We start from the raw sequence: 57,520 nt of genomic DNA, 5'->3' as shown, positions 1-57,520 counted from the left end.
AAAGCTATTGTAGATTATTTATCGCACCCAGACCGACCATGGGCACTAATTGTGGTTAGTTTTAGTTCGGTATGGACCGATAAATGCACCGAAATTATCACATTAAGTAAAGGTAAAATAAAATCTAAAAAAGACTAGGTTATGCTCAATATATCCAATAACCAATTGAATAAAAAAATTGATTTGGCAGACTTTAAGTCTGGTAAAAAAATAATGAATATTAAGTATTACAAATACTTTAACCGGTTTTTATTAGCCGCAGCAATTATTTTATTAATTGTACTGTTTTTACCTTGGACCCAAAACATTACCAGTCAAGGTACAGTAACAACTTTAAAACCTAACCAACGCCCACAACATATTCAATCGCAAATACCAGGACGTATTGAGGAATGGTATGTGCAAGAAGGCGACGAAGTAAAAAAAGGCGATACAATCTTAAGAATATCCGAAGTAAAAAGCGACTATTTCGACGATAGACTTATGGAGCGTACTAACGATCAAATTCAAGCAAAATCATCGTCTGTAACCGCTTATAGTGGTAAGGTAGATGCCTTAAACCGTCAAATTTCTGCCTTAAGAAACGAACAAAAATTAAAGCTAGAACAAACGCGCAATAAACTGTTACAATCGCGATTAAAAGTAAAAAGCGATAGTATAGATTTGGAGGCTGCCAAAACCAATTTAAAAATTGCCGAAACACAGTTTAATCGTATTCAAACATTGCAAGAAGAAGGCTTAAAAGCAGTAAAAGATGTAGAAGAAAAGCGCTTAAAACTTCAAGAAACTCAAGCTAAATTCATTTCTCAAGAAAACAAATATTTAGCCAGTAAAAACGAAGTTATAAACGCACAACTAGAGCTATCTAGAACCAACGCTGTGTTTACCGATAAAATATCGAAAGCGCAAAGCGATATGTATACTGCGCAATCTAGCGGGTTCGATACAGAAGCTCAAGTTAAAAAACTTGAAAACGCCTATAGTAATTACAAAAAGCGAAATAGCTTATTGTATGTAACCGCACCCCAAGATGGCTTTATAAACAAAGTACTAACAGGCGGTATTGGGGTTACATTTAAAGAAGGAGAACAACTCGTTGGTATTATGCCATCGCAATACGATTTAGCTGTAGAAACTTTTGTGCGTCCAATAGACTTGCCATTACTACACATTGGCGAAAAAGTACGTGTACAGTTTGATGGCTGGCCAGCGATTGTATTTAGCGGATGGCCTAATGTATCTTACGGTACTTACGGCGCAAAAGTGGTGGCTATAGAACGCTTTATAAGTAGTAACGGGAAATACCGTGTGTTACTGGCTCCAGATAATACAGAGTATAATTGGCCTGAAGCCATACGTGTTGGCTCTGGCGCAAAAACCATTGCCCTACTTGAAGATGTACCAATCTGGTTCGAGTTATGGCGCCAAATTAACAGCTTCCCTCCTAACTATTACCAACCCGAAGACAGTAAAACCGTGTTAAAAAAAGATAAATAATGAAAGCATTTATATATAGTATTCTTTTAGGTTTTAGCTGCGTGGTTTCTGCACAAGATAGCACATCGGTTATGGCACTATCAGAATATTTGGGTTATGTTAAATCGTTTCATCCTATTGTTAAGCAGGCCAATTTAACCCTAAACGAAAGTGAAGCTAAACTTATGAAAGCCAGAGGTGCTTTCGACCCTAAGTTTGAAGTAGATTATGCTAGAAAAAAATTTAAAGCCACAGAGTATTACGATAAACTAAATGCATCGTTTAAAATACCAACTTGGTTTGGCATAGAATTAAAAGGAAACTATGAAGAAAACACTGGCGACTATTTAAACCCAGAATATTACGTCCCCGACGATGGATTATACAGTGCAGGTGTTTCTATTCCTGTTGCTAAAGGGTTGCTTACAAATAGTCGTATGGCCATGTTAAGACAGTCCAAACTATATGTAAAACAAGCCCAAGCCGATAGACAATTATTGGTTAACGACATTTTGTATAATGCAACATTAAGCTATTTTAACTGGTTAAAAACCTATAATGAAAAACGGGTTTACCAAGATTTTTTAGCCAATGCCGAAATACGTTTTAATGGTATTAAAAAAAGTTTTGAAGTTGGCGATAAACCCGCCATTGATACTCTAGAAGCTAGAATAGCGTTAAACAACCGCAAACTTAACTTAGAAAAATCTAGAATTAAATTTATAAAGGCTTCTCTAGAACTTTCTAATTATTTATGGCTTAATGATAATACACCAGTTGAAATTAAAGATCAAATTATACCAGACATTCATACGGTTGCAACTATCGATTTAACCTTGAACACCTCCGGATTGGATGTTGAAAGCTACGATATAAACAATCACCCAAAACTGCAATCTTTAGATTATAAATTTCAAAGTTTAGAAATTGAAAAACGACTGAAGTTAAACAACCTTTTACCGCAAATAGATTTGCAGTATAATTTCTTATCCGAAACTCCCGAGGTGGCACGATCGTTTAGTACATCGGCCTATAAAAGTGGAGTGAATATTAGTATTCCTTTGTTTTTAAGAAAAGAACGAAGCGACTTAAAATTGGCAAAAATAAAGCTGCAAAACACGACGTTCGATATTAAAAATACACAAGTAAGTCTTAAAAATAAAATTAATGCTATAAATCTAGAATTAGAGTCTTACCTAATCCAAAATGATTATACCAATACTATTGTAAATGATTATTCTGTAATGCTAACAGCCGAAGAGCGTAAGTTCTTTTTAGGTGAAAGCTCTCTGTTTTTAGTAAACTCGCGAGAATCAAAACTTATTGATGCCAAACTAAAAGCTATTGATCTTGAAAATAGTTTCTTTAAAACTAAGGCGACTTTATTTAATGTTTTAGCCCTTTCTGAAGTAGAGGTTAACTAATTTTTATTGAAACAATTGTGTTGCTTTTTTTTGTGTTGAACGGAGTTTAATGACATGCTTTTTAGAACAATTGAACCCTGCTAATCCTTGCAATTTATTTATAGAAGTGTTAACTTTAGAATAAATAAAAAAACTTGAAAAAAATGAAAAAATTAAGCTTAATCTGTATTGCTATAATTATAAGTTTTACATCTTGTAAAAATGAAAAAACAGAAGTGAAATCTGTAGAAACTATTGAAACTGAAACGGCAAACGTTGCACCTAAAAAGGTTAAAATTGCATTAAGCGCTAAAAGCGATAGCAATGTTTCCGGCAATGTCGTTTTTAAAGAAACTGATGGTAGCGTAAGCATGACGGCTATTATAAGTGGTTTAACCGCTGGTAAACATGCTATACATATTCATGAATCTGCCGATTGCTCTTCTACCGATGGCAAATCGGCCGGTGGACATTGGAATCCAACATCGCAACCACATGGTAAATGGGGAGACGCAAAGGGTTACCATAAAGGTGATATTGGCAATTTTACTGCCGATGATAACGGAAACGGTACCATTTCTTTTTCTACAGACGAGTGGTGTATTGGCTGTGGCGATGCTACTAAAGATATTCTAGGAAAAGCTGTGATAGTTCACGCTGGTGAAGATGACTTAACATCGCAACCTTCTGGAGCTGCTGGCGCACGCGTTAGTTGTGCTGGTATTATTCAATAATTTTATTAGAGTTGAATTTACTATTATACCGCCTATAATGGTGTATGTAAATAAAAATCCTCCCTTAGCAAAAAAGGGAGGCTTTTTTTTATTGGCTTAAATCTTAAAAGTCATAACTGGTAACGTGGCGTGGTTTACTACATCTTCGCCAATACTGCCTTGAAAAAAGTGCGCTAAACCTTTTCGGCCATGTGTTGGTACTAATATTAAATCGGCTCCAATTTTATTTGCGCAATTTAAAACGCCGTTTTCTATGGTATAATCAGATACGTAAAAGACATCTTCCATTTTATCTAAATTACCCTCGGCTTTGGTAAAGAAATTAACGACTTTTTTCTCGATTTCTAAACTACTTTTAAACCTTTCGTTAGGTAAATTAACATGTATTAAATATAGTTTTGCACCTTGTTTACTAAACATTTCTTGGGCGCTTAAATACGATTTTATAGACTCTTCGCTAAAATCGCAGGCAAAGGCAACCACGTCAAAATCGACATCCAACATATCGTTTTTAACCACTAAAACCGGTATGTTCGAGTTGCGCACAACACGCTCCGTATTGGAACCCACAAAATACTCGGTAAAGCCATTTGCACCATGAGAGCCCATTACAATTATATCGGCATCATATTTTTTAGCCACGTCGTTTACCTCACTAAACACTTTAAAATGCTTTATTATAGGCGTTACTTTTACATCGTTTAGATAGTCTTTACTTAAAAATTTTTTAAATTTTTGCTCTGCTAATTGCAGAAAAAACATGGTTTTCTGGTTTTGAATACCATCGGTAGTCGATAACATAATATCGGACATTTCTAGCATATGAAGGGCCAATAATTCCGCATCATGTTTTTTGGCTAGTTTAGCTGCCGTTTTTAATGCATATTCTGAATGTTCTGAGAAATCTATTGGTATAATTATTTTTTTCATGGTCTTTAAGTTTTAGGTTCTTGCTATAAAGCAAAAACAGTTAAAATTGAATGTTTTAATACTTGATTTTAAAATGACTTGGTATTAAACAGTCATAGAAAATAGTTGTGTATCTGGCTTTTTACGTTGCAGTAGCACATCAAAAGCCATACATATATTTCTAACAAACGGTTGTCCTTTTTGGGTGACTTCTATTTTATTAGAATATATATTTAGTAAGCCATCTTTTTCCATTTCCTTTAGTTTAATTAAAGTGTCCGGTAAGTCATTAAAATAAAGTTTTTCGTCTGTCCATGAGGTTTCAAACTGGCACATTAAATTTAAAATATGTTTTCTAATTACTAAATCTTCGTCATTTAAAATATGCCCTCTATAAACCGGAATAATATTATCTTTTAGCAGGTTATAATAGCTTTCTACTCCTTTTACATTTTGAGAAAAACCATACCAGCTATCACTTATCGAGGATACACCCAACCCAATCATTGCTTGTGTTTTTGAGGCGGTATATCCCATGAAATTACGATGTAAATCACCATTAATCATGGATGTATATAAGGAATCCGTAGTTAACGCAAAATGGTCCATTCCTATTTCCTTATAGCCAACTTCGGCTAGTAATTTCTTTCCTAGTTCGTACTGCTTGCGTTTTAAATCAGCACTTGGTAAATCGGCATCATCAAAGCCTCGTTGTCCGTTTCCTTTAATCCAAGGTACATGTGCATAGCTGTAAAAAGCTAGTCGGTCTGGAAGCAAAGCTTTAGTTTTTAAAATGGTTTCCTCAACGTGTTGTAAGGTTTGAAAAGGCAATCCAAAAATAATATCATGCCCGACAGATGTGTATCCAATTTCTCTGGCCAATTCGGTGGCTTTCTTTACGTTTTCAAAAGGTTGAATTCTATGAATCGCCTTTTGTACCGTTGGGTTATAATCTTGCACACCGTAACTTACGCGTCTAAATCCCACATCGTAAAGCGCTTGTAAATGCTCGCGAGTGGTGTTATTAGGGTGACCTTCAAAACTAAACTCATGTTGCGGTGCTAATTTTGACGTGTTTAAAATACCCGTAATAAGCCGTTTTAAGTTTTCTGGACTAAAAAATGTTGGTGTCCCGCCACCTAAATGCAACTCTTTTATAATAGGTTTTTCGTCAAACAATTCTAAATACAAATGCCATTCTTTTAAAACTGCATTTATATATGGAGACTCTACACTATGCTGTTTGGTAATGCGCTTATTACAGCCGCAAAACGTACATAAACTTTCGCAAAATGGTAAATGAATGTACAAGCTTATACCTTCATCAGAATTGCTTTCTTTAAAAGATTGAACTAATGACGATTTCCATTTTTTTAATAAAAATGTTTCTTGGTTCCAATACGGAACCGTTGGATAACTCGTATAACGAGGACCCGCAATATTATACTTATTTACTAATGATTTTAACATACCTAACGTTTATACTTCAAAAGTATAGGAACAGCTTAAGTTATAAAATGACATATATCATACTAAATCTTGCAATTGAATTATTATTGACTTAACTTTCGGGTTAATAAAAAAACATGAAAATGAAAAAAATAAGCATCCTATTTATTGCCTTAGCCCTAAGTATAGTATCATGTAAAAACGAAAAAAAAGAAACGCAAACGGAAGCTGAAACAACAGAGGAATACGTAGTTAAACCAGAAGGTACAACCGTAAAATGGACGGCCTACAAAACAACAGACAAACTACCTGTTGGTGGAAAATTTAAACTTCTAGATTTCGAAAATAAATCTGGAGCTACACCACAAGAGGCATTAAATAATTTAAGCTTTTCTATACCTGTTAGTAGCGTTTTTACAAACGATGCTACAAACACCCGCGATGGTAAAATTATAAATTCATTTTTTGGTGCTATGTTAGATACCGAATTTTTAAAAGGTACTATTAAATATGCTAATAATGCTTATGTAGCTTCTATTACCATGAATGGAGAAACAAATAATTTACCATTATATGTTAAAATTACTGACGAAAGACGTGTAACCTTAACAGGAACCATGAATCTTAAAGACTGGAATGCATTAGATGCTTTAGCCTCTTTAAATAAAGTATGTTTTGATTTACATAAAGGAGCAGATGGTGTAAGTAAAACTTGGGAAGATGTAGCCATTGAAGTTGAAACTTACCTTCGCGAAAACTAAACCATATATAGTATTAGTATTATTTTAATCACTAAAAAACTTATATGGAATTAGACCAGCTGGTAGAAAAATTTAAACAAAAAGACGAAAAAGCATTCGAGAAACTGTACAATATGTACAGCGATAGCATGCATGGTGTTATTTACAATATTGTAAGAGACCATGATATTGCTCAAGAAGTTATGCAAGATGTTTTTATAAAAGCATGGCATAAAGCAGATAGCTATTCGTCAAAAAAAGGTAGATTTTTTACATGGATTTTAAATATTGCTAGAAACGCAGCCATAGATAAAACGCGGTCTAAAGCCTTTAAAAACTCAAAACAAAACCTCAACTCAGATTTTTTCGTAGATATAATTGAAGGCAATGAAAACCTTGATGATAAAACGGATGCTATCGGCATTAAAAAATTTGTTGGTAAACTAGCCGAAAAATGTAAAGCGGTAATTGAACTACTTTACTTTAAAGGTTACACACAAAGTGAAGCGTCTGAAGCTCTTGATATGCCAATTGGTACTATTAAAACAAGAAATAGAAATTGCATTCAGGAATTGAGAAACATGGTATTAAACTAAAATGGATATAAAAGCATACATAGAATCTGGAATACTAGAGCTATACGTAGCCGGAACCCTTTCTGAAAAAGAAAATGAGGAGGTTTATGAGCTTATGCAAAAACACCCAGAGGTTTTGCAAGAAGTTTTAGAAATTGAAGCAGCCATTGTTAAATTAACCGCTTCGACATCGCAACGCGATAGCGACCATATTTTACAACGTATTAAGCAAACATTAGGTTTTGGTAGTGATAAGGATACCAAAGTAATCTCTATTGCTAAACCTAAATACAACTGGATTACTTATACAGGTTGGGCAGCTTCTATTCTTTTGGCTGCTGGATTATTATGGACAGTAAACCAGAACAAACAATTACAATCTGATATTCAAATAGCAGAAACACAACAATCTTTATTAGAAACCCAAATAGCTAATTCTAAAAACAGCTTAGAAGACGCTAATGTATTAATTAGTGTGTTACGCGATGAAAATATTACAAAAGTACCATTAGCAGGACAAGGGAATTTTGCTAATACTTTTGCTAAGGTATATTGGGATAAAGATTCCGAGCGTATATTTTTAGATGCTCAGGGTTTACCAGACCCACCAGAAGGGAAAGTTTATCAAGTTTGGTCTTTAACATTAACACCGTTAACACCTACGAGTTTAGGAACTATTGATAGTTTTACAGCTGATGCCAATAAAATTTTCGAAATTAAAAATGCTAACAAAAGTGAGGCCTTTGGTATTACTCTAGAGCCTGCAGGTGGTAGTGCATCGCCTACTATGGACCAATTATATACTTTGGGTGTAGTGAGTGCCAGCTAACAAAGTAAACAAGCAGTATTAAATAGTTTTAAATATTAAAAATGCGCTACCAATTAATATAGTAGTGCATTTTTTTATGCGATAATAAAATTAAAACCCCTTAGCAAAACGCTAATAAACATTTATATATTTATACAAAGCCTAAACTAAATATAACACCATAAAACCATGACCTTAATTAATTTTACTGCAGAAAGTGATAGTTCCAACTGGAAAACGGTGGATGATAATGTAATGGGTGGAAAATCTGAAGGTGCGTTTAAAATAAACGCTAATGGCAATGGCTTGTTTTACGGCGAAGTATCTTTAGAAAATAACGGTGGTTTCTCGATGGTTAAATACCCTATTGACACTTTAAAAACAGCATCTTATTCTAAATTTCGAATCACTTTAAAAGGCGATGGCAAGACATACCAGTTTAGAGTAAAGACTTTTGAGAGCGACAAACATGCTTACATTTATCCATTTAAAACCACAAATGGCTGGGAAACTATAGAAATCCCTTTTAAAGAAATGTACGCTAACTTTAGAGGTAAAAAACTTGAGCTACCAAATTTTGAAGGTAACCAAATTGAAATGATTGCCTTTTTAATAGGTAACAAAAAAGCTGAAGCCTTTAATTTAGAGATAGGCAACATCTCTTTAAAGTAAAACACGAACATGTGCAAGTATGCCCGCGCTAGGGATTGAACGGTATGTTTGAGCTCCCTGACTTTTTAGGAAGGAGCGAGTAGTAAAAGCCCGACCCTTGTGGTAGCGCCCAAATTACTGTTTAACTAAAACGAATGGCTTTTACTGGCGATATTTTTGTAATTAGATAAGACGGAACCAGTAGCATGAGTAAGCACAGCACTAATGTACCTATGTTTAGTGCTAGAATATAGCCTAAATTGATATATACTGGTGCTTCGGATACGTAATACACACTTGGATCTAACGGAAAAAGGCTAAAATATTTTTGCGTAAACAAAATGCCTAAACCTAAAATATTACCCCAAAATACACCTAATAAAATGAGGTAAGATGCATTATAAAGGAAGAGTTTACGAATGCTCCAATTACTGCTACCTAAGGTTTTTAAAACGCCTATCATTCTGGTGCGCTCTAGTATTAAAACAAGTAAGGCCGTTACCATGTTAAAACCGGCAATAAGTACCATTATGCCTATTATGCCGTAGGTGTTTTTATCGAAAATTTTAATCCACTCGAAAATAGAATAATAACGATCTGTAATGGTTTGCGAATCTAGTAAGGAGGAAATGTTTTGATGTATTTCGGCGCCTTTTTCTTCTAAGGCATCGTAATTATCTATAAATACCTCAAAATTGCCAATTTGATCGCTTTCCCATCTATTTATACGTTGTAAGTGGCGTATATCGCCAATAATATATTGAGCGTCCAAATCTTGAAACCCAGAATTAAAAATACCAGATATGGTGTATGTTATTATGTTTGGTAATTTTTCGAGATCGTCCTTTGCAAAAAACATTTGAAAGGTGTCACCGGCTTTAAAATGCATTCTATTGGCTAGATATTGCGATATTAAAACATTTTCATTTCGTTTTTGCGTGTAATCTGGTAATCCGCCTTCTACTAAAAATTCTTTAAAATAATCCCAATTATAATCGGCACCAACGCCTTTTAAGTACAACCCTTCAAAATCGGTTTCGGTGCGTATTACACCAAATTTTGTTGCTACACCTTGTACATGCTTAATGCCTTGTACTGCTTTAAAATCTGGATAAAAATCTTGATTTATTGTAATAGGAAATACGCTTTCTTGGGAGTTATTGGAATCGTAATTTGTAATGGTTACATGGCCATTAAACGCAATAACTTTATCGCGTATTTTTTGTTGCAACCCTATACTTATTGCTACGGTAACCATCATTACAACCATACCAATAGCAATTGCAGCGATTCCAATTTTTATTATTGGCGCCGATATGCTACTTTTATACGCTTTACTACCAATAATGCGTTTTGCTATAAAGAACTCGTAATTCAAAAGATAAAAATGAGGTTTAGTGATTTCAAAAATACAGTTTTCCCAATAATTATTGGGCTAGTTTTAGTAATGATTTCTTGTGGAAGCAAATCCAAGAGCGATATTTCAATATCTCAGGTTAAAATTAATAATCAAGAAGACGAAATTACAAAAGTAGAAAAAGACACGTCTATAGTTCTTGGAGTAAACCAAACCAACGTTTACCTGCCGTTATTAAAAGGAAAGCGAATTGGTATTGTGGCCAACCAAACCTCTGTGTTTTTTACTAAAAGTGCAACTCAGCCATTGGATGCTATAACATATACACACGTAGTAGATTCGCTTCTTGCCCTACATGTGGATATTAAAAAAGTGTTTGCTCCAGAACATGGTTTTAGAGGAAAGGCTGATGCCGGCGAGGTTGTTAAGGATGGGATAGATACTAAAACTAATTTACCTATTGTATCGCTTTACGGAAAAAACAAAAAACCATCGGAAGCACAACTAGAAAATTTGGATGTTGTTATTTTTGATATACAAGATGTTGGTGCTCGTTTTTACACTTACATTTCGTCCTTACATTACGTTATGGAAGCTTGCGCAGAAGCCGGAATTCCTGTAATTGTTTTTGATAGGCCCAACCCAAATGGTAATTATATTGATGGTCCTATTTTAGAAATGGAGCACACTAGTTTTGTTGGCATGCACCCTATTCCTGTGGTTCATGGTATGACTATTGGAGAATATGCCACAATGATTAATGGCGAAAAATGGCTAGCTAATGGCATACAATGCGACTTAAAGGTTATTGCCATGAAACATTACAACCACAAACTAAAATATAGCTTACCAATAAAACCAAGTCCAAATTTACCAAACGACCAAGCCATTAACCTATACCCTAGTATTTGCTTTTTTGAAGGTACCAATGTAAGCGCAGGCCGAGGGACAGAAACCCAATTTCAAATATTTGGAAGTCCGTTTTTAAATCCTGATGTATATCGTTTTCAATTTAAACCTCAACCCAACGAAGGTTCTAAGTACCCAAAACACCAAAACAAAACATGTTATGGTAAGGATTTAACTAAAGCTGAGACTATAAATACTTTAAAACTAAATTGGCTTATTGATTCTTACAAGAATACCAATAATAAAGCTGAGTTTTTTAATAGCTTTTTTACAAAATTGGCAGGCACAAAAACGTTACAGCAGCAAATTGAATCTGGAATGTCTGAAAAAGCAATTAAAGCCACTTGGAAAGAAGGATTACAACGTTTTAATAAAACGAGAAAAAACTATTTACTATACCCTTGAAAAACATATTAGCCTCAATATTTTTCTTTTTTACTTCTGTAGGATTTAATTCAGCAGAACATGACACTACATCTGACTACAGAATAAAAACTGCTAAAAAACGTGCTAAACAATTTATGCGCCAACAAGGCATTCCTGGAATGTCTATATCGGTATCTCAACATGGTAAACTTATTTGGTCTGAAGGTTTTGGGTATGCCAATAGAAAACCTAAAGTAAAAGTAGACCCTAATAAAACATTGTTTAGAATTGCCAGTATATCTAAATCTATTACGGCCCTAGCACTGGCACATTTAGTGGATAAGAAACAAATTGATTTAAACAAAAGCATTTACAGTTACTTGCCCAATTATCCTAAAAAAGCTTACGATTTTAACATTAAAGAATTAGGCGGACACCTTGCAGGAATTAGGCATTACAAGGGCAATGAGTTTCTATGGAATAAAAAAACATCCATTACCGAAGGTGTAAATATCTTTAAAAACGACTCACTTTTATTTGAACCTTCAACACAATTTTCATACAATACATTTGGCTTTGTTTTACTTAGTGAAATTATGCAAAAAGCATCCCAAACCGATTTTAATGAATTAGTAAAACAAACGGTTTTTAATCCTTTAGGGATGACAAATACTTTGGTGGAAGATTCAGAAATAAACCTACCCAATAAAACTAATTTCTACCGAAAAAAAAGGGTACTTTCTACTCCTGTCGCTAATGAGTACAAGGTTGCTGGTGGTGGTTTTTTATCTACTTCAGAAGATTTAATAAAATTTGGAGAAGAAATTATTTCGCCTAAAACAGTATCTGCCGAAGCTTTGCTAGAAATGACAACTTCTCAAAAACTAAAATCGGGTAAAATTACGGGGTATGGTATTGGGTTTTCCTCTGAATGCACGACAAACAACACTCCAAAATATTACCATACTGGTGGTGGTGTTGGCGCGTCTACCGTTTTATTAATATACCCAAAAGAACAGATTGTCATCTCAGTTTTAACCAATAAATCGGGAGTAAAAATGGATGATTTCGCAAAAAAGCTCGAGGCCCTTTTTATTAATTAAAAAAGAAAGTGCCTAATTACAACTAAGTAACTAGACACTTTCACCTAACAAAAAACCTTAGATTAAACACATCATTAAGGTCTCTTTATGATAATTAAGTTTTCACAAAAATTATCATACACATAACAAATCAAACTAAATTTATATATTTTTTATTTCGTTTTCCATAATAGGACCAAGTTCAAAAACGCTTTCTAAAAGCTCTTTTTTTAATGCATTAGCCTTTTCTATTTCTCTATTAGCTTTATAAATTTTAGCTATATGAAATAGCACATCGGGTTCAGAGGTTTTACCAATTACATGTTGTTCTAAAATTTCCATCGCTTCTTTTACCTCTCCATGATTATAGAGTGTCCATGCTAACAAATCATACGATTGTGGCGTAGGTCTATTTTTAATTTCAACATAAGCAATCTCTAAAGCTTTTGCTGTATCTTTTTCGCTTTCAGCATATAACAAAGCGTTGTACTTATTATACATATCGCCATAAAACGAATTTTCAACGGCATTAGCATATAACTTTAATTGCTCTTCTTTTAAGTCATTATTACCATTATATTCTGCAATTTCTGCCTTTAGTAAATGATAATCTGGAGCGTTATAAGTTTTCGTAACTTCATTTAAAATACGAAGTGCTTCGTCAGGATTTTTTTCATAAGAATAAACAATCCAAGCAATTCCCTTTTTAGCATACGCATCGTTAGGATCTAACTCTAAAGCTTTTAAATAATGGTTGTAAGAAGCTTCAATACGTCCTGCGTGCCCATAATAATCAGCTAAATTGGTATACACCCATTGTTTTGTAGATGCCAAATTTGTACTTTCTGCAATAGTTTTGGCTTGTTCCATATATTTTATGGCAGCATCCAAATTACCACGATGGTCGGACCATTTTGAAAGTCTTATTAAATAATCGAAATCATTTTTTTTCTTAATTCCATCTAAGTATGTTTTCGCAGCATCATAATTACCTAATTCTAAATGCACATCGAAAAGCATTTTTTGCGTTCCTTTTAAACCTTCTCCGTTATCTTCGGCCTTGATAAGTAAAAGTAAAGCTTCTTTAAAACGATGCTGAGAGATATAGTTTCTTGACAAGGCTCTTAAATAACCAGCGTTATTATAATTTGTTGCTTGATTTGCCTTAACTAAAAATGTTTCTGCTTTAATTAAAGCGTCAATATTTCCTGTTTTATTAAAAATCACAGATTGAGATGCTGCAGCCTTAGCCAAGTAGGGAAATTGATTTGGTTCTTTTTCTAGCTTTTTTTCCCAGAAATTAAAATCCTCTTTTACTAATTGCAACACCTCTTTATCTGATGCTTCTAAATACCCAACATAATCCTTAGTATTTGTTATTTTTTTTGTGTTTTCGTTACAACTTACCATAAGCAGTAACAAAAAAATAAATGTTAATTGATTTGTAGTTTTCATATTAATGAGTGTTTGTGTTTGTGTTTTTTGTGTAGGTAAAAAATCTAGAACATGGTAATTACCACCATGTTCTAGAAGTAATATATCCTAGTGAGGAGATGCTAGGTAAGGAAATGAGGTCAAAAAGGTTTTATCATTTTCGCTAACATTATCGTTAGATAAGCCAGGGTTTTCAGTGAAATCTTCACCTCCAAAAATTAATAATAACTCAACAGTAATAACATCGTCAGCTAAAGCACGTCCAGAAAGTGTATTTGCTGGTTCGCCATCATAAAATGTAGTTGTTCCATCTAACGATACGTTTAAAACATCGGTAGCTAATAAACCAGTAAATGCTGCGGCATCTTGTCCAAGGGCATTCATTCCGCCATCGGCATAAGCAGGACTTAAGGCTAATAAATTAGCTTCAAATTTACTTTGAAATGCTGCACTTTGAGCTGTTGGTGTAGTAACGTTAAATGCATCTTTATCTGCACTCGCATTAAATACCGTATTTACGGCTGGTCTACCCATTTGGTCTTCTTGTGAGTAGGTTCCAGAGAAATCTAAAACAGGCTCCTCCATACTCATATTATTATCATCGTCGTTAGAGCAGTTAAATGCTATTAACGATACAGTTAACGCTAAGGTTAATATTTTTATATTTTTCATAATTTGATATTTTAATAAGGTTATTTTGTTTTATTATTTTCTTTTAGACTCTACCCATGTGTTAATTTTCCCAGAACCACCAATCATAGATTTAGGTACCTCAACAACAATAGACATTACGTTAGTTCCGGCAAACGTATCAGATGCAGAACCTGCAGGTAAAAAAGCAGTTTCTTCCTCGCCATCGCCATCATCATCACCAGGTGTTAAAATTTGAGTGAATCGTGCAAAATCCATAAAGAATGGATCGTCTCTAGGACCTGCAAAAAAGGACATACCACCATTACTAGCAGTTACTGCCGCACCTCCGTAGCTTGAAATTGCTACACTTCCACCAGCTGTAGAAGTCGTTTCAATAATACTATTTAAGCCAGTTTGAGAAGGCGCAACAGGACCAAAGAAATACATTTTACCATCTCTAGGAATGGCTTGAATAACTAAATCTTCAACATTATCTTGGTTGGTATCAATGTTAAACTCAACCATTACATTTTCACTAAATGATGCAGCAGCTGTGTTTGCAGGACTTATTAATCCTTGAATGTTAGCTACCAAAACTAAATTATCTTCATTTTCAGCTTGAAAGGCATAAAAATCGGTAATATCACTATTCCCTCCAGATACTTCTGGCGCGTCAATATGATCGGCCGCAATTACAAAGCAACTAGCTACCGCTACTACTCCAATTCCTAATACTCGTTTTAAATTTTTCATGTTTTTGAGATTTTTTGTTATTATTAATTTCACTCTCTGCCATACCTACGAAAAAAAAGAAATAGCGGTTTTGTTAAAGTTATGTTAAAGAAAAAACCGTGCAGATATTCAGTTAAAAGTTTACTTTTACAATCTATTTGAAAATTGAATTATGAACCCATCATCTGCAGGTTGGATTAAAAAGTTGATGAAAGAGATAGAAAGCAACAATCTCTTTTTAAAATTTGACGAGGCATCCTTTTATGAGTCTTTAAGGCTGTGCGGATTTATTTATGGTAGCAATCTAGAAGTTGTAAGTCAGGTAATTATAGATAAAAACCTAACAGAAGAAGAGCTTTGTAAAACCAATTTATGCCTCTCCTTATATTACATTCATGCCAATTCAAATTCAGAAATCTCTTTTATAGACAGCGTTATTGGGTTTTATACAGATATTGATGAAATTAAAACCTCCTTTTTTAGCGATTTATTAAGTGGTAAAAAGTCTAGTGATCAGCTTGAAAAAATAATACACAGGCGCATTCAAATTGATGCCAATGTACTAACCAAAAACTTTAACTACTTTATTATTAATGCACTTTTGTTTGTAGATGTATTAGCGTATAAAACCTATTTGGAGCAACACAGAATATCTAAAGATTATTTAAAAGACATGGAAGCTTCCATTACTTCTATTTCTTTAAATGTTTTAAATTCTAAAGAAACCAAAAACAAATATGACGATAGTTTAATAAAATTATTTGATGCTTCGTTACGTTATCAGGAAAACCCATATATAGACTACAATAAGGCGGTTAGCAATATTAACACAAACCTTGAAAAACATTACGTTTTAGACTTAGCATGTATGGCGACCTGGAGCGACCAAATGATTGACGTAGAAGAACAGCATTTTCTAGAAAAACTAGGTAACGACCTTAATCTAGGACTCTCTAAAATACATTACTCTATAAAGGCTGTTAATAAATTCTACACCATAAATAAGGATAATATTGCGCTTTTAAGCTCGAAAAACGTCGTACAAAGTTTTTACAATAACTCTAGTAAAATGGTTAACAAACTAATTACTAGAAATAGTAAACGCTTGTACCAAGAGTTAAAGGATAGCAAGGAGCTTATGGTTTTGCTAACACAATCTACTATTAGAGATTTAAATAAAGAGGAACAGAAAAAAGTACAAGAGCAACTCCTAGATATATTTAAGTCTATACCTAGTTTAGCTATATTTTTGTTACCAGGTGGCGCTTTATTGTTGCCTTTAGTTGTAAAGTTTATTCCAAAATTATTGCCATCGGCTTTCGATGAAAACAGGATTGAAGACTAAAACACTATAATTTTAGTTTTTTTCCATTAGCTTTACAAGCACACTAACCAACTAAAATTACATGCAAACTTACACGATTGAGGAAATTAATGACTTGTTAAAAGGTGAATTAATAGGAAACACCACGCAACGTATTGAAGGCCCAGAGCAATTAAACCATGCTAAAAAACATCACATTACATTCATTGGTAGTAGTAAATACTTAAAATTATGGAATGATTCTAAAGCTTCTGCTGTGTTGTTAAATGATAACTTAACGCTAGAACCTGGAGACAATCGTGCTATTATAAAAGTTAAAAATGCCGATTTGGCGATGGCTAGAGTTTTAGAATTATTTAATCCGCCAGCACCAGAGTTTGAAACCGACATTCATCCTACCGCCGTAGTTCATGATACCGCTACAATTGGAAATGGCTGTAAAATTGGAGCCAATTGCTATGTAGGCAAAAATGTAGTTTTAGGATCTGGGGTAACACTTTACCCTAACGTTTGCGTTTTTGATGAAACTACTATAGGCGATCAAACCACCGTATGGTCTGGAACGGTTATAAGAGAACGTTGTGTTATTGGTAATCATTGTATTTTTCATACCAATGTAAGTATAGGTGCCGATGGTTTTGGATATCGCCCAAGTGATGATGGTAGAGGTCTTACCAAAATACCACAAATAGGAAATGTAATTATTGGTCATCATGTTGAAATTGGAGCAAACTCATGTGTTGATAGAGCTAAATTTAGCAGCACCATTATTGGAGATGGCTGTAAAATTGATAACCTAGTACAAATAGCGCACAATAGCGTTATGGGACGCTCGTGTATTATGGCTGGCCATAGTGGTCTTGCGGGTTCTGTAACTTTAGGCGATGGCGTTATTATTGGTGGTTCTGCTTCTATAAAAGACCATACCACAATAGAATCTGGTGCAACAGTTGGTGCCGGTTCTGGTGTTATGAATAACGTTAAAGCTGGCGAAACCGTTTTAGGATATCCTGCTCAAGATGCTAAGGCTATGCTTAAACAATGGGTAGCCATGCGAAGACTTGTTAAAAAATAAGATAGACTTTAACGAATTGTTTATCGTTTAAAATTCACAAGCTATTAGAAACCAAAAACTTCTCAAAAAGACTAATTAAATAAATACTCTTTTCGCTTTCGCGGAATTAAGAAAAGCCACTTTGTAAAAACGGAGTGGCTTCTTTATTTATTTATAAAATTTAAGCTTGATAAGACAATAAAAACAACGTTCTTTGATTACTCCTGTCTGTACAGTTACACCTAGGTAAAATTAAAAATTAAACCTATGGCAAACGCAGATGTTTTCGAGAACAACCAATTTGAAGGCCTTATTAATGGGCTTATAAAAAACAATTATGGCTGCTGCGATAATTTTATTCTACCACAAACTGTAAATGGCCTAAAAGCAAATATTCAGTTTTTTAGTGATGCCGGAAATATGACCTTTTCTGGAATTGGAAATAAAACTGATTTTCATGAAAACAAACTAATTAGAGGTGATAAAATTAACTGGATTGAAGCGCAAAGTTTAAATCCTTTTGAACTGGTTTATTTACAAAAGGTTGAGCATTTTATTAAGTACTTAAATAAAACTTGCTTTACTGCTATTAAACGTTATGAAAGTCATTATTCGAGCTACGAAAAGGATAGTTTTTACAAACGGCATATCGACCAATTTAAGAATGAAAAGGGTCGCAAATTTTCAATCGTGTTATATCTTAATAACGACTGGAAAGATACTGATGGCGGACTACTCTCGTTATATCCAAAATATGGAAACCAAATAAATATTTCGCCTTTAGGAGGCCGAATGGTATTTTTTAGAAGTGATGAAATGGAACACGAAGTTCATGCTTCGCACACCCGAGAAAGACAAAGTATTGCGGGTTGGTTAAAAAACTAAATAAACTATATTTTGGGTGCATTACAAAACTTAGTTGATAGGTGCGTTAACGATTGAACGGCCTGTTTGAGCTCCCCGACTTTTTTGGAGGGAGCGAGTAGTGAAAGCGTGTTAAAACGCCCAAATAAAACAAAGTTATACCTATCTTTGCGCCACATAAATTATAAATGGCTTTTACATTACTTTCTTCTCCATTACAAGGGTTTACAGATTTTAGATTCCGTAATGCGTTTCATCATTATTTTGGAGGTATAGACACCTTTTATTCGCCTTACATAAGGCTTAACGGAAAGTTTAAAATAAAATCGTCTTATCAAAACGATTTATTGCTAGAAAACAATACAACATTAGAGGTTATACCGCAAATTATAACTAACGATGCCGAAGATTTTTTGTTTGTTGCCAAATATGTGCAAAGTTTAGGTTACAAAGAGTTAAATTGGAATTTGGGTTGCCCATACCCTATGGTTGCTAAATCTGGAATGGGTTCTGGGTTAATTTGTAATCCTGAAAAAATAAATACTATTTTAGAACGTGCCCATAAGGAAACGGATATTTTGGTATCGATGAAAATGCGAATGGGTTATGAACATGCTGAAGAAATATTAGAGGTCTTCCCTATTTTAGATCAATATCCACTAAAAAACATTGCCATTCATGCCAGAATAGGCAAACAACTTTATAAAGGTCCTGTAGATCTTGATGCTTTTGAGCGTTGTATAAGCAGTACGAAACATAAGCTGTATTACAACGGCGATATTACAAGTGTGGCCAGTTTTAAAGCGATGCAAAATCGTTTTCCTAGCTTAGATCATTTTATGATTGGTCGTGGCTTAATTGCCGACCCGTTTTTACCACAAATGATAAAAAATGACACCACAGAATATCCTGAAAACCGCTGGGACATTTTTGAAGAATTCCATAATACTATTTACCAGCAGTACGACGAATACCTTTCGGGACCAACACCTATAAAAATGAAAATGCTAGGGTTTTGGGAGTTCTTTTCGCAATCGTGTTCCAACCCTCAAAAAACGTACAAGGCAATAAAAAAAGCGACCAACCCGTTTAAGTACAAGCAGGCCGTTAAGCTTATTTTGAATAACGAACAAAAGTTATCTAGGTAACGTTTTAAATAGCACAAAATCTTTAAAAGAAACGTTAAAAACCTTAATAAATAAGGCTATTGCTTATATATTTACCAAAAAATTTAATATGATGAAAAAACTATGTATGGTACTTGCTGTAATTTTATTTACAGCTTGTAGTTCTGACGATGCCCCAAAAGACTACACTAGCGAAAACGAACAAGAAATTCAGGCATATATTGCCACTAATAATTTAACTGTACAATCTAGTAACAGTGGCTTATATTACATAATAGATAACCCAGGAACTGGTGTTACCCCATTAACAACCGATAGAGTTAAAGTAGCATACAAGGGCTATTTAACAGACGGTACTGTGTTTGATGAAAGCCCTGAAGAAGGCGTTTCCTTTACTTTTTTAAACAGTTTAATACCTGGTTTTAGTGAAGGTATAACTTATTTTAAAGAAGGCGGAAGTGGTACTCTTATTATCCCAGCACATTTAGCCTATGGAAGTAGCGCTAACGGAAGTATTCCTGCTGGTTCTGTAATTATTTTCGATATCGAACTTATTTATGTTAATTACAAAACGGAAAATGAAGCAGAAATTCAAAATTATTTAATAGAAAACGAGTTAACAGCGCAACAATCTGGTACCGGTTTATTTTTCACGATTGATGAACCTGGAGATGGAGAGCAACCTACATTAACAGATAATGTAACATTTACGATTAAAGGCTATTTTACAGATGGAGAAGTGTTTTTTGAAAGCACAACAGCTACAGACGTACAGTTAAACTCAATACTTTCAGGACTAGCTGAAGGTATAACCTATTTTAATGAAGGCGGAAGCGGCACACTCTATATTCCAGCACATTTAACTTACGGAAATACAGGAGCCGCAGGAATTGAAGGAGGTTCTGTCCTTATTTATGACATCACTTTACTATCCGTTAATTAAAGTATATTTTTAATAATATTTAAAAGCCATCTTGTGAAAACAAGGTGGTTTTTTTATACAAACAGTTTAATAAAAAAACATAAAGCTTAAATTTAACTTATGGTAATATTTTCGATAGGCTTAAAATACTTGCAGACATCTACATGCCCTTGTTTTAGAGCGCTGTCAATTTGACATTGAAAAACAAGCATATATTTCGATGAATTATTTCGGCACATTTTTTGAAAAATAATAATCGTTAGTTATTGTTTAATTTTAAAATATATACCTATGAAAACATTGAATTTAATCCCTTTGTTTTGTTTGTTGTTTTTTAATTGTTCAGGACAAGACAAACAACAAAGCGAGCCTCTAGCCCTAAAACCAGACGAAAATATTACGGTTAATAAAGAATATGATGAAAATGGTAATTTAACGCGCTACGATTCCATTTACTCCTACAGTTATTCTAGTAACGGAAAAGTAAACGATAGTTTAAAAATGGAATTTCAGAAGCATTTTAATAGTCATAGCTTTTTTAATGATTCGTTTTTTAATGATTTTTTTGGTCGTGATTCTGACTCGAAACAGTTTCATTCAGAAAACTTTTTTCATGATGGTTTCATGAATCATAATCAACAAATTGAACACATGATGCGCCGCATGGATTCTATTCAGCAATTATTTTTTAATCAGCAATCCAGACCTATTATTCCTGCGGAACCAGAAAATAAAAAACCCAAAACCGAACACATAAACTTTAAACAAATTTAAAGTGTTTAAAAAAAACAAAAACCAGCATTCACACTGGTTTTTGTTTTTTTTTTAAATCTTAATTACCTGTAAGCTCCCAAAGTTCTACCATTTCTAGAGCACGCCAATTTTGCTGACGTTTCGTGTTTTTTGAAGCCAATTTTACTGATTTTTTATAACAATTACTTAGTTGAAATCTTCCCCCTTCGGCCAATTCTTTTTCAATAGGATGCTCTGTTGTTAATTCTGCTATTTGCGCTAGGTTTGAAAATAGTATTACCAATTTACCATTTGGCAACAAGCGCTTTTTGGCTTGTTCGAAAAACTCAGGAAACAAGGTTGCGTTATAATACATGGCTTCATCAATATTTTGTATATCCTTTGATGTTGGTAACCAAGGTGGATTAAATACAATTAATTCGGTTTGCTTATCCCATTTACCAAATAGCGATGCGTACTCCAACTCTATTTTTCTAGAGAGTTTGGTATCTTTTATAGATTCAGTTAAACCTATAATAGCATTAGGATTAGTATCGGTGGCAAAAACGTTTTGAAAACCATGTTTAAGTATTTGAAAAGATAACACGCCACTACCCACTCCTACATCGATAGCCGATTTTTTAGGGCCTTTATAGCGTGTTAACCATCTATCGAATAGTATTAAATGATCAAAACGTGTGGGGAAATAAGCACCGTAATACGGATGGATTTTATTCCGTAAAACCGGAATTACCACTCCTTTGCTATACCATTGCCAGGAACTATTTAGACCTTGTATTTGAACAAATGTTAATATAAAACTACTAGTTTCTGGATACAGCGCTTTTAACCACCCAATAGCTGGTGCTTTTTTTACAGTTAATTGATGGTCTGTAACCTCTATTAATATAAGATTTGAAAGCTTATGATACGCAGATCTATATGCGCGTTGCTCTTTAAAAGTAGTATGTGGCCATGTGCTTTTTAAATGAACATCGAGTGCTTTAAGAAGCAGCAAACCATTGCTATAAAAGGCTGTAATTAATAAGGGTTTACCGGCTTCTAAGGTTTTTATGGCCTGCTTAACATCGGTACTGCCATTAAACACTTTTAAGGGTTGCTTAAAAATAAAAGGTGTTGGTTTGTTTATTGTAATATCTAACATGATAGTTTCTATTTAGTGCGTGAGGGATTGCAATGAAAATCCCACAGCCTGACTGGAAGGAAGTGCGAGGAATTGTAATGTAAAGCCCGACCCAAAGGGGCACGCCCAAAACTGGAATCCAGTACTAGCTACTTTAAATCCTCTTTAATTTATGTTGTGTGATAATTGGAAGTTGCCTTAATGGAAATGCACAAACCTTTGTTGAAAATAAATTGATTTAGTATAAGCCCAAGACGTTTTTTAAAAGCCATGATTTTTAGATTGACACGCCATGCGAAGTAATGACATAAGCAGTGCGAAAGATTACTATTAAATAAGTATTATCTAGCAATCAGGCATTAAGTTGGCCACTAGGGTTTGAAATATAAATTCGGACTCATGTGTTAAGTCTTTGCTTTTCACGGAAGTATTGCGAAAACATGAATTAATATGTACAAACAAATAATTTTACACCAAAGATACCTTATAAAACACCATTACACCTCTAATATTCAAGTAATAGCAAATTAAAAGCTTAACCTCTGTAAATCGCATAGTTTAATGCTATGGTTATGGATTTTAAAAAGATATAGTAAGTGGAGCCGATTTAACACTTGTATAAGACAAAACACTAATGTTAACAAGCGTTAAATAAAAACTAAAACCAACCCTATCGCTGTTATGTTTTTTATATTTGGGGTTCAGCTAATAATAAACCATGCAGAAACAATTACTTAGATTATTGGTATGCCTTTTGGCAGTATCATTTACTCAAGCACAGAAGCCCAAAGCACCATCATCATCAGAGATTTATGAATCCCTACAAAAGCTAAACTTTTTAGGTTCTGTTTTATATGTAGCAGCACATCCAGACGACGAAAACACGCGTTTAATTGCATACATGTCTAACCAAGTAAAGGCAAGAACGGCATACTTATCGTTAACACGTGGCGATGGCGGGCAAAACCTAATTGGCCCCGAAATAAGAGAACTTTTAGGCGTTATTAGAACTCAAGAATTATTGGCTGCAAGACGTGTAGATGGTGGCGAACAGCTGTTTACTAGAGCCAACGATTTTGGCTATTCTAAGCACCCAAATGAAACTCTAGATATTTGGGATAAAGACCAAGTATTAAGCGATGTTGTTTTGGCCATACGCCAATTTAAACCCGATATTATAATTAATAGATTCGATGAAAAAAGAGCCGGTAAAACACACGGACATCATACAACTTCGGCTATTCTAAGTATCGAGGCATTCGATTTAGCTAACAATGATAAGGCCTACACATCTCAATTAAACCAAACGGAACTTTGGCAACCAAAGCGTTTATTTTACAACACAAGTTCGTGGCGATATGGCGGTCAAGAAGCTTTTGATAAGGTTGATAAAAGCAACATGCTAACCTTCGATATTGGTACCTACTACCCTACAAAAGGTTTAAGTAATAACGAATTGGCAGATTTGGCTCGTAGCCAACATTTATGTCAAGGTTTTGGTCGTTTATCACAACGTGGCTCGGACATTGAGTACATCGACTTTTTAAAAGGAGAACCTTTAAATGGCTCGAATAATATTTTTGAAGGTATTGATACCACTTGGAACCGCGTAAAAGGTGGAGGCGCTATAGGTGATATTTTAAATACTATTGAAGCTAACTTTAACTTTAAAAATCCAGCGGTACATATTCCTGGGTTAGTTGAAGCATACAAATTACTTCAAAACATAGATAACAAACATTGGAAAACTCAAAAAACTAAGGAGCTTAAGGCTATTATTGAAATGTGCGCTGGATTGTATTTAGAAGCATCGGCCGAAACGAATTGGGCAACCCAAAACGAAACCATAAAACTAAATATTGAAGTACTTAACAGAAGCGACTTACCCATAGTTTTAGAAAGCCTAAACAATGCCAGCGATTTAAACATAGCTAAAGGTATTACGCTTAAAAACAATGTAAAATATGATTTTAGTGAGGTTTTAAAAGTCTCCAATAACGCAGAACCTACTACGCCTTATTGGCTAAACGAAAAAGGATCTTTAGGCATGTATAAAGTGGACGATAAATCACTTATTGGAAAACCAGAAACGCCACGAGTTTATAATATCGATTTTAATCTATTAATTAACAATACACCAATAACCTTTACAAAACCTGTTATACAACGCTTCGCAAAACCCGATAAAGGTGAATTGTATCGTCCGTTTGAAATTATCCCTGAAGTTTCGGCAAAAATTACAGAGAAGGTAATTATTTTGGATAATGACCAACAACGAGACATCACCGTAGTTGTTAAGGCTGGAAGAGATAATCTTGAAGGCGATGTTGAAGTTTGCCATCCTAACGGTTGGAGTATTTTACCAAAAAAGCAAAAGGTATCTATAGCTCATAAAGGTGAAGAACAATTACTTACGTTTACAGTAATCCCGCCTAAAGAACAGAGTGAAGGCTTTATTGGTCCTATTGTTCATGTTGGTGATAAAAGTTATACCAAAGAGCTTATTGATATAGATTACGAGCATATCCCTTTCCAAACGGTATTGCTGCCTAGCGAAAGTAAAATTGTGCGATTAGATATAAAAAAACGAGGTAATAATATTGCGTATATTCAAGGTGCTGGTGATGTGGTTCCTGAAAGTTTAGAGCAGATTGGTTATAACGTTAGGATTATATCGCCTGAGGATATTACTCCTGAAACATTAAGTAATTTTGATGCTGTTGTTGTTGGCATTAGAGCTTATAACACGGTTGAAGATTTAAATTTTAAACAGCAATTGTTATTCGATTTTGTTGCCAATGGCGGCAACATGGTGGTACAATACAATACCAGCCACCGTGTAAAAGTAGACGCTATAGGGCCCTATAATTTAACATTATCGCGCGATAGAGTAACCGACGAAAACGCCAAAGTTAAATTTTTAAATCCGGACCATGAGGTTTTAAATTTTCCTAATAAAATCACACCAAAGGATTTTGAAGGATGGACTCAAGAACGCGGTTTGTATTTTCCTGATAGTTGGGATAAAGCGTTTACGCCTATCCTATCCATGCACGATAAAGGAGAATCTGCAAAACATGGTAGTTTACTTGTGGCAAAACATGGTAAAGGCTATTACACGTATACAGGTTTAAGCTTTTTTAGAGAGTTTCCTGCGGGTGTTTCGGGTGCTTATCGCCTATTTGCAAACATACTTTCCTTAGGAAAAGAAGATATACCACAGCCAGTAAAACTGAATGATTAATCATGAACGAAGACGCACCTAAACAAAAATGGCATTCGCTTTACACCTTAGTTTTGGTGGCTAATGCCATATATTTTATAATATTTTACCTCATTACTAAATCCTTTTAAACGATGCAGACATTAAATTGGATTGACTGGTTGGTACTTGGCATAACCCTAATTGCTATTGTAAGTTATGGTACGTGGCAAACACGAGGCAGCAAAAATGTAAAAGATTATTTAAGAGGTGGAAACACATCCAAATGGTGGACTATTGGTCTATCGGTTATGGCTACACAAGCCAGTGCGATAACATTTTTATCTACGCCAGGGCAAGCCTTTAATGATGGCATGGGGTTCGTTCAATTTTACTTTGGCTTACCTATTGCCATGATTGTTATTTGCATGGTGTTTATACCCTTGTATCACCGCCTAAAAGTATATACCGCCTACGAGTTTTTAGAAAACAGATTCGATTTAAAAACCAGAACTTTAGCGGCTATTTTATTTTTAATACAACGCGGATTAGCTGCTGGTATTACCATTTTTGCACCTGCCATAATATTATCGGTGGTACTAGGATGGGATTTATTAACGCTAAACATCGTTATAGGATGTTTGGTTATTATCTACACCGTTTCTGGTGGTACAAGAGCCGTAAACGTAACGCAAAAACACCAAATGGTAGTTATTTTTATTGGTATGCTTATCGCCTTTTTATTAATTGTAGATAAATTACCTGAAGATATCACATTTAGTAAAGCCTTAGATATTGCCGGAGCCAGCGGAAAAATGGAAGTTTTAGATTTCTCCTTTAACTTAAATAATCGCTACACATTTTGGAGTGGTATTATAGGCGGTACGTTTTTAATGCTTTCTTATTTTGGAACCGACCAAAGCCAGGTGCAACGTTACCTTTCGGGTAAATCGGTTAAAGAAATGCAGCTTGGTTTGGTTTTTAACGGCCTTTTAAAGATACCTATGCAGTTCTTTATTCTGTTAGTTGGTGTTATGGTTTTTGTGTTTTATCAGTTTAATGAAGCACCTGTAAACTTTAATCCTACCGCTACCGAGTTGGTGTTAAATTCTGAATATGCCGATGATTTTAAAGCATTGCAAGCAGAACAAAAACAAATATTTAGAGATAAACAGAAAATTATTGAAGCCTACACCGCTTCTGACAATCCTGAAACCGTAAAATATATTGCTGCCGCAAATGCTGCCAATGATGAATTACGAAAAGAAGCTCGAGATTTAATTGATAAAGTTTCCGATAGCCAAGATATTAAGGTAGAAAGCAACGATAAGGATTATGTATTTATACATTTTATTTTAAACAATTTACCGCGTGGTTTAATTGGTTTATTATTAGCCGTAATTTTAAGTGCTGCCATGTCTAGTACAGCAAGTGAGCTTAATGCTTTAGGAAGTACTACAACTATAGATTTATACATTAGAAATACCGGAGAAAAAACCGAAGAAGAAAAAGTAAAAGCATCGCGTTGGTTTACATTCCTTTGGGGTGTTATTGCCATTGGTGTTGCCTGTATTGCTAATCTTGCCGAAAATTTAATTCAGTTGGTAAATATTATCGGTTCCATATTTTACGGCAATGTTTTGGGTATTTTCTTGTTGGCGTTTTTCTTTAAATTTGTTAAGGGAAATGCCGTTTTTATTGGCGCTTTAATTACTCAAGTATTAGTTATTGCCTTGTATCTATTAGATTTATACGAGTATATAAACCTACCTTTTTTATGGTTAAACTTTATTGGCTGTATGATAGTAATGGCTATTGCCTGCATAATTCAATTTATAACACCAAAAACTAAAATAAATGCTTAAAACTATTAATTGGGGTATTATTGGCTTAGGAAGTATTGCCAATAAATTCGCAACAGATTTATTAACTATTGAAGGTGCTAAACTATATGCCGTAGCGTCTAGAAACCAAGATAAAGCAGATGCATTTGCTGCAAAATATAATGCAACTAAGGCTTTTGGTAGTTATGAAGCTATGGTTGAGGATAAAAACATCGATGCCATTTATATTGCAACACCACACGCTTTACACAAGGAAAACACGTCATTATGCTTACAACACGGTATAGCGGTTTTATGCGAGAAGCCTTTTGCTATGAATGCCGATGAAGTTGCCGAAATGATAGCTAAAGCTAAAGCGGAAAATGTGCTACTTATGGAAGCACTTTGGACGTACTTTTTACCGCATTATCAATATGTTTTAAAAGCATTAGAGGATAAAGTTTTTGGTAACTTAGTTAAACTTGAAGCCGATTTTGGTTTTCATAGAGACTTTGATGATTCTACAAGATTATTTAATAAGTCCTTAGGCGGTGGTAGTTTGTTAGATATTGGCATCTACCCTATTTTTGCTGCTTTATCGACTTTAGGAATACCTAAAACTATAAACGCGCAGGCTACTTATTTTGAAAATGGAGCAGACTCATCGTGCACCATGCTTTTTGATTATGATGATACTAAAGCGCTGCTAAAAAGTACCTTACTTGAAAATACTCCTACAGAAGCTATTTTTTATTGTGAAAATGGAACTATTAAAATAAATACCATGTTCCATATGCCAACTACGGTAACGTTAATTCCTAAAGGTGGCAAACCAGAAACTATAGATTTTAATTACAAAACAATTGGTTACAACTACGAAACCATACATTTTAATGAGTTACTTAGAGCAGGAAAAACAGAAAGTGATGTGATGACTTTTGCCTTTAGCGAGCAGCTTATTAAAACCTTAGATGCGGTTAGAACAAAAATAAACCTAGAGTATTAATTGTAAAAGAACTCTAGCTGATAGGTGCGCTAGGGATTGAGGCATTTGTTGAAGCTCTTTTTGTGTTGTTGCACATATGCAACACAAAAAAGCGACTGCCGAACGCCCGACCCTCGTGGTAGCGCCCAAATAATGAACAAAAAAAAACGCAACCTTAATAGATTGCGTTTTTTTATTGATATAGGTTATGGCTTACATACCACCCCAAGCTTTTAAAGACTCGGTGTTCATTTTTACATAAGCTGCGTTATCTGCTTTTTTAGCTAAGTCTAACGACGCTTTTGCCGCTGCAATAGCCGTTTTTGTGCTTCCTGCCTTAGCGTGTATTAAGGCTTGTTTTCTTAGGTACCAAAAACGTGGGTTATCTTTTGTCATTTCGATGGCTTTATCTATCCAAACTTTGGCTTTATTGATATCCTTGTCGTTTTCTAGGTAATAGGTTGCAGAAGCGTAGTAAACTTCTAGACTAGGTCCATTCATGGCACCATCTATACTTGCAGTAACTTGCGCATCTGTAGGTACTGTAAAATCTAATCCTACCCATGTTTTTTCCCAAATAAACTCTAATCTAGCACCTGTGCTACTTAGGTTGTTTATATCTATTGTAAAGGATTCTACATTAAAAGGAATTTCGTGAGCCTCTACACTTGTTTTTGCTGCTACGTACTTACCATCTAAATCTTTTGGTGTTCCAGATGTTTCGCCGTCGTTATAAAAAATAACATCCCAAGCATCGGCATTTGGTATAGTAAAAATAGAATAAGAACCTGCTTTTAAGGTTTGGCCGTCTATTACAGCATCTGTACTAAACGTAATTTTTGTTCTCGCATTAGCTCCTGTTCTCCAAATTTTACCGTAAGGTACTAAATCGCCAAAAATAGTACGATCCTTAACACCTGGTCTTGAATACTCGATAGTAACATCTGTAACTCCTACTTTTTGCTCTAACTTAGAGAAAGGACTAGGTTGTGGCGTTGCAATTTGTGCGTTAACACCATAAAAGGTGGCACACGACATGAATAATAATAGTAATTTTTTCATTTTCTCAGTTCTTTATATTTGGTTTAATACTGCATAAAATTAATGATAATTACATGGCTAACTGTTAACAAAAGCTTAAAATAAAAATCGTACAAGACCTCTTTATAACCCCTTAAAAATTAACACAATAGATTTAAACTATACTGCTATTGCAATTTTTGTTTAACTTTTAATGATATTTGTTAAACATTTTGTATTTTTGATGTAAATAATAGAAATCATGGCAAAGAAAAAAACAGTTTCGAAAAACGATATTATCACTTATTACATGGATTACGTGTTGGAACATGACGAGAATCCTAAAACAGTATTTGCCTTTTCCAAAATGAATAATTTTGAAGAAGCTAAATTTTACGAGCACTTTGCATCTTTTGAGGCTGTAGAGAAAGGTATTTTTGAAGTTTTTTTTACAAATACAATAGCCGTTTTAGATAAAAGTGAAGATTACAAAATTTTTGATGCCAGAAACAAGCTATTAAGTTTCTATTACACTTTTTTCGAGAATTTAACGGCCAACAGAAGTTATGTTAAACATGTGTTGGACAAGTATAAAACCGACTTTAAAGGTTTAAAAATGCTTACGGGTTTAAAAGCACATTTTACGCAATTTATTTGCGAATTGGGCATACAAATGTTAGATATTAAACAGGAACAGGTGGAAAAAATTCAAGACAGAGCACTAAAAGAATCGGCTTGGTTACAACTTATACTAACCATGAAGTTTTGGTTGGAAGACACATCGGCCTCTTTTGAAAAAACAGACATATATATTGAGAAATCTGTAAACACCACTTTTGATGTGATTGACGTTGCGCCTTTAAAAAGTGTTATAGACTTAGGTAAGTTTTTATTTAAAGAAAAATTTCAAATGAATTAATAGCCCATGAAAACTATAGACAATATACCAACATCGAAAATACAAAGGGCGACTAAACTAGTAGCTACAGGCGCCAAAGTAGGCGTAAATTACTTAAAATATTACGGCGATAAAATAGTTAACACCCCCGAAGATGCGAAGGCGCGCCTAGATAAAAGTAATGCTACCGATATTTACGACGGCTTAAAGCAATTAAAAGGCAGTGCACTTAAAGTAGCGCAAATGTTAAGTATGGAGAAAAGCATTTTACCACAGGCTTATGTGGAAAAATTCTCGCTAGCACAATTTTCGGTACCGCCATTATCGCCGCCCCTAGTAATAAAAACATTTAAAAAATATTTTGGAAAACATCCAAATGACTTATTTGATACTTTCAACGCAACTTCTGTAAACGCTGCAAGCATCGGTCAGGTGCACATTGCAACAAAGAATGGGAAAAAACTTGCTGTGAAAATCCAATATCCAGGAGTTGCGGAAAGTATTGCTTCAGATTTAGCTATGGTAAAACCAATAGCTATGAGCATGTTTAATATAAAAGGAAAAGACTCCGATAAATATTTTAAAGAAGTTGAAAACAAATTAACAGAGGAAACCAATTATGTTTTAGAGATGCAACAAAGCAAGGAAATTGCTAAAAATTGTGCGCATATTCCAAACCTTTTGTTTCCTAATTATTATGAGGCTTACTCCTCTGAACGTATTATAACTATGGATTATATGAAAGGTGAGCATCTTTCAGAATTTAATGCCAGTAATACGAATCAAGAAAAATCAAATAAAATAGGTCAGGCACTATGGGACTTTTACATGTTTCAAATCCATAATTTGAAAAAAGTACATGCAGATCCACATCCTGGAAACTTTTTAGTAAATAAAGAAGGTGAATTAATAGCGCTCGATTTTGGGTGTATGAAAACCATACCTATGGAATTTTATACACCTTATTTCGAATTAGCAAAGGCAGAAAACATTAACAATAAAGACTATTTTGTTTCAAAATTATACGAACTAGAAATACTTAGAGAAGACGATAGTAAAGAAGAAATAGCCTTTTTTACAGAAATGTTTCATGATATGTTAAGTCTATTTACCCAACCATTCCACCAAGATACCTTTGATTTTTCGGATGCTACTTTCTTTGGGAAAATTGCCGAATTAGGGGAACGCTACTCTAAAAGCACCGATTTAAAAAAGATGAATGGTAATCGTGGTTCCAAACATTTTATATACATAAACAGAACCTTTTTTGGACTTTATAACCTCATGTTCGATTTAAAAGCACAAAACATTAAAATAAATAATTATTTAAACTTATAATGGCGTACTTTAACGAAACCCATATTAAAAACTTAGAGCATTTATATAAAATCAACTTAATAAATAGTTGTTCTGGATATAAATCTGCCAATCTTTTAGGAACAAAATCTAAAGAAGGCAACGAAAACTTAGCCGTTTTTAGTTCGGTTACTCATATTGGTTCGAGTCCAGCTATGTTAGGTTTTTTTTTAAGACCAACCACAGTAATTAGAAACACCTATGAAAACATAAAGGAAACAGGTTGTTTTACTATAAACCATATTCATAATAGCATAACCAAAGATGCGCACCATACATCTGCCAAATATGCTAAAGACATTTCGGAGTTTGATGTTACCGAATTAACGCCAGAGTACAAAGCCGATTTTTTTGCACCATTTGTAAAAAATTCGCCTATACAATTAGCCATGGAATACGTAGAAGAATATGGTATACAGGCTAATAAAACTATATTAGTAATAGGAAAGATAGTTGGATTGTATGTGGATGACACTTTTCTAGAAGACGATGGTTTTATTAACCTTGCTAAAGCCGAAGTCGCTACAATAAATGGATTAGACGCTTATGGCATTCCCAACACAAATAAGCGCTATGGGTATCAGCGCCCAAAAGTACTGAATGCAAAAAGCTGATTACCACTAAATTTTTAACAGTGCTAAACTTTATACTAACACATGAATATTCTTGTAACTGGAGCCACAGGCTATATTGGCAAACGACTTATACCCTTTTTACTAAATGAAGGGCATAAAGTGGTATGTGTTGTTAGAGACCGACTTAGAGCCGATAAAAGTTATGCCGAAGACGAAAATATTTATGTTATTGAAGGCGATTTTTTAAAACCTGAAACTTTAGAAAACATTCCTATTAAAATTGATGTGGCTTACTATTTAATCCACTCCATGTCCAACTCGTCAAAAGATTTTGAATCGCTTGAAGCCCGTTGTGCTACAAACTTTAAAAACTACATTGAAACCACCGAGGTTAAACAAGTAATTTACTTAAGCGGTATAACTAACGAGAAAGAATTATCGAAACATTTGCAGTCTAGAAAAAATGTTGAAAGCCTATTAGAGTCTAAAACCTATGCGCTTACCATTTTTAAGGCGGGCATTATTGTTGGATCTGGAAGTTCATCGTTTGAAATCATAAGAGATTTGGTTGAAAAACTCCCCTTTATGATTGCTCCCAAATGGCTAAATACTAAAACACAACCTCTGGCGGTAAGAGATGTTCTAGCCTTTTTATCTAAAGCTGCAGGAAACGAAAAACTATTTAATAATAGTTACGATGTTTTTGGACCAGAAGTTATTACCTATAAAGAAATGTTACTGCAGTTTGCCGAGGTAAGAGAACTTAAGCGATACATACTTACCGTACCAGTAATGACACCAAAATTATCGTCGTATTGGCTTTATTTTGTAACATCCACATCGTACAAACTGGCCTCTTCCTTAGTGGATAGTATGGGTGTTCAAATTATAGGAAAACCAAGTAATATCAATAAAATGCTTGGGGTTACACCACTTACCTATAAGGAAGCAGTGGCTTTAGCTTTCGAAAAAATAGAACAAAACAGTATAGTTTCTAGCTGGAAAGACTCGATGGTAAGTAGTGGCAGATTAAGAAACCAATTGCACAAATATGTAAACGTACCTAAATACGGCTGTTTTACCGATTATAAAGAACGACAAGTGCAAGATGCTGAAAAAACCGTAAACAAAATTTGGGCTATTGGAGGAAAAACGGGTTGGTATTACGGCACCATTTTATGGCGATTACGCGGCTATATAGACAAATTATTTGGTGGCATTGGATTAAGACGAGGCCGTACAAGCCCAACAGAATTAGATGCTGGCGATGCTCTAGATTTTTGGCGCGTTATTTTTGCCGATAAAAAACAACAAAAACTACTGCTTTATGCCGAAATGCGTTTACCCGGTGAAGCATGGCTAGAATTTAAAATTGAAGAGGGCTTACTAAAACAAACTGCAACCTTTAGACCGCGCGGACTTTGGGGCAGGCTCTACTGGTATAGTGTATTGCCTTTTCATGGATTTATCTTTAGTGGCATGATTAACAAACTCGTTAATGTTGAAGCGTAAAAAGGGCGACTTACCTCAAAAAACGTGTGTAGTATGCCAAAGGCCTTTTACTTGGCGTAAAAAATGGGAAAAGAATTGGAGTAACGTTAAATATTGTAGTGAAAAATGCAGACGCAACAAAACACAGGATTAGTATGGTTTAAAAACGACCTGCGTGTACATGATAATATCGTTTTAAATAGCGCAATAGAAAATAACAACGCTGTTATAGCCGTTTTTTGTTTTAACCCAGATCTTTTTAATACAGATACATTTGGTTTTAAAAAAACCGAAAAATTCCGTGCTCAATTCTTAATTGAAAGTGTTTCTAATTTAAAGGAAAATCTTAAATCTTTAAACATTGAGCTTTTAGTGTTTCACAATAAACCAGAACAAGCAATTTCAAAACTGGTTTCAGAATATAATATTAAAAACATTTACCTTCAAAAGGAATGGACCAGTGAGGAGAAGCATAGTATTAAAAAAGTAAAAGATTTAATTCCTAATAAGGTGATATGGCACGAGCTGTTTAATCAATTTTTATTTCATCCGGAGGATATCAATTTAAACCTTGAAAATATACCGCAAGTGTTTACAAACTTCAGAAAAAAAGTTGAAAAAGAAAGTCGTGTAAGACCTTCTACGTCTTATATACATGCTAAGGAAAATCTACAAAAAAACAACGAAACTAAAATATCAAAACTTACCGACCTTGGTTTTGAAAATTTCGAAAAAAACAGAAATAGCGCTTTTCCTTTTAAAGGTGGAGAAACTGCCGCCTTAAAGCGTTTAAACCATTACTTTTTCGAAACAAAAAAATTAGGCTTTTATAAGAAAACAAGAAACGGCTTAATTGGTACAGATTTTAGTTCAAAATTTTCGCCTTGGTTAGCAAATGGTAGCCTTTCTCCCAGAACAATTTATTGGGAGGTTAAAAAGTTTGAAACAGAACATTTTAAAAATGATTCTACATATTGGCTTATTTTCGAATTGATTTGGCGCGATTATTTTAAATATGTTTCACTAAAACATAACAGTAGTATTTTTAAAATTGGCGGCATTCTTAACAAAAACTACCATTGGAATACTAATAAGACAAACATAAACCATTGGATAAATGGAACAACGGCATCTCCATTTGTTAATGCAAACATGATAGAATTAAAAAAAACAGGATGGATGAGCAATAGAGGTAGGCAGAATGTGGCATCATATTTTTCAAAAGAACTCATGTTAGATTGGAGAATTGGTGCTGCATATTTTGAATCTATGCTACTAGATTACGATGTGCACAGTAACTATGGCAATTGGATGTATGTATCGGGTGTAGGCAACGATCCTAGAGACCGAAAATTTAATGTACAACTCCAAGCCGAACGTTACGATGCCAACGGAAAATTTCAAAACCTTTGGTTACAAGAAACTCTTTTTTAAATGAAAATTCTAAGACTTATACTAGGCGATCAACTCAACATAAAACACTCGTGGTTTAAAGAACCTAACGATAATGTTGTGTATTGCTTATTTGAAATGCGCCAAGAAACAGATTATGTTACCCATCATATTCAAAAAGTTATTGGTTTTTTCGGGGCGATGCGTCAATTTTCAGAAGACTTAAAAGATAAAGGGCACCACGTTGTTTATTACAAAATAAACAATTCGGAAAATACCCAAAGTTTAACCGATAACCTTTTAAAGGTCCTAGAAAAACACAACATAGAAACCTTTGAATATCTAGAACCAGACGAATACCGCTTACACCAACAATTAATAGAGTTCTGCAAAACTATCGATATACAACATAGCGTCTCCTCTACCGAACATTTTTACACCAATCGCAATGATTTAAAAACCTTTTTTAAGGGTAAAAAGCAATACCTCATGGAAAATTTTTATCGCGATATGCGTAAAAAACATGATATTTTAATGCATGCGGGACAACCCGAAGGCGGTAAATGGAACTACGATAAAAGTAATAGAAACAGATGGAAAGGCGATGTTGATATACCTACCTACAAGTTATTTAAAAATAATGTGGATGCTGTTATACTTGACATTGAACAATCTAAAATAAAAACCATTGGAAAGTTTGATACCAAAACCTTTTCCTACCCAATTACTAGAAAACAAGCTTTAGAGCAACTAAAGTATTTCTGCGAAGCACTTTTAATTCATTTTGGAGATTATCAAGATGCCATGCATACCGATGAAGTCTACCTTTTCCATTCACGTTTATCTTTTGCCATGAATGTAAAACTCATTTCGGCTAAAGATGTGGTAAAAACGGTACTTAATTACTACCGCAAACATGGTGAAGATATTAGTATTTCTCAGGTAGAAGGTTTTATAAGACAAGTTATTGGGTGGCGAGAATACATGCGTGGTATGTATTGGGCTTTAATGCCAGGTTTTAAAAATGAAAACCAACTAAATAACAAAAATAAGTTACCCGATTTCTTCTGGACAGGAAACACCAAAATGAATTGCCTAAAACAAGCCATTACAAACTCGCTAGATAATGGTTATGCCCACCACATACAGCGTTTAATGATTACTGGTAATTATGCACTGTTAACAGAAACACATCCCGACGAGGTGGATAAATGGTACTTAGGTATTTATGTGGATGCTGTGGAATGGGTTCAAATTACCAATACGAGAGGCATGAGCCAATTTTCCGATGGTGGTAAAATAGCAACAAAACCCTATGTATCTTCTGCGTCTTACATTAGTAAAATGAGTAATTATTGCGATAATTGCCATTATAATAAAAGCAAAAAAACAGAATACAACGCCTGCCCTTTTAATAGTTTATACTGGAATTTTCTAGATTCTAAAAGACCAGAGTTACAAAATAATTTTAGAATGAAAATGATGTACAGCGTTTTAGATAAAATGAAAGCTCCAGACTTAGCCAAATTAAAAGAAAGAGCCCAACATATAATAGCCCATCAAGATGAATACTAAACCCGAATTACATGTTGTTTGGCTAAAACGCGATTTGCGTTTACAGGATAACGAAGCTATTTATAATGCCCTTGCTACAGGCAAACAGGTTTTAATTTTATATAGTTTTGAGCCTTTATTACTTAACGATCCGCACTACAGTGAACGCCACTGGAACTTTATAAAAGAATCGTTAGTAGATATTAACCACAACCTTAAGCCTTACAACTCCAAAGTATTTATTGCACAATCTAACATTATTGCTGTTTTTAATCAGTTACTTTCAAAATACCGCATCACTAAGGTTTTTTCGCATCAAGAAACAGGCATTTTAGTAACTTATGAGCGTGATAAGAATTTTGAACGTTTCTGCAAAAATAATCTTATTACTTGGGTGGAAAACATTAATAACGGCGTACAGCGAGGTCTAAAAAATCGAGACAATTGGATGGCGTTATGCAATTCGTATTTTGAAATTACGCCATTAAACTTCGCTCCTAATACCAATCAATTATTAAGCATACCCGAAATTGAAGCCATTGAAGCTCATTTTAAAATCCCTGATTTAACCACACCAAGCAACGCCATATTCCAGAAAGGCGGACGCACCATGGGTTTAAAGTACCTAAACTCTTTTTTTAAAGAACGCTACCCGAATTATATGCAGCACATTTCGAAACCAGAATTATCTAGGTCGAGTTGTAGCCGTATATCTCCCTATATAGCTTGGGGTAATTTATCCATTAGAGAAGTGTACGCTCAAGCATTTCATCTTAAAAAAACATCAAAACATAAAAAAGCCCTGGAAGCCTTTATGTCTCGTTTACGATGGCAATCTCATTTTATACAAAAATTTGAAATGGAACATACCATGGAAGAAGCTAGTATAAATAAAGGGTTTCATAAACTTAAAAAAAGTATTTCTAAAGACTATTTAAAAGCTTGGAAAACTGGTACAACAGGCTATCCCATAATTGATGCATGCATGCGTTGTTTAAACGAAACTGGTTATTTAAATTTTAGAATGCGAGCCCTAGTGGTTTCTTTTTTAACTCATAATTTATGGCAACCTTGGCAAGAAGCTACCACGCATTTATCGCAAATGTTTCTTGATTTTGAACCAGGTATACATTTTCCACAATTACAAATGCAAGCCGGAGAAACAGGTATTAATATGTTACGCATTTACAACCCCATTAAAAATAGTTTAGAACATGATCCTGATGCTCGTTTTATAAAAAAATGGTTGCCAGAACTAAAAAATATTGAAACTCCATTTGCCCACCAACCCTACTTAATGACACCTCTTGAAGAACAGTTTTTAAATTTTAAACTTGGAGTAGATTATCCCTACCCTATTGTTGAGCTAGATTCTACACGAAAAAAAGCATCAGACGTCCTTTGGAATCTTCGAAAAAACAAAAAAGTGCTTAATGAAAGTGAACGCATACTAAAAAAGCACACTTTAAAGAAATCAAAATAAAACACAAAACACTACATAACAGATAGTTACACGCTATCGGCAAATAATTCTTATAGCATTACGAATACTTTTGTTTAATCTTTTTGTTAAAAAGATAAACATTTTGTACATTTGAAAGAATAAGAATATAAAATGATACTCAATTCTACACGTTATAACAAAAAACAGAAAGAAATCTTGAATGATTTGGTTGGTAAACCATTCTCTTTTTTAGAGTCTCTTAGAATGAACGGTATCGGTTCTAAACGTATGGTTATTGAGGATGTTAGTCCAAATTTAAAAGTGTATATGAACGCTGTTTCAGATATCAATTACGCCAATATAGAGCTACGTAAACAAGGAATTCTAATTTATATTAATCAAGGACTTAAAAATTTCACATGGTCTATTCCCTACTATCAGTTAGTTATTTACCGAACCAACGGCATTAGTATTCATGCCCAAGGAAAATTCATTCATTTTAAAAACAATAAAATGTTTAAAGAGAACAAACAATTTTTCACGAAAATGCTTGATGAAAAAATAAATTTTGATGAACAACATAATTTTTTAAACCAATGAGTTTAGAAATTCAAGACATAGATAGAATAATTGAAATGGCGTGGGAAGACCGCACAACCTTCGAAGCCATAAAATATCAATTCAATATATCTGAACAAGAAGTAATAAAGCTCATGCGCAAAGAAATGAAACCAAAGAGTTTCAAACTTTGGCGAAAACGTGTTCAAGGTAGACAAACCAAACATGAAAAATTAAGAGTCTTTGAAAAAGGACGTTTTAAATGCAGTAGACAAAAACAAATTTCGAATAATAAAATTTCAAAACGTTAAATAGTGCTTTGTTTGATTTAATCACCTCAAAACAGCACATAAAAAAGAACTTATGGAAGCAGAAAAGCTAATAATAACAAAAAATGGTAATAACTTAAATGGTTTTACTTTAAAAGACATTGGAGACGACCACTTATTTACTAGGTTAGAAACCCCCATGAAGCGAGATGCCTTTAAACTTTCTGATTCCGAAAAAAAAGAACGCATTTCCATTTTATTTGAAGAAATTATGGATGTTATGGGCTTAGATTTAACTGATGATTCCCTAAAAGGCACACCACAAAGAGTTGCCAAAATGTACATTGACGAAATTTTTTCTGGTTTAAATCCGGAAAATAAACCTAAAATAGCATTATTTGATAACAAATATCAATACAATCAAATGCTAGTGGAACGAGATATTACATTTTATTCCAATTGCGAGCATCATTTTGTACCTATTATTGGAAAAGCGCATGTTGCTTACATCTCATCAGGAAAGGTTATTGGCTTATCAAAACTAAATAGAATCGTACAATATTATGCTAAACGTCCGCAAGTACAAGAACGTTTAACAAATCAAATTGCAAACGAATTAAAAACCATTCTAGAGACTAACAATGTGGCCGTAATTATTTCAGCAAAACATTTGTGCGTGTCGTCTAGAGGCATAAAAGATGATACATCATCTACGGTAACCGCTTTTTATGGCGGAACATTTAATACCCCCGAAAAAATCACAGAATTTCAAAACCATATAAACAGCTAAAAACATGGAATTAATAGACAGAGCAATAGAATTTGAACAACGAAAAATGAGATCTTTATCTACCAGCGATCGTGTAAAACTTTCTAGAGAAGCGAAAGCCTTAATTTTAGATTTAAATGAAATTTATAAGGTAAAAAAAGACGATAAAATTATGGATATCATGAAACGTTTAACCGTAATAAAAAGAAAGATTGAACGCCGACTTAAAGGTAAACTTTTATAAAAAGTAAAGATTTCATATATAATTTGCAAATAAGTATTAAAATTTTTCTAATAATTCTATATAAAAATAGTTAATCTACCATAATTTACTATATTGGCAAAATTGGTAATCCAATACTACCAATTAGAAAAGATTAAAGATTAAAAAAGAATTATGGAGATTATTGATAAAGCTTTAGAATTTGAGCAACGAAGACACACTTTTAAAACTACAAGTGAGCGCATCGAATCATCTAGAGAAGTAAAAAGCTTAATATTAGGATTAAACGACATTTATAAGGAGAAAAAAGATCCTGAAATAATGGACCTAATGAAGCGATTGACTGTTATAAAACAAAAAATTGAAAAAAGGCTAAAGGGCAGGCCATAGCAAATAAAATGCCCTGAAAACCATGAAAACAATAATTGTAATTGGTGGAAGCAAGGGCATTGGAAAAGCTTTAATAGATAAACTATTAATATCCTGCCGTGTTATAAACATTAGCAGAAGTACTCCCGAAATATCGCACAACCACTTAACTCACCATTCGTGCGATGTAATAAATGATGAATTACCCAATATTGAACAAGCCGACGGACTTGTGTATTGTCCTGGTAGCATCAATTTAAAACCTATTTCAAGATTAAGTATTGATGATTTTAAAAGCGATTTTGAAATCAATGTACTTGGTGCTGTAAAAGTTATTCAAAAGTATCTTCCCATTTTAAAAAATGGCAACCAACCTTCTATCGTACTTTTTAGCACAGTTGCGGCAAAATTAGGTATGCCCTATCACGCGAGTATAGCAGTTGCTAAATCGGGTGTTGAGGGTTTAGTTAAATCCTTAGGCGCAGAGTTAGCACCAACCATTCGTATTAACGCCATTGCACCAACAGTAACTAATACGGAACTAGCCTCTAAACTTTTACGAAACGACAAGATGATTGAAAATATCACAGAACGTCATCCTCTTAAAAAGTTTTTAAATCCAGAAGAAGTGGCAGAAATGGCAGTGTTTCTTTTATCAGATAGTTGTGCTTCTATTTCTGGTCAAATATTTCAAATGGACTGTGGTATTGTTAGTTTTAAAATATAACTTATGAATACGCTCAAAGCATTTTTAGCGACATTTTGTATTAAAGCTAAACCCACAAAAATGAAGATTGATTCCATTTATGATATTAAAATTAATGCCATAAATTCAAAACCAATCAACTTATTACATTTTAAGGATAAACATATTTTATTTGTAAATGTTGCCTCTAAGTGTGGTTTTACTCCCCAGTATAAAGATTTACAGACCCTATATAACAAATACAAAGACCAACTGGAAATAATTGGTGTTCCTTGTAATCAATTTGGAAACCAAGAACCTAACAGTGAAGAAGAAATAAAGTCTTTTTGCGAAACTAATTATGGGGTTTCTTTTTTAATAACAGAAAAAATTAAGGTAAAAGGAAAAAACAAACACCCGCTATATGGTTGGTTAACTAAAGTGATTAATAATGGTGTTAATAGCTCGTCGGTGAAATGGAATTTCCAAAAATATTTAGTAGGTCCAAATGGCGATTTAATAGACTATTTTTTACCAACCATAAACCCATTAAGCTCTAAAATTACTAAACACTTAAAATAAAAACTATGTTCGGATTATTCAAAAAGAAATCAAAAAAGGAGAAATTAGAAGACAAATTTAAAAAGCTGATGAAAGAGTGGCACTCATTATCATCAATAAACAGGTCTGCTAGTGATGATAAATATGCTGAAGCTCAGGAAATTGCTAAACAAATAAACCTGCTCAAAAATGAAGCTGCTTAAATATTTTATAATATACTTAATTATTAATTTTGGTGCACTAGCAATAGGCAGTTGGTTAATGGGCAATGGACCAAAATCCGATTGGTATACAAATTTAAACCAAGCACCTTGGACACCACCAGGCTGGGTTTTTGGTGTAGCTTGGACAACCATAATGATCTGTTTTTCGGTTTATATGGCCTATTTATATAAACAATTCCCGCATGTAAATACACTTGCGCTTTTCGCTATTCAGCTCGTCTTAAATATTATATGGAACTATATTTTTTTCGCACAACATTTTGTGTTGGTTGGCTTTATTACCATAATAGCGCTTACTTTAGTTATTATCAGCTTCACTATAATTTACAAAAAAGATTTAGGTGCTAAAACACTTTTAATAATCCCCTATTTAATTTGGATTTGTATTGCCACATCTCTAAATGGCTATATATTATTAAATAATTAAGAAATGAAAATATACAGACTACATAAAAAACAAAACCTACCAATAAGTATTGATACAGCTTGGGAGTTTTTATCCAACCCAAAAAATTTAAAAACTATAACACCAGATTATATGGGATTTCATATCTTAACTGGAGCCGATAGACCCATGTTTGCTGGCCAAATAATACAATACATTGTTACACCTGTTTTAGGCATAAAAACAAAATGGGTAACCGAAATTACACACAGCGTAGACAAGCATTATTTTGTTGACGAGCAACGTTTTGGTCCCTATGCACTATGGCACCATAAACATTTTATTAAAGAAATTGATGGTGGTGTAGAAATGGAAGACATTATAGATTATAAAGTACCCTTTGGATTACTTGGGCAATTGGTGCACCCAATTTTAGTTAAACCGAAATTAGAAGAGATTTTTAGTTACAGAACAACAAAACTGGAAGAATTATTTGGAAAATACTAGGTAACCGAGAACCCCTAGTTAAAATAGCATTTTAATTGTAACGGCACCGCAATAAAGTCTTTAAAACAAAATAACCCGTTGCAGCAAAAAACATAAAAATTAAAACATTTAATGAGTAAAAAAGTAAATATTTTCTGGTTTAGGCGCGATTTAAGATTGGATGACAATGTGGGCTTTTTTGAAGCCCTAAAATCTAATAACCCTGTACTACCAATTTTTATTTTCGATTCAGAAATCCTGGATAAACTACCGGAAGATGATGCTAGAGTAACCTTTATACATGACACGTTGCAAGACATGCGCTCTACTTTGCAAGACGATCATAACAGTAGTGTAGCAATATATCATGGCAAACCCATAGATATTTATAAAGATTTAGCTGAAGAATACAGTATTGAAACTGTTTATACTAACCACGATTATGAGCCATATGCCAAAGAGCGTGATGAACAAATAGAAACATTTTTAGCCAAACATAACATTGCATTTAAAACCTTTAAAGATCAAGTTATTTTTGAAAAAGATGAGATTGTTAAAAAAGATGGCGATCCTTACATGGTTTACACACCATACATGAAGCTCTGGAAACAGACGTTCAACCCTAAAGATTTAGAAATTTATTATACAAAATCATATCTGGATAATTTGATAAAACACTCTAGGTTACCAAACCTAAGTTTATCGGATATTGGTTTTAAAAAATCCAGTCAGGACATAGCACCATATACGGTAACACCAACACTTATTCAAGAGTACGAAAACACGCGTAATTTTCCTGCCCAAGACAGCACGTCTAGACTTGGTCCGCATTTACGTTTCGGAACAGTAAGTGTTAGGAAAATGGTAAAGAAAGCCATAGCAGAAAAAAACGAAATATTTTGGCAAGAACTGATTTGGCGTGAATTTTTTACGCAAATCCTTTGGCACTTTCCACATACTAAAACAGATAGTTTTAAACCCAAATATGATCGTATTGAATGGCGCAACAACGAAACCGAATTTAAAGCGTGGTGCGAAGGTAAAACAGGCTATCCTCTTGTTGATGCTGGTATGCGCCAACTTAACCAAACCGGTTTTATGCATAATAGAGTAAGAATGCTAGTTGGTAGTTTTCTTTGCAAACACTTACTTATAGATTGGCGCTGGGGCGAAGCTTATTTTGCCGAAAAACTGCACGACTACGACATGGCAAGTAACGTTGGTAATTGGCAATGGGTTGCTGGCAGCGGTGTTGATGCTTCGCCATATTTTAGGATATTTAATCCAACAACCCAAATTCAAAAGTTTGATAAAGACCTTAATTACATAAAACAATGGGTACCAGATTTTCAAGAATTAGCCTACCCAAAACCAATTGTGGAGCATAAATTTGCCAGAGAACGTTGTTTAGATACTTATAAAGCTGCATTAAATTAAGTTTCCACTTAATATTTAGTTTGTTATAAAAAATGCCGTACTTCGTTGCAGCGTTAATGAAACAAAAACCGAAAATTAATTATTTTGAAAAACTCATGACGTCAAATTAATTTACAAATTAAAATGGTTTTGAAATAAGGCTAATATGGAAGATACTTTTTTTTATACCAATCTTACAAATTATAAAGAACCTGTAACAAAATTACTTTCAAAACCAGAGCTTTTTAAACAAATTCCTAATAATTGGTCTATTGTTATTACCGATATAAAAGGCTCCACGGTGTCGGTTCAAAAAGGCCTATCGGAACTAGTAAACCTAATAGCAACCGGTAGTATTGTTGCCGCATTAAACATTGCAAAAAAACAATCCATAGATATTCCTTTTTTCTTTGGTGGCGATGGTGCAACATTATTAATCCCTACTGTTTTACTACATGACATTATGGAGGCTTTAATTTTGCACCAAGAAAACATTAAAAAAGAATTTGATATTTATTTAAGAGTTGGGCATGTTCCTATATCTCAAGTTTACCAAAACAATCAGGAATTAAAAATAACCAAGGCAAGCATTAACAGATTACTTACTATTCCTGTTGTACTAGGCAACGGTTTACATTTTGCCGAAAACCTTATAAAATCTAAAGACGCTGTAGTTGATAATTTAAACAAGCAAACAGACGTATTAGATTTAGATGGTATGGAATGTCGCTGGAATAAAATTCCGCCACCAGAAAACTCCAACGAAGTGGTGTCGTTGTTAATTAGTGCTACAAACGAACCCGACCAAGCTCCTATTTTTAAAAGCATATTAGAAAAAACAGATGAACTTTATGGCCCTTTAAAAAACAGAAATCCCATTTCTGTACCAAAATTAAAACTGAATTTTAATTATAAAAAAATAAAGACCGAACTAAAGGCAAGCAATAAAAAGTTTGGAGTTAGAAACTTTTTAAAGGTTTGGCTTACTGGACTTATTGGCAACTTTTATTACTTACCCAATAAAACCGGTAGAAAGTATTTAAAAGAGCTAACGCAACTATCGGATATTCTTGTTATAGATGGGCGAATAAATATGGTAATTTCTGGAACATCTAAACAAAGAAAATTGCTAACCACCTTTCTTGATGGTTTAGAAAAAAACAAGCACATTGTTTATGGCATTCATGTTAGTAACCGAAGCATTATGTCGTGTTATGTACAAAATAGAAATGCTAAACACATCCATTTTGTTGATGGCGGTAGTAGTGGTTATACAAGAGCAGCTAAGGTTTTAAAAAGAAAATTAAGCTAAGAATCTCTTTTAATATTATAACATAAAACCGCAAACAAGCCATCCCTTTAACCAAAGCAAAAGTGATAGCAAACACCTGCGTTAGCGATTGAACGGCCTGTTTGAGCTCCCGACCTAAGGAGGAGCGAGTAGTGAAAGCGCGACCCTTGTGGTAACGCCCAAACTTATATTTTAAAGTCTTTTTACTTGAGCTTAAAAATGTTAAGCTAATAGTCTTTTATAGCAGATTAATTATATTTACAGTAAACCAATACAATAATGCAGCATAATTTTATAGACGAGCAAACTTTTAAAAATAAAACCTTTACCGAAAATGAATTTGAAAAAGGCGATTACGAATTATGCACCTTTATAAACTGTGTTTTTTTAAATGCCAATTTATCGCACACACGGTTTATAGAGTGCGAGTTTCATGATTGTAATTTAAGCTCTGCTAATATTTTCGATACTAGTTTTCAAGATGTGTATTTTAAAGGATGTAAGCTACTTGGTTTAGATTTTGAAAAATGTAGTGATTTTGCTTTTACCATTAAAGTGGAGCAATGCCAACTAAACCATGCCTCTTTTTATAAAATGAATCTTAAAAAAACACTATTTAAAGACTCTAAATTAGAGGGTGTCGATTTTACAGAATGTAATTTAAGTAATGCTGTTTTTGATGAATGTAATTTAATAAACGTAACTTTTTTTAACACGAATTTAGAAAACACGAACTTTAAAACCTCCGAGAATTTTAAAATAGACCCGGAAAACAACCGTTTAAAAGGTGCTAAATTTTCGTTAAAGACTATAGAAGGACTTTTAAGTAAATATCAAATAAAAATTGAATGAGGTTATGAAAAAAATTTATTCGGTTGAAGAGTACATAGAGGAACACAGTAATTTTAGTGAGGCATTAACGCTATTAAGAACGCTTATATTAACTACCGAGGTTGACGAAGCCATAAAATGGAATGCGCCCACTTATATGGTTAATGGCAAGAATGTTTTAGGCTTAAGCGCTTTTAAAAACCATTTCGGTATTTGGTTTTTTAATGGTGTTTTTTTGAAAGACACACACAACTTATTAGTTAACGCCCAAGAGAACAAAACCAAAGCGCTAAGGCAAATGCGTTTTGATAGTATAAAGGCTATTGACAAAAACAAAGTTTTGGCTTATGTAAAAGAAGCCATAGAAAACCAAAAGTTAGGAAAAGAATTAAAAGCTACCAGAACTACTAAAAAAGATATTACCATCCCATTAGAACTCAAAACAGAATTAAACGCTAATCCTGCACTAAACGATGCTTTTAATACCCTAACACCAGGCAAACAGCGCGAGTACTGCGCGTATATAGATACTGCAAAACGAGAGGCCACTAAGCAAACCCGATTAGAAAAAATAAAACCCATGATTTTAAATAATAAGGGCTTGCACGATAAGTACAAAAATTGCTAAAATTTAAGTGTTGTAGCGCTATGCCACACTTAAATAAGATACCTTCTTGGTAGATTCTAAAATGCTTTTTTGCGTGGATAGTTTTAGGGCTCTAAACTCATTTATTTCGCACATTTTATAATTATTGGCCTTATGCTGGTTTAAATACAGCTCAAAAACCGATAAGTATTCTAACATTTTAAGTTTATTACTTAATTGCTCCTGCTCTAAAGCCAAATCGCGCATGCGCTTTGCTTCAAAGTTATTAGAGTCGGTTCTGGAGCTACTCACAAAGTTAAGTATAGTATTAGTCTGACTATTCGTTCTATTTATTATAACAAGGTTACTTTTAAAGCCAACGTTGGTTGTTTTTTTCTTTAAAAAAGTTACCAAATGTATTATGATTGTTTTTTGCTTAAAGGCAATTAACAAAATATTAGTTAAGCTTAAAATTACTACGCAGGTTAAAAGTAAATCCATGATAAATAAATTATAAATTAATACACAATTCATTTATAAGACAACCCATAAGTGTTTTACCCTACTAAAATTCGAAATAAAACAAAATAAAATAATGACAAAACAGTTAGTTCCCTTCAATTATAAGCATAAAAAAAGCCTCCTTAAAAGGAAGCTTTCTTTATAAAAATATAAAAAGTAAAATTACTTAACCGTTACAGGCGCATTAAGTTTAGAACTCATTTCCATAGAAATGGCAGATCTATCAAACTTTAATTTTCCGGCCATGGTTTCAATAACACAACTGTTATCTTTATCATTTAACTCGGCAATTTTACCGTGTAAACCACTTTTAGTAATTACTTTATCGCCGCGTTTTAATTCGGCTGCAAATTTCTTTTCTTTTTTTGCTCGTTTCATTTGTGGTGCAATCATAAAGAAATACACAACAACGAACATTAAAATGAATGGCAAAAATTGCCCAATTCCTTCTCCCATTATATAGTTTATTTAGCTTTTAGCTGGTACTGCTTTATTAGGATCTGGTTTTACAAACGCTGTAATTTTTACAAGTTCAGAACCTTTTTCCGTGTTAGCAGTAACTGTTATAGTTTTAGTTATTTTGTTTGATCCACTACCGTTAAATTTCACAGAAAACTTACCAGAATCTCCAGGTAATAAAGGCTCTCTACTCCAATCTTGAGGTACAGTACATCCACAAGAACTCTTAATATCTGTAATAACTAAAGGTGCATCACCTTTATTAGTGTAGTTAAAAGTAGTTTCAACAGCTGTTTTAGCTTCAATTTCGCCAAAATCATGCTCAGTTTTATCAAAAGCTAATACAGGAAATTTAGATGCAACAGCATCTCTTTCTGCTGCAACAGCAACATTAGCTTCATCAATTTTTTGAGCAGCATTATCTTTACAAGAAGTAAATGCAACTAAACACAAGGCACCAAGACCAAATATTATTTTTTTCATTATAGGTTTGTTTTAAAATTTAAGATGTGCAAAAATAGCAATTATTTAAAGGATTAAAAAGTTTTGTATTCTTCTTAACAAATATTTGTAATTTCAAATCGCATTACATCAGTCCTCGACCAATTTTATTCAATTCACCACTAGCTTCATACTCTTTTACCAACTTATCTAAAATACCATTTATAAAAATGCTACTTTTTGGTGTCGAGTATTCTTTAGATATTTCTAAATACTCATTAATAGTTACTTTAACTGGTATAGACGGGAAGTTATTAAGCTCACAAATAGCCATTTGCAATAACACAAAATCTACAGTTGCAATACGGTCTGTATCCCAGTTTTTTGTTTTCTGATCTATTTCCTTATTTATGGCTGTACTTTTTAAAAGGGTTTTCTTAAACAAATCAATAGCAAATTGTTTGTCCTCAATATCCTTATATAATTTTGGAGTAAAATGGTTCTCTGCCGATGTTTCTTTAACCTTTCTAAGCAACTTTAAAATAGTGGTATTAACCGTAGGAAGATCATCCAACCAAGTTAGATTTTTATCCTCCATATAATCATAAAGTTTCTCGTTGGGTGCAATTATATCCTTAAAAACATCAACAATAAAGTTTTTGTCTTCCTTAAAATCTGACACTCGCGTTTGCATATACGCTTTATATAAATCGCTAGCCAAAATATCCTTAAAAATAAGATCTACATATTCGCCATCTAAATCCCAGTTGTTAATATTATGGGCTTTCAATTGGTCGGCTAAGGGCAAGTTTTCTCTTAATAAATTAAGGACTCTATTATTAACAAACTTTCGGTTTGGGTCTTTATCTTCCTTAGTGGCAAGATGCTTATTTTGTTTCTTTTTTAAATCACTTTCCGCACGTTTCTGTACTTCAATTAATAGCGATACCAATAATAAATACAAGTTGTACATATTATCAATACTAAAAAGTAAGAATTTCTGATCTTTAGAAAAATCATCACTCTCGCTTCCCTTAAAGGCATACATGGTTTGCATAACTTTTACACGTATATGTCTTCTATTTAGCATCATTACAAAGAACTTTTAATTAAAAAATACAAACTATTTTTTATTAGTTTTAGAGGCGCAAAAGTAATACTATATTTTAGTACAAAACAATAAAATTTAAAGTTATTTGGGCGTTACCCATAAAGGGTCGGGCTATCCTTTGCAGGTCCTCGCACCTCCTACGTCGGGCTGTGGGCTTTTCAATACTATCCCTTACGCGGGTTTACTTGCTGTTGGTAGTCTTTAAATAGCAATCATCTCCCTTTTTTTTAAAAGATATTTAACACTTTGAAATCCTTATAAACAATCATATTCCCTATTAATAAGTTATATTTGCACTCCTATTGCTAATTAGGTAAATGAAAGAATTACAACACTTAAATAAATACTTTTATAAATACAGAACGCACCTTATAATTGGTTCTATTATAACCATTATAGCGCGTTTATTTTTATTGTACACACCACGTTACGTAAAAAAAATATTTATAGCCATCGAAAAATACTTCGATAAATCGATAGACGAAACCGTTTTTCGGTCAGATTTACTCGAAGCGATCCTCTACATTATAGGAGCCGCAATTATAGCTGCCCTTCTTACTTTTTTTATGAGGCAAACCATTATAAATGTGTCGCGTTATATTGAGTACGATTTAAAAAACGAAATTTATGCCCATTACCAAAAGCTATCTTTAAACTTTTATAAAAGCAACCGTACTGGCGATTTAATGAACCGCATTACAGAAGATGTATCGCGTGTTAGAATGTACGCAGGTCCTGCCCTAATGTATAGTATAAATACGCTAGCACTTTTTGTTATTGTTATTATTTATATGGTAAATGCATCGCCAAAATTAACCTTATACACCGTTGTTCCGTTACCTATACTATCTATAATAATTTACAAGCTTAGTAAAGAAATCCATAAGCGAAGTACCATTGTACAGGAGTATTTATCCAAACTATCCACATTCACACAAGAATCTTTTAGCGGTATTTCTGTAATAAAAGCTTATGGTATAGAGCCTCAAACTTCGGTTAACTTTAAAGAACTTGCCAAACAAAGCAAAGAGAAACAAATTAGTTTAGCCAAAGTACAAGCTTGGTTTTTCCCTACCATGATATTGCTAATTGGCACCAGTAACTTACTTGTTATTTACATAGGTGGTATGCAATATATTGATGGCGAAATAGAAAGCATAGGTACCATTGCAGAGTTTATTATTTACGTAAATATGCTTACATGGCCTGTAGCAACTGTAGGATGGGTAACTTCCATTGTGCAACAAGCCGAGGCTTCGCAAAAACGTATTAATGAGTTTTTAAAAATTGAGCCCGAAATAAAAAATACAGTTACCCAACATACCGAAATTACGGGCGATATTGTTTTTAACAAGGTGTCATTCACCTATGGCGATACAAATATACAAGCCTTAAAAGAGGTTAGCTTTAATATTAAAGAAGGTGAAACTCTAGCTATATTAGGAAAAACAGGCTCAGGAAAATCTACAATTCTCGATTTAATTGGTCGTCTTTACGATATCGATTCGGGTTCTATAACCATCAATAACACCCAAATTGACCAACTTAACTTAAACGATTTACGAGATAGTATTGGTTGTGTACCGCAAGACGCCTTTTTGTTTTCCGACTCTATAAAAACCAATATTAAATTTGGTAAGCAAGATGCCACAGATAACGATGTTATTGAAGCTGCTAAAAACGCGCAGGTACATAAAAACATAGTTAAATTTAATAAAGGATACGACACCGTTTTAGGCGAACGTGGTATTACGCTTTCTGGCGGCCAAAAGCAACGTGTTTCTATTGCACGTGCCTTTATTAAATCTCCAAAAATATTGTTGTTAGACGATTGCTTATCTGCTGTAGATACAGAAACCGAAGAAAAGATACTAAAAAACCTCAGCAAGATCTCTAAAGGAAAAACAGCGGTTATTGTAAGTCATAGAGTTTCATCGGCTAAAAATGCAGATAAAATTATTGTTTTAGACGAAGGGAAAGTGGTGCAACAGGGCACACACGATTCCTTAATTGATGTGGATGGTTACTACAAACATTTATACCTAAAACAACTTAGCGAAACAGGCAACAATATGCCTTAATTATTTAAAACATAAGGATATAGAATTCCGTTTACATAGAGGTCATTTTTCAAAACAATACAAAAAGCGGCAAAAATAAGAAATATCGCTACCTCTCGATTATTAAATTAAACGCAAAGAATTTTAACAATCGAAAAAGAAAATTCATTATTTATTGGTTTATATCGATTTTTTTTAGATTTTTGATACTATAATTATAAAATAAATTATGAATAACGGTATGATGGAGAAAGAGGAAATTTTTTCAAAAGTATTACGCGCAGGACGACGAACTTACTTTTTTGATGTAAGAGCAACTAAAGCAGAAGATTACTACTTAACGATTACAGAAAGTAAAAAATTCACCAACGACGACGGATCGTTTCATTACAAAAAACATAAAATATATATTTATAAAGAAGACTTCGCAGAGTTTAAAGATATATTAGCAGAAATGACCGATTATATCATTAACGAAAAAGGAGACGAAGTAATTAGCGAGCGTCACCAAAAAGATTTCAAAAAGGATTTTGAGGACGACGGCTCTAGAGTTACCGAAGCCGATATTAAAACAGAACACACTGGTAGTTTTACCGATATAGATTTTGATGATATTTAATTATCATTAAAAAAGAACTAAAAAACCACAACTTAACGTTGTGGTTTTTTTATAGTTTAACGGCAAGTAATGCAATACATAAACTAATTAAAACATAAGCCACCGCTACGTGCCAACCTAAGGTTAGCAACAGTATTACAAATAAGCTAATTAGCCATAAGGGTGCCAATATAATAACCATAGCAAACCTAAATGTTGCTATAAACTCTATGTCTTTTATTTTGGGTTTTACCATATACCGCCATATTAAAAAAGGTAAAACATAAGCACATTTAAGTAACACTAAAAACAGCGGTTTCAAAACGCTAGAACTAACTACCTTTCTAGCAACACAATTTTGAAGGTTCGATGCTACACAAGTATTTACCGCTTTAGGATTTAAAAAATCAACCTCCAAACGCTTCAAAACCTCTATTGTAACCTCGTAATTAGCTTTAGGAATATCTGTTGTTAATTGTCCAATTTCAGCTTGTATTTTAGCCTTTAACTTAACTATGGCCGCGTTTCTATCATCTAAATAGTATGGTTTTGCTGCAATAGGTTTACCAAAATAAATAGATGCACTATCCGGAAAACTTGTTGCTTCAGCATAATTTAATCCTACAGGTACAAGTTGCAAGTTGGTTGTAGGATAAGTTTCTAAAGTTTCAAAAACAATTCTTGTAAAACCTTTACTTAAGGGTCTTACCATTCTTTTTAAGCTATGATTACCTTCAGGAAAAATAACCACACTAGCACCATTATTTAAAAGCTTAGAGCAGGCTTCAAAAATAGCTTCGTTATTGGATAATTTCCCCCAGCCATCTCTAACTCTATAAACAGGTAGCATTTGAAAGCTCTTTAAAAGTTTTGCAACAAAAGGTTTATTAAAAACCCCTGCTCTTGTTAAAAAATACGAAAACCTTCCGCTTTTAACGGCAATTATCAAAGCATCTAATAAGGCATTTTGGTGATTGCTTAATAATAAAACAGGTTTGTTTTTTACAACGTTTTCAATATCATAAACCTTTATGCTTTTAAAATAGAAAAACAGTCCTGCGCCTACATAAGCGCGAATAAAATATAGCCACATTAATTTCAAACCTCAACTGTTTTAAATCTTGACCAAAAGAACGCTAACAGCAAACCAGAAATAATATGCCATATACCCCAAAAAGCTGCTAAAATAGCCATTCCTCCTAGTCCATTAAAAAATGTAAAAATTAATAACAAGCCCAAACCAGAGTTTTGTATGCCGGTTTCAATAGCCAAGGTTTTTTGATTTTGAAAAGATAATTTAAAAGCTCTCGCTACAAGAAAACCAAGTGCTAAAGCCAAAATATTGTGTCCAATCCCTATAAATAACACATGATGGATATAAGTGTTAAAAACATCCAAATTCTTTGAAAACGCAATAATAACAATAGCCACAAACACGACTATGGATAAAGGTTTAAGTAATTTTGATAATTTTATAGCCAAGGCCACTTGTTTCATTCTAAACCACATACCCAGAACTAAAGGCAATCCTAAAATTAAAAGCACCAGTTTCACCAACTCCCACGAGTTAAGTTCTACCGTGTTTAATACTTGTGCTGTAGGTTGGTATAACTTACTATAAAAATGAAAATTAAAAGGCGTCATAACCACCGCCAAAAGCGTTGCAAACGCCGAAAGACTAATGGATAACGCCACATTACCCTTGGCTAATTGCGTTATAAAATTGGAAATATTACCACCAGGACACGCGGCTACCATAAACATACCTAAGGCAATACTTGGCTGCGGCTCTAAGATTTTTACCAACAAAAAAGTAGCCATAGGTAGTAAAATAAACTGAGACAAGATACCTACAAACAATAACTTAGGTTGTTTTAACAGAATTTTAAAATCAGTTACAGTAATACCTAATGCCACACCAAACATAACCACTGCAAGGGCGATATTAAGCACCCATAGCCCGTTACTGTCAAAATTAATTTGAACCTTATCTAATTCTTGCATATTTTAATTTACAGGAGTACCGTTTTTAACCTTAACTGCAGGATTTAAAAGTACTACATCTTTATCTTTAACAGCGCCAACTACCAAACATTCACTCATAAATTTTGCAATTTGTTTTTTAGGAAAATTAACCACTGCTATAATTTGTTTATTCAGCAAATCGGACTTTTTATAAAGTGTTGTTATTTGGGCCGAAGATTTTTTAACGCCTAAATCTCCAAAATCAATGCTAAGTTGATATGCTGGTTGTCTGGCCTCCGGAAAATCGTTAACTTCAATAATGGTTCCTACGCGCATATCGACTTTAGTAAAGTCATCAAAAGTAATTGTGTTTTCCATTTTTTAAAAATACAAATTTTAACGAACTTTGAACAAATCTTTAATATGTCCGATACACCTTCAAATATGCTTCCTTTACATACCGAAGCTCCAGATTTTTCTCTTTTCGATACCGTTTCTGGTTCTGTTTTAAACTTAAGTGAGTTAAAAGGCGAAACCGGAACTGTTATTATGTTTATATGCAACCATTGCCCTTTTGTTATTCATGTAAATTCTGAAATTGTTGCTACAGCAAACGCTTACGCGGAAAAAGGCATAGAGTTTATAGCCATTTCTAGTAATGATGCTGTTAACTACCCGCAAGACGCTCCAGATAAAATGACGATTCACGCTAAAAAAGAAAATTATCCATTTCCTTATTTATACGATGAAACTCAACAAATTGCAAAAGCTTATGATGCTGCTTGCACGCCAGATTTCTATGTGTTTAATGCTCAATTAAAATTAACTTATAGAGGTCAGTTGGACGATTCTAGACCAGGAAATAACATTAAAGTTACGGGTAACCATTTACGCCATGCTTTAGATTGTTTAGCAGAGAATAATGAAAACACCCAATTACAAAAACCGAGTATTGGTTGTAGTATTAAATGGAAAAGATAAAGCAAATTTCGTATCCAAAAAATGAAACTTTTAGTAAGATTTCTCAAACTTTAATTGCCAAATACCTATATGTTGCCATTCGCCAAATTTAAAACCTACTTCTTCTAAATGCGCAACCTTTTTAAAACCAAACTTCTCATGTAGTTTTATACTAGCGGCATTAGGAATAGTTAAAACACCAAGAACGGTATGGAACTTGGCTTCTTTTAAAAGCTTCAATAATTCAGCATAAAGTGTTGTACCTACTTTTTTACCATGAGCATTATGTTTTACGTAAACCGTAGACTCTACAACATAATGGTATGCGGGTTTAGGCCTAAACTTACTACCATAAGCATAACCTATAATGGTCTTATCTTCCTCAAAAACTATTATAGGATATTCAGCACTTATAGTTTCTAATTTATCTGTGAATGCATCTAAAGACAAGGCTTCAAGATCGAATGTTGCCGTGGTATTTAACACATAATAGTTATAAATATCTAGTAATTGTGGCGCATCATTTATATGAAAAGCTCTAACCATTTATAACCAACCTTTTCGTTTCATTACATTTTCAATATGTGCGTAATGATGGTTACTATGCCACGCATAAGCACCAATATTATAACTTAATAAAACTTCCTTATTAGTTTCAGGATGAATAAAACATGTATTTAAATCGGTTTCAGAAAATGTTTTTAATAAATACACCAACTTAAAATGTATAGCTCTTAAATGCTGTAAGGACATATCTATTGGAGCCAATTTAGAATCGATAAGTTCTGCCCAACGCTCTTCAAAATAAGCTTTAATAACAGGTTTATCTTCTGTTAATGCCCATTTAAAACGCGTGTAACTATGGTGATGACTGTCTGATAAATGATGAACAACTTGCCTAATAGTCCAACCTTCTGGTCTGTATTGGGTATCTAGTTGTTGCTCCGATAACTGTTTTACAAGATTTTCTAAACGGTTAGGAAAATGTTCTAAAATAGAAATCCAACTCTCAATATGTTGTTTTGAAATGTTTGTTGGGCAATCAAACTGCCCTATAGGATATTTAAGCTTTTGCAATTCTTGTTCTGTCATAGAAACAAATATAATTAATTGCTAAGAAACTTCGGCAAGTCTCTTTTCAACAAAGTTTAGAGCGTCGTGAATGGAATTAAAATGCTTAATTTTTTTAGGGAAAAATAGTTTCTCAATCATGGTATTTAAAATTCCAGATCTGTTTTGAGACACCACACAATAGGCTTTTAAATTATAGCTTTGTTTAAAAAACTTTAACCAATCCATAGCTTGAACCGAGTACGAATTTATTCTATTAGATATAAACACTAAATCGTCGCCTCTACTGCCCGTAGCAGAAAATACATCTTTAACTATTATTTCAGCATGTTCATCCCAACCAAAATCCACATCTTCCTTTACCTCCGAAACCACACAATTTTTAAATACAAAGACGTCTGCAAAAGAATAATTAAATTCTTTAAGCACTTCAGAATAAAATTCGGTTTCCTTTATACTTACCATCATGTTACTTATAATTTAGCAGTAAAATAAGTTTTTTTAATGACACAAAGTTTCATTATTAACTAAAATAAAGAAAAAGCATCTTATATAAGATGCTTTTTCGATAACCTGTATAATACTTAAGTTATATTTTAGCTTACGCCCATTAACTCAACATCAAAAATTAAAGTAGCATCTGGTGGAATAACGCCTCCAGCTCCTGCACTTCCGTAAGCTAAATGGCTAGGAATCACAAAACGTGCTTTATCGCCAACTTTTAATAATCCAATACCTTCATCCCATCCCGGAATTACTTGACCAACTCCTAATGGAAAATCTATTGGAGAGTTACGTTTGTAAGACGAATCAAAAACAGTTCCGTCAGATAATTGACCTTTATAATGCACAGAAACCGTTTGTCCTTTTTCTGCCTTTACACCATCTCCTTTTTGAAGAATTTGGTAACGTAAACCACTTTCAGTTTTATCAAAACCAGCAGCTAACTTGTTTAATTCTGCTTCGGCAGCGGCTTTAACGGCTGCTTCTCTTTTTTCTCTAGAGCCTTCAAAAGTTCTAAAAGCTTCAACAGGATTAAAAGCTTCGGCATCTGCTCCTACTCTTACAATTTCTAAACTATCAATTTTATCGCCTTGAGCAATAGCATCAACAACATCTTGTCCCGTAACAACTTTACCAAAAACTGTGTGTTTACCATCTAACCAAGCAGTTTCAACGTGCGTTATAAAAAACTGACTTCCGTTAGTTCCTGGTCCTGCATTAGCCATAGACAATACTCCTGGTCCGTCGTGTTTTAAATCTGGATGAAACTCATCGTCAAACTTATAACCTGGATTTCCTGCTCCAGACCCTTGTGGACATCCACCTTGAATCATAAAATCTGGAATAACTCTATGAAACTTTAAACCATCATAATATGGTGTTCCTTGAGGTTTAACCGAGTTTTCTAAGTTTCCTTCTGCTAAAGCAACAAAATGACCAACTGTTCCTGGTGTTTTTGTATACTCTAAGTTTACAAGAATTTCTCCTTTTGTAGTATTAAATTTTGCGTAT

The 57,520-nt window shown here is 33.6% G+C and carries 63 protein-coding genes (2 of these 63 only partly in view); 44 read left to right on the top strand and 19 right to left on the bottom strand.

The annotated features are described in order from the left end of the window. The 4 genes from HNQ90_RS05840 to HNQ90_RS05825 all read left to right on the top strand — a co-directional run. On the top strand, nt 1-138 hold the 3' portion of the coding sequence (locus tag HNQ90_RS05840; protein ID WP_144116946.1) for a peptidase domain-containing ABC transporter. Its footprint begins 1,530 nt before the window's first position; only the last 138 of its 1,668 coding nucleotides appear in the window; its start codon lies off the left edge, out of view; it ends in the stop codon at nt 136-138. A gap of 3 nt (nt 139-141) precedes the next feature. Next, a complete protein-coding gene (locus HNQ90_RS05835; RefSeq protein ID WP_144116945.1) occupies nt 142-1,497 on the top strand; it encodes an HlyD family secretion protein in 1,356 nt (451 codons plus the stop codon). Continuing rightward, nucleotides 1,497-2,900, top strand: a complete 1,404-nt coding sequence (locus HNQ90_RS05830; protein WP_144116944.1) for a TolC family protein — start codon at nt 1,497-1,499, stop codon at nt 2,898-2,900. The genes HNQ90_RS05835 and HNQ90_RS05830 overlap by 1 nt, the downstream gene beginning before the upstream one ends. A gap of 143 nt (nt 2,901-3,043) precedes the next feature. Continuing rightward, entirely contained in the window at nt 3,044-3,613 is a 570-nt protein-coding gene (locus HNQ90_RS05825; RefSeq protein WP_144116943.1) for a superoxide dismutase family protein, read from the top strand. Between the two features lie 96 nt (nt 3,614-3,709). Here HNQ90_RS05825 and HNQ90_RS05820 read toward each other — a convergent pair whose 3' ends face one another. Both HNQ90_RS05820 and hemN read right to left on the bottom strand, forming a co-directional pair. Further along, the gene (locus tag HNQ90_RS05820; RefSeq protein ID WP_144116942.1) at nt 3,710-4,543 is read right to left on the bottom strand and encodes a universal stress protein; all 834 of its coding nucleotides are present in this window, start codon (nt 4,541-4,543) and stop codon (nt 3,710-3,712) included. Nucleotides 4,544-4,627: 84 nt separating this feature from the next. Further along, nucleotides 4,628-5,992, bottom strand: coding sequence for an oxygen-independent coproporphyrinogen III oxidase (hemN, locus tag HNQ90_RS05815; RefSeq protein ID WP_144116941.1), 1,365 nt, complete (start codon nt 5,990-5,992; stop codon nt 4,628-4,630). Nucleotides 5,993-6,114: 122 nt separating this feature from the next. On the opposite strand from hemN, the gene HNQ90_RS05810 reads away from it, so the two are divergent. From HNQ90_RS05810 to HNQ90_RS05795, 4 genes are all read left to right on the top strand, one after another. Beyond that, entirely contained in the window at nt 6,115-6,732 is a 618-nt protein-coding gene (locus HNQ90_RS05810; RefSeq protein ID WP_144116940.1) for a YceI family protein, read from the top strand. A 44-nt stretch (nt 6,733-6,776) separates the two neighbouring features. Further along, entirely contained in the window at nt 6,777-7,307 is a 531-nt protein-coding gene (locus tag HNQ90_RS05805; RefSeq protein ID WP_144116939.1) for an RNA polymerase sigma factor, read from the top strand. A gap of 1 nt (nt 7,308) precedes the next feature. Further along, complete coding sequence (locus tag HNQ90_RS05800) at nt 7,309-8,115, top strand: anti-sigma factor (RefSeq protein ID WP_144116938.1); 807 nt, start codon at nt 7,309-7,311, stop codon at nt 8,113-8,115. A 168-nt stretch (nt 8,116-8,283) separates the two neighbouring features. Further along, nucleotides 8,284-8,766, top strand: coding sequence for a CIA30 family protein (locus HNQ90_RS05795; RefSeq protein ID WP_144116937.1), 483 nt, complete (start codon nt 8,284-8,286; stop codon nt 8,764-8,766). Between the two features lie 121 nt (nt 8,767-8,887). Here HNQ90_RS05795 and HNQ90_RS05790 read toward each other — a convergent pair whose 3' ends face one another. Continuing rightward, complete coding sequence (locus HNQ90_RS05790; RefSeq protein WP_144116936.1) at nt 8,888-10,123, bottom strand: ABC transporter permease; 1,236 nt, start codon at nt 10,121-10,123, stop codon at nt 8,888-8,890. 9 nt (nt 10,124-10,132) lie between these two features. Here HNQ90_RS05790 and HNQ90_RS05785 point away from each other — a divergent pair, with 9 nt between their 5' ends. Next, on the top strand, nt 10,133-11,416 hold the full coding sequence (locus HNQ90_RS05785; RefSeq protein WP_172625890.1) for an exo-beta-N-acetylmuramidase NamZ family protein: 1,284 nt from the start codon (nt 10,133-10,135) through the stop codon (nt 11,414-11,416). After that, on the top strand, nt 11,413-12,480 hold the full coding sequence (locus HNQ90_RS05780; protein WP_144116935.1) for a serine hydrolase domain-containing protein: 1,068 nt from the start codon (nt 11,413-11,415) through the stop codon (nt 12,478-12,480). Before HNQ90_RS05785 ends, HNQ90_RS05780 begins: the two co-directional genes overlap by 4 nt. A gap of 141 nt (nt 12,481-12,621) precedes the next feature. On the opposite strand, the gene HNQ90_RS05775 is transcribed toward HNQ90_RS05780, so the two are convergent. The 3 genes from HNQ90_RS05775 to HNQ90_RS05765 form a co-directional block, all read right to left on the bottom strand. Continuing rightward, nucleotides 12,622-13,914: a tetratricopeptide repeat protein gene (locus tag HNQ90_RS05775; protein WP_144116934.1), complete on the bottom strand. Its 1,293-nt coding sequence runs from the start codon at nt 13,912-13,914 to the stop codon at nt 12,622-12,624. Nucleotides 13,915-14,001: 87 nt separating this feature from the next. Continuing rightward, on the bottom strand, nt 14,002-14,565 hold the full coding sequence (locus HNQ90_RS05770) for a DUF4331 family protein (protein ID WP_144116933.1): 564 nt from the start codon (nt 14,563-14,565) through the stop codon (nt 14,002-14,004). A 33-nt stretch (nt 14,566-14,598) separates the two neighbouring features. Further along, on the bottom strand, nt 14,599-15,279 hold the full coding sequence (locus tag HNQ90_RS05765; RefSeq protein ID WP_144116932.1) for a DUF4331 family protein: 681 nt from the start codon (nt 15,277-15,279) through the stop codon (nt 14,599-14,601). Between the two features lie 151 nt (nt 15,280-15,430). Between HNQ90_RS05765 and HNQ90_RS05760 the strand changes: the two genes are divergently transcribed. From HNQ90_RS05760 to HNQ90_RS05735, 6 genes are all read left to right on the top strand, one after another. Next, nucleotides 15,431-16,603, top strand: a complete 1,173-nt coding sequence (locus HNQ90_RS05760) for an LETM1-related biofilm-associated protein (RefSeq protein WP_144116931.1) — start codon at nt 15,431-15,433, stop codon at nt 16,601-16,603. 61 nt (nt 16,604-16,664) lie between these two features. Continuing rightward, nucleotides 16,665-17,657, top strand: coding sequence for a UDP-3-O-(3-hydroxymyristoyl)glucosamine N-acyltransferase (gene lpxD, locus HNQ90_RS05755; RefSeq protein ID WP_144116930.1), 993 nt, complete (start codon nt 16,665-16,667; stop codon nt 17,655-17,657). A gap of 246 nt (nt 17,658-17,903) precedes the next feature. Further along, nucleotides 17,904-18,521 carry a 2OG-Fe(II) oxygenase gene (locus HNQ90_RS05750; RefSeq protein ID WP_144116929.1) on the top strand — a complete coding sequence of 206 codons (618 nt, stop codon included), beginning with the start codon at nt 17,904-17,906 and terminating at the stop codon, nt 18,519-18,521. 167 nt (nt 18,522-18,688) lie between these two features. Beyond that, a complete protein-coding gene (locus HNQ90_RS05745) occupies nt 18,689-19,648 on the top strand; it encodes a tRNA dihydrouridine synthase (RefSeq protein WP_144116928.1) in 960 nt (319 codons plus the stop codon). A gap of 88 nt (nt 19,649-19,736) precedes the next feature. Continuing rightward, on the top strand, nt 19,737-20,570 hold the full coding sequence (locus tag HNQ90_RS18070; protein WP_144116927.1) for an FKBP-type peptidyl-prolyl cis-trans isomerase: 834 nt from the start codon (nt 19,737-19,739) through the stop codon (nt 20,568-20,570). A 270-nt stretch (nt 20,571-20,840) separates the two neighbouring features. Beyond that, a complete protein-coding gene (locus HNQ90_RS05735; protein ID WP_144116926.1) occupies nt 20,841-21,323 on the top strand; it encodes a hypothetical protein in 483 nt (160 codons plus the stop codon). Between the two features lie 58 nt (nt 21,324-21,381). On the opposite strand, the gene HNQ90_RS05730 is transcribed toward HNQ90_RS05735, so the two are convergent. Beyond that, nucleotides 21,382-22,446, bottom strand: coding sequence for a methyltransferase (locus tag HNQ90_RS05730; RefSeq protein ID WP_144116925.1), 1,065 nt, complete (start codon nt 22,444-22,446; stop codon nt 21,382-21,384). A gap of 697 nt (nt 22,447-23,143) precedes the next feature. Between HNQ90_RS05730 and HNQ90_RS05725 the strand changes: the two genes are divergently transcribed. From HNQ90_RS05725 to HNQ90_RS05715, 3 genes are all read left to right on the top strand, one after another. Further along, the gene (locus HNQ90_RS05725) at nt 23,144-25,669 is read left to right on the top strand and encodes a PIG-L family deacetylase (RefSeq protein ID WP_144116924.1); all 2,526 of its coding nucleotides are present in this window, start codon (nt 23,144-23,146) and stop codon (nt 25,667-25,669) included. Nucleotides 25,670-25,782: 113 nt separating this feature from the next. Then, the gene (locus HNQ90_RS05720) at nt 25,783-27,492 is read left to right on the top strand and encodes a sodium:solute symporter family protein (protein ID WP_144116923.1); all 1,710 of its coding nucleotides are present in this window, start codon (nt 25,783-25,785) and stop codon (nt 27,490-27,492) included. Beyond that, nucleotides 27,485-28,456 carry a Gfo/Idh/MocA family protein gene (locus HNQ90_RS05715; protein ID WP_144116922.1) on the top strand — a complete coding sequence of 324 codons (972 nt, stop codon included), beginning with the start codon at nt 27,485-27,487 and terminating at the stop codon, nt 28,454-28,456. The genes HNQ90_RS05720 and HNQ90_RS05715 overlap by 8 nt, the downstream gene beginning before the upstream one ends. Before the next feature lie 192 nt (nt 28,457-28,648). Here the strand turns inward: HNQ90_RS05715 and HNQ90_RS05710 are convergent, their stop codons facing one another. Then, nucleotides 28,649-29,497, bottom strand: coding sequence for a DUF2911 domain-containing protein (locus HNQ90_RS05710; protein WP_144116921.1), 849 nt, complete (start codon nt 29,495-29,497; stop codon nt 28,649-28,651). Between the two features lie 220 nt (nt 29,498-29,717). Between HNQ90_RS05710 and HNQ90_RS05705 the strand changes: the two genes are divergently transcribed. From HNQ90_RS05705 to HNQ90_RS05600, 22 genes are all read left to right on the top strand, one after another. Next, on the top strand, nt 29,718-30,374 hold the full coding sequence (locus HNQ90_RS05705) for a TetR family transcriptional regulator C-terminal domain-containing protein (RefSeq protein WP_144116920.1): 657 nt from the start codon (nt 29,718-29,720) through the stop codon (nt 30,372-30,374). A 6-nt stretch (nt 30,375-30,380) separates the two neighbouring features. After that, nucleotides 30,381-31,691, top strand: coding sequence for an ABC1 kinase family protein (locus HNQ90_RS05700; RefSeq protein ID WP_144116919.1), 1,311 nt, complete (start codon nt 30,381-30,383; stop codon nt 31,689-31,691). After that, on the top strand, nt 31,691-32,323 hold the full coding sequence (locus HNQ90_RS05695) for a flavin reductase family protein (protein ID WP_144116918.1): 633 nt from the start codon (nt 31,691-31,693) through the stop codon (nt 32,321-32,323). Before HNQ90_RS05700 ends, HNQ90_RS05695 begins: the two co-directional genes overlap by 1 nt. Before the next feature lie 42 nt (nt 32,324-32,365). Beyond that, nucleotides 32,366-33,796: an SDR family oxidoreductase gene (locus HNQ90_RS05690; RefSeq protein WP_144116917.1), complete on the top strand. Its 1,431-nt coding sequence runs from the start codon at nt 32,366-32,368 to the stop codon at nt 33,794-33,796. Next, the gene (locus tag HNQ90_RS05685) at nt 33,783-33,929 is read left to right on the top strand and encodes a DUF2256 domain-containing protein (protein ID WP_144116916.1); all 147 of its coding nucleotides are present in this window, start codon (nt 33,783-33,785) and stop codon (nt 33,927-33,929) included. The genes HNQ90_RS05690 and HNQ90_RS05685 overlap by 14 nt, the downstream gene beginning before the upstream one ends. Continuing rightward, nucleotides 33,902-35,209, top strand: a complete 1,308-nt coding sequence (locus HNQ90_RS05680) for a DASH family cryptochrome (protein ID WP_144116915.1) — start codon at nt 33,902-33,904, stop codon at nt 35,207-35,209. The genes HNQ90_RS05685 and HNQ90_RS05680 overlap by 28 nt, the downstream gene beginning before the upstream one ends. Further along, the gene (locus tag HNQ90_RS05675) at nt 35,210-36,742 is read left to right on the top strand and encodes a cryptochrome/photolyase family protein (protein WP_144116914.1); all 1,533 of its coding nucleotides are present in this window, start codon (nt 35,210-35,212) and stop codon (nt 36,740-36,742) included. Next, nucleotides 36,732-38,204, top strand: coding sequence for a cryptochrome/deoxyribodipyrimidine photo-lyase family protein (locus HNQ90_RS05670; protein ID WP_144116913.1), 1,473 nt, complete (start codon nt 36,732-36,734; stop codon nt 38,202-38,204). The genes HNQ90_RS05675 and HNQ90_RS05670 overlap by 11 nt, the downstream gene beginning before the upstream one ends. Before the next feature lie 132 nt (nt 38,205-38,336). Beyond that, on the top strand, nt 38,337-38,765 hold the full coding sequence (locus HNQ90_RS05665) for a hypothetical protein (protein WP_144116912.1): 429 nt from the start codon (nt 38,337-38,339) through the stop codon (nt 38,763-38,765). Then, on the top strand, nt 38,762-39,034 hold the full coding sequence (locus HNQ90_RS05660) for a TIGR03643 family protein (protein WP_144116911.1): 273 nt from the start codon (nt 38,762-38,764) through the stop codon (nt 39,032-39,034). Before HNQ90_RS05665 ends, HNQ90_RS05660 begins: the two co-directional genes overlap by 4 nt. A gap of 52 nt (nt 39,035-39,086) precedes the next feature. Continuing rightward, nucleotides 39,087-39,782, top strand: coding sequence for a GTP cyclohydrolase I FolE (folE, locus tag HNQ90_RS05655; RefSeq protein ID WP_144116910.1), 696 nt, complete (start codon nt 39,087-39,089; stop codon nt 39,780-39,782). Between the two features lie 4 nt (nt 39,783-39,786). After that, on the top strand, nt 39,787-40,005 hold the full coding sequence (locus HNQ90_RS05650; protein ID WP_144116909.1) for a hypothetical protein: 219 nt from the start codon (nt 39,787-39,789) through the stop codon (nt 40,003-40,005). A 153-nt stretch (nt 40,006-40,158) separates the two neighbouring features. Further along, nucleotides 40,159-40,374, top strand: coding sequence for a hypothetical protein (locus tag HNQ90_RS05645; RefSeq protein WP_144116908.1), 216 nt, complete (start codon nt 40,159-40,161; stop codon nt 40,372-40,374). 22 nt (nt 40,375-40,396) lie between these two features. Then, a complete protein-coding gene (locus HNQ90_RS05640; protein WP_144116907.1) occupies nt 40,397-41,080 on the top strand; it encodes an SDR family NAD(P)-dependent oxidoreductase in 684 nt (227 codons plus the stop codon). 3 nt (nt 41,081-41,083) lie between these two features. Beyond that, nucleotides 41,084-41,620, top strand: a complete 537-nt coding sequence (locus HNQ90_RS05635) for a glutathione peroxidase (protein WP_144116906.1) — start codon at nt 41,084-41,086, stop codon at nt 41,618-41,620. A gap of 5 nt (nt 41,621-41,625) precedes the next feature. Beyond that, nucleotides 41,626-41,802, top strand: a complete 177-nt coding sequence (locus HNQ90_RS05630; RefSeq protein WP_144116905.1) for a Lacal_2735 family protein — start codon at nt 41,626-41,628, stop codon at nt 41,800-41,802. Next, nucleotides 41,789-42,250 carry a TspO/MBR family protein gene (locus HNQ90_RS05625; RefSeq protein ID WP_144116904.1) on the top strand — a complete coding sequence of 154 codons (462 nt, stop codon included), beginning with the start codon at nt 41,789-41,791 and terminating at the stop codon, nt 42,248-42,250. Before HNQ90_RS05630 ends, HNQ90_RS05625 begins: the two co-directional genes overlap by 14 nt. A gap of 3 nt (nt 42,251-42,253) precedes the next feature. Continuing rightward, nucleotides 42,254-42,715 (top strand): SRPBCC family protein, encoded by a 462-nt coding sequence (locus HNQ90_RS05620; protein WP_144116903.1) that lies wholly within the window; start codon nt 42,254-42,256, stop codon nt 42,713-42,715. A gap of 111 nt (nt 42,716-42,826) precedes the next feature. Then, entirely contained in the window at nt 42,827-44,131 is a 1,305-nt protein-coding gene (locus HNQ90_RS05615; protein ID WP_144116902.1) for a cryptochrome/photolyase family protein, read from the top strand. A 145-nt stretch (nt 44,132-44,276) separates the two neighbouring features. After that, nucleotides 44,277-45,422 (top strand): DUF3095 family protein, encoded by a 1,146-nt coding sequence (locus tag HNQ90_RS05610; protein WP_144116901.1) that lies wholly within the window; start codon nt 44,277-44,279, stop codon nt 45,420-45,422. Nucleotides 45,423-45,680: 258 nt separating this feature from the next. After that, nucleotides 45,681-46,253 (top strand): pentapeptide repeat-containing protein, encoded by a 573-nt coding sequence (locus HNQ90_RS05605; RefSeq protein ID WP_144116900.1) that lies wholly within the window; start codon nt 45,681-45,683, stop codon nt 46,251-46,253. A gap of 4 nt (nt 46,254-46,257) precedes the next feature. After that, a complete protein-coding gene (locus HNQ90_RS05600; RefSeq protein ID WP_144116899.1) occupies nt 46,258-46,860 on the top strand; it encodes a YdeI/OmpD-associated family protein in 603 nt (200 codons plus the stop codon). Between the two features lie 18 nt (nt 46,861-46,878). Here the strand turns inward: HNQ90_RS05600 and HNQ90_RS05595 are convergent, their stop codons facing one another. The 4 genes from HNQ90_RS05595 to nusB form a co-directional block, all read right to left on the bottom strand. Beyond that, nucleotides 46,879-47,319 (bottom strand): hypothetical protein, encoded by a 441-nt coding sequence (locus HNQ90_RS05595; RefSeq protein ID WP_144116898.1) that lies wholly within the window; start codon nt 47,317-47,319, stop codon nt 46,879-46,881. Between the two features lie 183 nt (nt 47,320-47,502). Next, nucleotides 47,503-47,796, bottom strand: a complete 294-nt coding sequence (yajC, locus tag HNQ90_RS05590) for a preprotein translocase subunit YajC (protein ID WP_144116897.1) — start codon at nt 47,794-47,796, stop codon at nt 47,503-47,505. 12 nt (nt 47,797-47,808) lie between these two features. Beyond that, on the bottom strand, nt 47,809-48,282 hold the full coding sequence (locus HNQ90_RS05585) for a DUF1573 domain-containing protein (protein WP_144116896.1): 474 nt from the start codon (nt 48,280-48,282) through the stop codon (nt 47,809-47,811). Between the two features lie 103 nt (nt 48,283-48,385). Beyond that, nucleotides 48,386-49,333: a transcription antitermination factor NusB gene (gene nusB, locus HNQ90_RS05580; protein WP_144116895.1), complete on the bottom strand. Its 948-nt coding sequence runs from the start codon at nt 49,331-49,333 to the stop codon at nt 48,386-48,388. A gap of 335 nt (nt 49,334-49,668) precedes the next feature. On the opposite strand from nusB, the gene HNQ90_RS05575 reads away from it, so the two are divergent. Both HNQ90_RS05575 and HNQ90_RS05570 read left to right on the top strand, forming a co-directional pair. After that, nucleotides 49,669-51,432: an ABC transporter ATP-binding protein gene (locus HNQ90_RS05575; protein ID WP_144116894.1), complete on the top strand. Its 1,764-nt coding sequence runs from the start codon at nt 49,669-49,671 to the stop codon at nt 51,430-51,432. 208 nt (nt 51,433-51,640) lie between these two features. Beyond that, entirely contained in the window at nt 51,641-52,030 is a 390-nt protein-coding gene (locus tag HNQ90_RS05570) for a PUR family DNA/RNA-binding protein (RefSeq protein WP_221279766.1), read from the top strand. Nucleotides 52,031-52,079: 49 nt separating this feature from the next. Here HNQ90_RS05570 and HNQ90_RS05565 read toward each other — a convergent pair whose 3' ends face one another. The 3 genes from HNQ90_RS05565 to HNQ90_RS05555 are packed head-to-tail and all read right to left on the bottom strand — an operon-like array spanning nt 52,080 to nt 54,352. Beyond that, nucleotides 52,080-53,102: a lysophospholipid acyltransferase family protein gene (locus HNQ90_RS05565; RefSeq protein ID WP_172625903.1), complete on the bottom strand. Its 1,023-nt coding sequence runs from the start codon at nt 53,100-53,102 to the stop codon at nt 52,080-52,082. Nucleotides 53,103-53,107: 5 nt separating this feature from the next. Next, nucleotides 53,108-54,013 carry a bile acid:sodium symporter family protein gene (locus tag HNQ90_RS05560; protein WP_144116893.1) on the bottom strand — a complete coding sequence of 302 codons (906 nt, stop codon included), beginning with the start codon at nt 54,011-54,013 and terminating at the stop codon, nt 53,108-53,110. A gap of 3 nt (nt 54,014-54,016) precedes the next feature. Further along, nucleotides 54,017-54,352, bottom strand: a complete 336-nt coding sequence (locus HNQ90_RS05555) for a tRNA-binding protein (protein WP_144116892.1) — start codon at nt 54,350-54,352, stop codon at nt 54,017-54,019. Between the two features lie 45 nt (nt 54,353-54,397). Here HNQ90_RS05555 and HNQ90_RS05550 point away from each other — a divergent pair, with 45 nt between their 5' ends. After that, nucleotides 54,398-54,955, top strand: coding sequence for a thioredoxin family protein (locus HNQ90_RS05550; protein WP_144116891.1), 558 nt, complete (start codon nt 54,398-54,400; stop codon nt 54,953-54,955). A 30-nt stretch (nt 54,956-54,985) separates the two neighbouring features. On the opposite strand, the gene HNQ90_RS05545 is transcribed toward HNQ90_RS05550, so the two are convergent. The 4 genes from HNQ90_RS05545 to HNQ90_RS05530 all read right to left on the bottom strand — a co-directional run. After that, a complete protein-coding gene (locus tag HNQ90_RS05545) occupies nt 54,986-55,480 on the bottom strand; it encodes a GNAT family N-acetyltransferase (RefSeq protein WP_144116890.1) in 495 nt (164 codons plus the stop codon). Then, nucleotides 55,481-56,026, bottom strand: coding sequence for a YfiT family bacillithiol transferase (locus HNQ90_RS05540; protein ID WP_144116889.1), 546 nt, complete (start codon nt 56,024-56,026; stop codon nt 55,481-55,483). 21 nt (nt 56,027-56,047) lie between these two features. Next, nucleotides 56,048-56,473 carry a hypothetical protein gene (locus HNQ90_RS05535; protein WP_144116888.1) on the bottom strand — a complete coding sequence of 142 codons (426 nt, stop codon included), beginning with the start codon at nt 56,471-56,473 and terminating at the stop codon, nt 56,048-56,050. Nucleotides 56,474-56,601: 128 nt separating this feature from the next. Beyond that, nucleotides 56,602-57,520, bottom strand: the 3' portion of a protein-coding gene (locus HNQ90_RS05530; protein ID WP_144116887.1) for a peptidylprolyl isomerase. It continues 14 nt past the right edge of the window; only the last 919 of its 933 coding nucleotides appear in the window; the start codon falls outside the window, past its right edge; its stop codon occupies nt 56,602-56,604.

The sequence above is a fragment of the Algibacter amylolyticus genome, from assembly GCF_014202225.1.
In the GTDB taxonomy this organism is placed as follows: Bacteria; Bacteroidota; Bacteroidia; order Flavobacteriales; family Flavobacteriaceae; genus Algibacter_B; species Algibacter_B amylolyticus.
The sequence above is the reverse complement of the archived record's forward strand: the minus strand, read 5'-3'. Positions and strand labels throughout refer to the sequence as shown.

Excerpts from the sequence above, each read along its gene's own strand:
- HNQ90_RS05835 (WP_144116945.1), top strand. The coding sequence starts at position 142 with ATGCTCAATATATCCAATAACCAATTGAATAAAAAAATTGATTTGGCA.
- HNQ90_RS05830 (WP_144116944.1), top strand. The coding sequence starts at position 1,497 with ATGAAAGCATTTATATATAGTATTCTTTTAGGTTTTAGCTGCGTGGTT.
- HNQ90_RS05825 (WP_144116943.1), top strand. The coding sequence starts at position 3,044 with ATGAAAAAATTAAGCTTAATCTGTATTGCTATAATTATAAGTTTTACA.
- HNQ90_RS05820 (WP_144116942.1), bottom strand. The coding sequence starts at position 4,543 with ATGAAAAAAATAATTATACCAATAGATTTCTCAGAACATTCAGAATAT.
- hemN (WP_144116941.1), bottom strand. The coding sequence starts at position 5,992 with ATGTTAAAATCATTAGTAAATAAGTATAATATTGCGGGTCCTCGTTAT.
- HNQ90_RS05810 (WP_144116940.1), top strand. The coding sequence starts at position 6,115 with ATGAAAAAAATAAGCATCCTATTTATTGCCTTAGCCCTAAGTATAGTA.
- HNQ90_RS05805 (WP_144116939.1), top strand. The coding sequence starts at position 6,777 with ATGGAATTAGACCAGCTGGTAGAAAAATTTAAACAAAAAGACGAAAAA.
- HNQ90_RS05800 (WP_144116938.1), top strand. The coding sequence starts at position 7,309 with ATGGATATAAAAGCATACATAGAATCTGGAATACTAGAGCTATACGTA.
- HNQ90_RS05795 (WP_144116937.1), top strand. The coding sequence starts at position 8,284 with ATGACCTTAATTAATTTTACTGCAGAAAGTGATAGTTCCAACTGGAAA.
- HNQ90_RS05785 (WP_172625890.1), top strand. The coding sequence starts at position 10,133 with ATGAGGTTTAGTGATTTCAAAAATACAGTTTTCCCAATAATTATTGGG.
- HNQ90_RS05775 (WP_144116934.1), bottom strand. The coding sequence starts at position 13,914 with ATGAAAACTACAAATCAATTAACATTTATTTTTTTGTTACTGCTTATG.
- HNQ90_RS05770 (WP_144116933.1), bottom strand. The coding sequence starts at position 14,565 with ATGAAAAATATAAAAATATTAACCTTAGCGTTAACTGTATCGTTAATA.
- HNQ90_RS05765 (WP_144116932.1), bottom strand. The coding sequence starts at position 15,279 with ATGAAAAATTTAAAACGAGTATTAGGAATTGGAGTAGTAGCGGTAGCT.
- HNQ90_RS05760 (WP_144116931.1), top strand. The coding sequence starts at position 15,431 with ATGAACCCATCATCTGCAGGTTGGATTAAAAAGTTGATGAAAGAGATA.
- lpxD (WP_144116930.1), top strand. The coding sequence starts at position 16,665 with ATGCAAACTTACACGATTGAGGAAATTAATGACTTGTTAAAAGGTGAA.
- HNQ90_RS05750 (WP_144116929.1), top strand. The coding sequence starts at position 17,904 with ATGGCAAACGCAGATGTTTTCGAGAACAACCAATTTGAAGGCCTTATT.
- HNQ90_RS05745 (WP_144116928.1), top strand. The coding sequence starts at position 18,689 with ATGGCTTTTACATTACTTTCTTCTCCATTACAAGGGTTTACAGATTTT.
- HNQ90_RS18070 (WP_144116927.1), top strand. The coding sequence starts at position 19,737 with ATGATGAAAAAACTATGTATGGTACTTGCTGTAATTTTATTTACAGCT.
- HNQ90_RS05735 (WP_144116926.1), top strand. The coding sequence starts at position 20,841 with ATGAAAACATTGAATTTAATCCCTTTGTTTTGTTTGTTGTTTTTTAAT.
- HNQ90_RS05730 (WP_144116925.1), bottom strand. The coding sequence starts at position 22,446 with ATGTTAGATATTACAATAAACAAACCAACACCTTTTATTTTTAAGCAA.
- HNQ90_RS05725 (WP_144116924.1), top strand. The coding sequence starts at position 23,144 with ATGCAGAAACAATTACTTAGATTATTGGTATGCCTTTTGGCAGTATCA.
- HNQ90_RS05720 (WP_144116923.1), top strand. The coding sequence starts at position 25,783 with ATGCAGACATTAAATTGGATTGACTGGTTGGTACTTGGCATAACCCTA.
- HNQ90_RS05715 (WP_144116922.1), top strand. The coding sequence starts at position 27,485 with ATGCTTAAAACTATTAATTGGGGTATTATTGGCTTAGGAAGTATTGCC.
- HNQ90_RS05710 (WP_144116921.1), bottom strand. The coding sequence starts at position 29,497 with ATGAAAAAATTACTATTATTATTCATGTCGTGTGCCACCTTTTATGGT.
- HNQ90_RS05705 (WP_144116920.1), top strand. The coding sequence starts at position 29,718 with ATGGCAAAGAAAAAAACAGTTTCGAAAAACGATATTATCACTTATTAC.
- HNQ90_RS05700 (WP_144116919.1), top strand. The coding sequence starts at position 30,381 with ATGAAAACTATAGACAATATACCAACATCGAAAATACAAAGGGCGACT.
- HNQ90_RS05695 (WP_144116918.1), top strand. The coding sequence starts at position 31,691 with ATGGCGTACTTTAACGAAACCCATATTAAAAACTTAGAGCATTTATAT.
- HNQ90_RS05690 (WP_144116917.1), top strand. The coding sequence starts at position 32,366 with ATGAATATTCTTGTAACTGGAGCCACAGGCTATATTGGCAAACGACTT.
- HNQ90_RS05685 (WP_144116916.1), top strand. The coding sequence starts at position 33,783 with ATGTTGAAGCGTAAAAAGGGCGACTTACCTCAAAAAACGTGTGTAGTA.
- HNQ90_RS05680 (WP_144116915.1), top strand. The coding sequence starts at position 33,902 with ATGCAGACGCAACAAAACACAGGATTAGTATGGTTTAAAAACGACCTG.
- HNQ90_RS05675 (WP_144116914.1), top strand. The coding sequence starts at position 35,210 with ATGAAAATTCTAAGACTTATACTAGGCGATCAACTCAACATAAAACAC.
- HNQ90_RS05670 (WP_144116913.1), top strand. The coding sequence starts at position 36,732 with ATGAATACTAAACCCGAATTACATGTTGTTTGGCTAAAACGCGATTTG.
- HNQ90_RS05665 (WP_144116912.1), top strand. The coding sequence starts at position 38,337 with ATGATACTCAATTCTACACGTTATAACAAAAAACAGAAAGAAATCTTG.
- HNQ90_RS05660 (WP_144116911.1), top strand. The coding sequence starts at position 38,762 with ATGAGTTTAGAAATTCAAGACATAGATAGAATAATTGAAATGGCGTGG.
- folE (WP_144116910.1), top strand. The coding sequence starts at position 39,087 with ATGGAAGCAGAAAAGCTAATAATAACAAAAAATGGTAATAACTTAAAT.
- HNQ90_RS05650 (WP_144116909.1), top strand. The coding sequence starts at position 39,787 with ATGGAATTAATAGACAGAGCAATAGAATTTGAACAACGAAAAATGAGA.
- HNQ90_RS05645 (WP_144116908.1), top strand. The coding sequence starts at position 40,159 with ATGGAGATTATTGATAAAGCTTTAGAATTTGAGCAACGAAGACACACT.
- HNQ90_RS05640 (WP_144116907.1), top strand. The coding sequence starts at position 40,397 with ATGAAAACAATAATTGTAATTGGTGGAAGCAAGGGCATTGGAAAAGCT.
- HNQ90_RS05635 (WP_144116906.1), top strand. The coding sequence starts at position 41,084 with ATGAATACGCTCAAAGCATTTTTAGCGACATTTTGTATTAAAGCTAAA.
- HNQ90_RS05630 (WP_144116905.1), top strand. The coding sequence starts at position 41,626 with ATGTTCGGATTATTCAAAAAGAAATCAAAAAAGGAGAAATTAGAAGAC.
- HNQ90_RS05625 (WP_144116904.1), top strand. The coding sequence starts at position 41,789 with ATGAAGCTGCTTAAATATTTTATAATATACTTAATTATTAATTTTGGT.
- HNQ90_RS05620 (WP_144116903.1), top strand. The coding sequence starts at position 42,254 with ATGAAAATATACAGACTACATAAAAAACAAAACCTACCAATAAGTATT.
- HNQ90_RS05615 (WP_144116902.1), top strand. The coding sequence starts at position 42,827 with ATGAGTAAAAAAGTAAATATTTTCTGGTTTAGGCGCGATTTAAGATTG.
- HNQ90_RS05610 (WP_144116901.1), top strand. The coding sequence starts at position 44,277 with ATGGAAGATACTTTTTTTTATACCAATCTTACAAATTATAAAGAACCT.
- HNQ90_RS05605 (WP_144116900.1), top strand. The coding sequence starts at position 45,681 with ATGCAGCATAATTTTATAGACGAGCAAACTTTTAAAAATAAAACCTTT.
- HNQ90_RS05600 (WP_144116899.1), top strand. The coding sequence starts at position 46,258 with ATGAAAAAAATTTATTCGGTTGAAGAGTACATAGAGGAACACAGTAAT.
- HNQ90_RS05595 (WP_144116898.1), bottom strand. The coding sequence starts at position 47,319 with ATGGATTTACTTTTAACCTGCGTAGTAATTTTAAGCTTAACTAATATT.
- yajC (WP_144116897.1), bottom strand. The coding sequence starts at position 47,796 with ATGGGAGAAGGAATTGGGCAATTTTTGCCATTCATTTTAATGTTCGTT.
- HNQ90_RS05585 (WP_144116896.1), bottom strand. The coding sequence starts at position 48,282 with ATGAAAAAAATAATATTTGGTCTTGGTGCCTTGTGTTTAGTTGCATTT.
- nusB (WP_144116895.1), bottom strand. The coding sequence starts at position 49,333 with ATGATGCTAAATAGAAGACATATACGTGTAAAAGTTATGCAAACCATG.
- HNQ90_RS05575 (WP_144116894.1), top strand. The coding sequence starts at position 49,669 with ATGAAAGAATTACAACACTTAAATAAATACTTTTATAAATACAGAACG.
- HNQ90_RS05570 (WP_221279766.1), top strand. The coding sequence starts at position 51,641 with ATGAATAACGGTATGATGGAGAAAGAGGAAATTTTTTCAAAAGTATTA.
- HNQ90_RS05565 (WP_172625903.1), bottom strand. The coding sequence starts at position 53,102 with ATGTGGCTATATTTTATTCGCGCTTATGTAGGCGCAGGACTGTTTTTC.
- HNQ90_RS05560 (WP_144116893.1), bottom strand. The coding sequence starts at position 54,013 with ATGCAAGAATTAGATAAGGTTCAAATTAATTTTGACAGTAACGGGCTA.
- HNQ90_RS05555 (WP_144116892.1), bottom strand. The coding sequence starts at position 54,352 with ATGGAAAACACAATTACTTTTGATGACTTTACTAAAGTCGATATGCGC.
- HNQ90_RS05550 (WP_144116891.1), top strand. The coding sequence starts at position 54,398 with ATGTCCGATACACCTTCAAATATGCTTCCTTTACATACCGAAGCTCCA.
- HNQ90_RS05545 (WP_144116890.1), bottom strand. The coding sequence starts at position 55,480 with ATGGTTAGAGCTTTTCATATAAATGATGCGCCACAATTACTAGATATT.
- HNQ90_RS05540 (WP_144116889.1), bottom strand. The coding sequence starts at position 56,026 with ATGACAGAACAAGAATTGCAAAAGCTTAAATATCCTATAGGGCAGTTT.
- HNQ90_RS05535 (WP_144116888.1), bottom strand. The coding sequence starts at position 56,473 with ATGATGGTAAGTATAAAGGAAACCGAATTTTATTCTGAAGTGCTTAAA.